Below are 57,457 nucleotides of genomic sequence, written 5' to 3'. Positions count from 1 at the left end.
CGCCAAAAGGCGACAGGATCAGCGCCAGGCCGGCGGTGGCGACAATCAGCGGCGACACGGGTACCCGATAGCCGGAAGCCTGCATCGTGGCGAAACCGGGGGCGTTTTGCGAAGCCATGGTGACCAGGAAGAACGGCACCCCGACGCTGAGGAGCAGCGAAGGGGTAAACTGCGGCGCGGTATATTCCGGGGCGACAAAAGCGAGGCTGATGTGGCTCCCGGTGACGTCGCCGGAGAACACGGCGATAACGCCGCCGACCAGCAGCGCCGCGACCACCGCAAAGCGCGGGTACAGCGCTTTACACAGCAGCCAGGCTGCCAGCATGCCGCCACACAGCAGAAGATGGTCTTCAAGGGTGGCGAAGGCCTGCAGACCGAAGCGCAGTAAAATCCCTGCCAGCATGGCGGCGGCGAGCGAGTGGGGGATAATTTTCATCAGCCGGGCAAAAAGGCCGGTCAGCCCGCATAGCACCATCAGGCCATTCGCAAAGATAAACACGCCGACCGCCTGGTTCAACGTCACCCCCTGTAATCCGCTGACCAGTAGCGCCGCGCCGGGGGTTGACCAGGCGGTGAGGATCGGCACTTTGCGCCATAGCGTGAGGGCCAGCGTACTGACCCCCATCCCGAGGCCGAGGGCCGTCATCCAGCCAGCGATCTGACTCGCGCTGGCCCCTGCGCTGGCGGCGGCCTGCCAGATAATGGCGGCCGAGCTGGCGTAGCCCACCAGGACGGCGATAAACCCGGCGAGTAGCGTCGGCAGCGGGAGTGAGAACGAGCGCATAGTGACCTCTTGTGCGTTATAACATCCGACAAAATGTAGCATTGTGCGTTATAACGCACAATGATCTTTTCCCTCTTTTCATGCCGTCGTCATCGCCGTCGCGGATGCGCCAGGCGCGTTTCCCGACGAAACTTCCTGTAGAATCATACCAATGCGCGTATAATTTCTGCTGAGCATATCAGGAGGTGGAATGAATATTGCGCAACATCTGGCGACGACCCTGAAAACGCTGCGTCAACAGCGGGGCTGGAGTCTGTCGCGACTGGCGGAAGAGACCGGGGTGTCAAAAGCGATGCTCGGGCAGGTTGAGCGAAATGAATCCAGCCCGACGGTAGCGACCTTGTGGAAAATCGCCACCGGTCTGAACGTGCCGTTCTCGGCGTTTATCGTGGCCGATGAATCGACGGCGCCGACCGCCTTTGACCCGCAGCAGCAGGCGATGGTGGTGACACCCCTTTTCCCGTGGGACCCGGAGCTGCGTTTTGACCACTTCTCGATTACGCTCGCCCCCGGGGCGCTCAGCGAATCCACGCCGCACGAGAAAGGGGTAATTGAACATGTGGTGGTGATCGGCGGCGTGCTGGATTTGTGTCTGCAGGGGGAGTGGCAGACGCTAACGAGCGGAGAAGGGCGGCGGTTTGCCGGCGATCTGGCGCATGCTTATCGTAACAGCGGCGCGCAAACGGCCCATTTTCACTCGCTGATTCATTATCCCAAAGAAAAAGCCGCGGGTATTTAACCTGCGGCCAATCAAATGATTAATGTAACCACTCACAACGTGACGAGGAAAATCCGGAATACGTGATGACTGTAACCGTAGACGTTTTGCGAAGGAAATACCTTTTCCTTCAATGCTTTGCTGGAAACTGAAAATTCACCTTTTCCGCGTGATGGAAAATGATTTCGTCTCTGCCCACTTCTGACTACAATAGCCGCCATTTCGACCCCCTATAACGGATAACGACGAGCGTATGCGCCTGCACAACCATCATCTTGAACTTCTTAGCCCCGCCCGCGATGTCGGGATCGCCCGTGAAGCGATTTTACACGGCGCAGACGCGGTTTATATCGGCGGACCGGGTTTCGGCGCACGCCACAACGCCAGCAACAGCCTCAGCGATATTGCCGGGCTGGTGCCTTTCGCCCATCGCTACGGCGCGAAAATCTTTGTGACGCTGAATACGATCCTGCACGATGATGAGCTGGAACCGGCGCAGCGACTGATTACCGACCTGTATGAAACCGGCGTTGATGCGCTGATCGTGCAGGATATGGGGGTGATGGAGCTGGATATTCCGCCTATTGAACTCCACGCCAGCACCCAGTGTGACATCCGCAGCGTCGAGAAGGCAAAATTCCTCTCCGACGTCGGTTTCAGCCAAATCGTGCTGGCGCGCGAGCTGAACCTGCAGCAGATTAAAGCGATTTACGACAACACCGACGCGACAATCGAGTTCTTTATTCACGGCGCTCTGTGCGTGGCCTATTCCGGGCAGTGCAATATCTCCCATGCCCAGACCGGGCGCAGCGCCAACCGCGGCGACTGCTCCCAGGCGTGCCGTTTACCGTATACCCTGAAAGATGATCAGGGTCGCGTGGTAGCCTATGAGAAACACCTCCTGTCGATGAAAGACAACGATCAGACCGCCAACCTGGCCCAGTTGATCGATGCCGGCGTGCGCTCCTTCAAAATTGAAGGGCGCTACAAAGATATGAGCTACGTGAAAAACATTACCGCGCACTATCGTCAGATGCTCGACGCGATTATTGAAGATCGCGGCGATCTGATGCGTTCGTCCGCCGGACGCACCGAACACTTTTTCGTTCCCTCCACCGACAAAACCTTCCATCGCGGCAGCACCGACTACTTTGTTAATGCGCGCAAAGGTGACATCGGCGCATTTGATTCGCCGAAATTTATCGGCCTGCCGGTGGGTGAAGTGCTGAAAGTGGCGAAAGACCACCTCGATGTTGAAGTGAGCGAAGCGCTGACCAACGGCGATGGCCTCAACGTGATGATTAAGCGCGAAATCGTCGGTTTCCGCGCCAACACGGTGGAAAAAACCGGCGAAAATCGCTATCGCGTCTGGCCGAACGAGATGCCGGCAGACCTGCATAAGGTCCGGCCGCGCCAGGTGCTGAACCGTAACCTCGACCATAACTGGCAGCAGGCTTTGCAAAAAACCTCCAGCGAGCGGCGAATTGCGGTGGATATCGACCTCAGCGGCTGGCAGGAGCAGCTGGTGCTGACGATGACCTGCGAAGATGGCGTCAGCGTCACCCACACCCTGGACGGCGAGTTTGCCGAAGCGACCCAGGCGGAGAAAGCGCTGGCGAACCTGCGGGACGGCGTGGCGAAGCTGGGACAGACGATCTATTTTGCCCGCGATGTGCAGATCAATCTCCCCGGCGCGCTGTTTGTGCCGAATAGCCTGCTGAACCAGCTGCGTCGGGAAACGGTAGAACGACTGGACGATGCGCGGGTGAAATCCGCGCCGCGCGGCCAGCGCAAAGCGGTTTCCGTCCCGCCGCCGGTTTACCCGGACACCCATCTGTCGTTCCTTGCCAACGTCTATAACCATAAGGCGCGTGCGTTTTACCAGCGCTATGGCGTGAAGCTGATCGATGCGGCCTATGAAGCGCATCAAGAGAAGGGCGACGTGCCGGTGATGATCACGAAACACTGTCTGCGTTTTGCCTTCAATTTATGCCCGAAGCAGGCCAAGGGATCGATTAAGAGCTGGAAAGCGACGCCAATGCAGCTCATTCACGGGGATGAAGTGCTGACGCTGAAATTCGACTGCCGTCCGTGCGAAATGCACGTTATCGGCAAAATGAAAAATCATATTTTGAAAATGCCGCTTCCGGGGAGCGTGGTTGCTTCGGTCAGCCCGGATGAGCTGTTGAAAACCCTGCCGAAGCGTAAAGGCGTCTGATCGACGGCAGACGCTACTGGCGGAAGTGCATTTTCGGTTTGCGCGCATTCTGCCAGTGGTGACGTTCGCGCAGATCGGCGGCGGCCTCGTCCCGCTGGCTGCGCAGTTCATCACTGTCGGCCTCGTGCAGCAGCTGCTGTTCGAGGCTTTGTACCGGGAAGTATTCATGTCCTTGTTTGCGGGCCAGCAGATGGCCGGAAAATAACGCACACATCAGCACGAATGCCGAAACGCATCTCCTGAGCATATCGATTTCCAGTGACAGACGAGTGGGGCTACTATGCTCTGAATTTCTTGAGCTTTATTATTGGGTTATCAAAGAAGAGCAAAGTCTGCGTCAGCCTTTCCTGACGAAAGGCGAAAAAAAGCCCGGCGCGATACACGCGTCGGGCCGAAGAGTGATTATTTTTTCGGCGGCAATGGATTGCCGTTGTGCTGGCCGTCTTTCGACGGCTGTTTGTTGCCCTGCGCGGACGACTTGCCTTTCGGCGGCTGTTTGCCGTTATGCGATGCGCCCTGTGCTGGCCGTTTACCGCTGTGCTGCTGCCGGTTCTTATCGTGGCCGTTATGCTGCTGGCCTGCGACCGCTTTCCCCGGAGGCGGCGGGGGATTATCGGCGGCAAACGCCAGGGAAGAGAGCGCAAACGACATCGCTGCGGATAACAAGACACTCTTTTTCATTACTACATCCTATATTTTTTATGTGCCTTGAGATTTCAGCAAATAAAAATGGAGAGACAATGGAGTTCTTGCTAATCAGCGTAATCCGCAGCGCCGGGGATTAAACTTTCAGCCCGGCCGCGGTCATTAAAAAACGAAAGAGCATACTGACTGCCCCCAGCGCCAGCACGCTGGTGCCCCACAGCGCGACCATCCATAATAGTTGCTTCAGTCGTGACTGATTCATCAATGATACCCCTCGCCATGTTGGACTTTGCCGCGAAACACGTAATAGCTCCAGAAGGTATAGCCGAGGATCACCGGAATAATCAGCAGGGCGCCTACCAGCATGAAACCCTGGCTCTGCGGCGGCGCGGCGGCCTGCCACAGCGTAATGCCCGGCGGGATAATATGCGGCCAGATACTGATCCCCAGACCGCTGAAGCCGAGAAACACCAGCCCCAGCGTCAGAATAAAGGGCAGCGCATGGCGATCAGGGTTGCGCAGATCCCGCCACAGCCAGGCGCCGAGCGCCACAACCAGCAGGGGAACCGGCAGCAGGAAAAAGAGGTTCGGCAGCGTGAACCAACGGGCGGCAATGGCCGGCTGCGCCAGCGGTGTCCACAGGCTAATGACGGCGATGGCGATCAGCAGCGCCAGTAGCAGCGTTCGCGAGGTATGGCGCATTTTGTCCTGCAGCGGATTTTCGCTTTTCATGACCAGCCAGGTGGCGCCCAGCAGCGCATAGGCAATGGTCAATCCCAGACCGCAGAACAGGGTGAACGGCGTCAGCCAGTCGAGCATTCCGCCGCTGAACGCGCGACCGCTTACCGAAAAGCCATTGATGACCGCCCCGACAACCACGCCCTGAGAAAAGGTGGCCAGCAGCGAGCCGCCGAGAAATGCGCGATCCCAGAACGGACGGTGTGACGGCGTTGCCTGGAAGCGAAACTCAAACGCCACGCCGCGAAAAATCAGGCCGATTAGCATTAACGTCAGCGGGATCGCCAGCGCATCGATAATCACCGCGTAGGCGAGGGGAAACGCGCCGAACAGCCCGGCGCCGCCAAGCACCAGCCAGGTTTCGTTGCCGTCCCAGACCGGCGCTACGCTGTTCACCATGACGTCGCGGTCTTCAGCATCGCGGGTGGCCGAGAACAAAATGCCGATCCCTAAATCGAAGCCATCCATCACGATGTACATCAGGGTGGCGAAGACGATAATGACGAACCAGATAACTGAGAGATCGATCCCCATTAGCGGGACTCCTTATGCTGAAAACCTTCCGTTGCCGCGGAGAGCGGGCGGGCCGGGGTACCGGAGAGCGGTGGATTGAAGGTCTGCGGGCCTTTGCGGATCAGGCGCAGCATATAGCTGTAGCCGACGCCAAATACCGAGCTATAGACGACGAAAAAGGTCAGCAGACTGAGAGTCATATGCAGGTCGCCATGGGCGGAGACGGCATCAGCAGTGCGCTGTACGCCATACACCACCCAGGGCTGACGGCCGACTTCGGTGGTGACCCAGCCTGCGAGAATGGCAATCAGCCCGGAAGGGCCCATCCACAGGGCAAAGCGCAGGAAGGGCTTCGACTGATACAGACGCTGGCGGTAGCGCAGCCACAGCGCCAGCGCCCCAAGCAGGATCATCAGCATGCCGAGTCCGGCCATCAGGCGAAATGACCAGAAGACAATGGTCGAGTTGGGGCGGTCTTGCGGCGCGAACTCTTTCAGGGCGGGCACCTGTTTGTCCAGACTATGCGTCAGGATCAGGCTACCGAGTGCCGGGATTTCAAGTCCGTAGCGGGTGCGCTCCTGCGCCATATCCGGCCAGCCGAACAGCAGCAGGGGCGTCGGTTCCCCCGGCCGGTTTTCCCAGTGTCCCTCGATGGCGGCAATTTTTGCCGGCTGATGTTTCAGGGTGTTCAGGCCGTGCATATCGCCAATCATCGCCTGGATGGGGGCAACGATAAGCGTCATCCACAGTGCCATTGAAAACATGGCGCGAATCGCCGGCGTGTTGTGACCGCGCAGCAGATGCCACGCTGCCGAGGCCCCGACGAACAGCGCGCTGCTGAGAAAAGCCGCCACCGTCATATGAAGCAGACGATACGGGAACGACGGGTTGAAGATAACCGCGAACCAGTCGACGGGAACCACCTGGCCGTTAACGATTTCGAACCCCTGCGGCGTCTGCATCCAGCTGTTGGAGGCGAGGATCCAGAAGGTCGAGATGATGGTCCCCAGCGCGACCATACAGGTGGCGAAAAAGTGCATGCCGGGACCGACGCGGTTCCAGCCAAAGAGCATGACCCCAAGGAACCCCGCCTCAAGGAAGAAGGCGGTCAGGACTTCATAAGTCAGCAGCGGGCCGGTAATACTGCCGGCAAACTCGGAAAAACCGCTCCAGTTGGTGCCGAACTGGTAGGCCATCACCAGACCGGAGACGACGCCCATGCCGAAGTTAACGGCGAAAATCTTTGACCAGAAGTGGTAAAGCGAGCGCCAGACAGGATTTTTTGTCTTCAGCCACAACCCTTCCAGTACCGCCAGATAGCTGGCCAGGCCGATGGTAATGGCAGGAAAGATAATGTGAAATGAGACGGTAAAGGCGAATTGAATTCGCGCCAGGTGGAATGCATCAAGACCGAACATGCAGAACTCCGCAAGAAAATTGATTCAGCGCAATTCTAGGCGGCGAGAGTTTCGGGTTGCAGAGGCAGAAAGGCTATTTTTTGTGATAACAGTTGCCTGACTGTTATGGCTTTTATCGCGGGAGCCAGCCTGTCGACGCGATGATGATGATCCCCGAGCGGCTTGTTGCTGCGGTCGGTCGGCCCGCAGGCAGGAGATAAAAGCGCGCCGCGTTACGCATGGGCAAATCCGCGGCGCAAAAAGCCTTAAAAGGCCTGTTGATAAAGCCGCAGCGCATCCTCCTCGTTGACCGTCACCGGGTTATTCACCAACAGCCGGGTTTGCTGCATGGCATCCCGGGCGAGCAGCGGCAGTTGAGCTTGATCTACCCCGACATCTCGCAAGCGCTGCGGTGCGCCGCTGGCAACGATAAGACGGGTCATTTCGGCGATGAATGCCGCGCTATCCCGTTGCACATCGCCGCAGGTCTGCAGCCCGATAGCCGCCGCAAGTTCTGCATACAGCGCCCCCGCCACGGGGGCATTGAAATGCAAAACGGGGATCAGCATCAGGGCGTTTGAGAGACCGTGGGGCACGTGATAGCGCCCGCCGAGTGGGTAAGCGAGCGCATGAACGGCCGCCACCGGCGCGTTGGCAAAGGCCTGACCGGCCAGCATCGCCCCGAGCAGCACTCCCTCGCGCGCCTCGCGATCTTGCCCGTGGCGACAGGCGTTGAGCAGATGACGAGTCATCAACCGCAGCGCTTCGCGGGCCAGCGCATCCGATAGCGGATTTTTTTGATGGGCGCTGGTGTAGGCTTCGATAGCATGGACCATAGCGTCAATTGCGGCAGCCGCGGTATGCACCGGAGGCAAACCGAGCGTCAGGTGGGCATCCAGCAGCACCACATCGCAATACAGCTGCGGGGCCACCACGCCCATTTTGCTGTTTTCACCGGTGGTGAGAATCGCGATGTTGGTTACTTCGGAGCCGGTTCCGGCGGTCGTCGGGATTTGCATCAGCGGCAGACGCGTCCCTTCGACCTTATCCATGCCGTACATCGCGTCGAGCGGCTGCTGCGACGGCGCGAGCACGGCGGCCATTTTCGCCACATCCAGCGAGGAGCCGCCGCCGATCCCAATGACCATATCGCAGCGTGCCTCACGGGCCTGTTCCGCCGCGCGCACGGCCAAATCGGCGGGCGGGTCGGCGACGACCCGGTCGAATCGGGTTATCGTATAGCCGCTGCGGCACAAGGCGTCTTCCACCGGTGCCAGCACGCCGGCGCTCACCAGCCCGGGATCGGTGACCAGTAAGATTCGCCGGGCCTGAAAGTAGCGCCGGACGATATCGCCCAGCCGCGCCGCGCCTTGCCATTCGACGAGTACGGTCCCGACGGTGGTGAAGGTGAAGGCCTTTCCTGATGGGGGCATACTGACTCCTTATCTGTCGTTGTCCGTCTGCGGAATTAAAAAGCTCTGCACCTCTTTTTTATCCAGCAACGGGGCAATCACTTCGAGGCCCAGGTGCTGAAAATGCGGGGTTGCCCGGTGCGCATCGAGCCCGCCTGCGTGACGATAGCGCTCGAGGATCACAAAGTGGCGACGATCTTCCAGGGACTGAAAGAAGGCATAGGAGAGATTGTCCGTCTCCTGACGGGTGGCTGCGGCGAGGGCGTGCAATGCGGTTGCCACGTTCTCAACCTCATCCGGACGCGTGTAGTAGTGGGCGATGACCTGTAGCTGCTGATTTCCCATAGAGAGCTCCGCGTTATTGCGATGAAAGGGGCAGATTCCACAGCGCACTGTCGCTGCTGGAGACTGCCGTCGCGCCGCTGGCAAGCGCCGCGCGGATTTGCGCTTCGTTACTGACAAATCCGGATGCGACAATTGGCGGCAGGCGCTGGCGATCGGCCTGCGGCAGCATGGCCAGCATCGGGGCCGGCATCAGCTGCACATAATCGGGCTCGCTCTGCTCCAGCGCATGCAGACTGCGCAGCCAGGTCGAACGGTCGGTGACAAAGATCTTTTGCATCGTCACCAGCCCGCTTTTTTTGGCCCGCTGCACGGTCTGCAGACGCGTGGAGAGCAGCCCCATGGCGCCGGTTTCGGCAATATAGTCGATCCCGCCTTTATCCTGCGACAGGCCGTTGCAGCTGTCGATATTGACGATCACATACTTGTCTGCCTTCGCCAGCAGGGTAATCACTGGCTGAAGTTTAATCAGATCGATATTGGCAATAATGCAGACCTGCGCCCGGCTGGTGAGCGCCACTTTTAACTGGTCGATGCCGTAGATCGCCATAATCATCGGGTGGCACGCCAGCTGCGTGCCGAGGTTTTTGATCATTGTTGACCTGCCGGGCGCGAAACGTATTCATCGCTCAACCCCAGTTTCCCCGGATTGAGAATACGGTGTGGATCGAGTGCGGCTTTGATCTCCGCCATCACCTTCAGGGTTTCACCTAAGGCGGCCTGCATATAAGGCGAACGTAATAAACCTACTCCATGATGATGGCTGAGAGACGCGTTGTGGCGAATCAGCACCGCGTTTGCCGCATCCCAGGCAGCGCGATACCAGGCCGCTCGCTCCTTAACGGCGACATCTCCGCGCAGCGAAAAGTAGAGACAGGCGCCATCGACGTAGGCGTGAGACTGATGGGCGGAGCCGGCGAGGGTACCCGGGACGGCGTTAATGGCGGCGACGACCTCCTCATAGATAGCGGCCAGATCGCGCCAGCGGCCAACCATCTCCAGGGTATCGGCCACCAGACCCGGGCTGCGGGCAAAGCCTTCGGCGCTCTTCCCGGTGAGATAGCGGGTATCCAGCCAACGCTCAAATATCGGATCGCTCTCCAGCGGCTGTCCCTGGCATTGCTCACAGACGCGCGCCGAGATGGCCAACACCGCGTCCACCAGCTCCTTTTCACCCTCATCGGCAATCAACAGAACGTTGGTCTCCGGTAAGGAGAACTGCACGCCGCTTTCGAGATTATCGTACAGCCGCAGGGCGGCGGGGGTTGCGCCATGCTGGAGGATCTGTCGGCAGGCTTCGAGGCCGTCGGCAAAGCTGGCGAAACCCCAGGCGATGGCGCGGCCATACTCCGGCAGGCGATGCAGTTTCAGGCGTACGCGCACAATGACGCCCAGCGTACCTTCAGAGCCGATAAACAGCTGCTGAATGTCCGGTCCGGTGGCGCTGCGCGGCGCACCGCCGACGGTAATTAAGCGCCCGTCAGCCAGCACCACATCCATGCCGTATACCATATCCTCAATTTTCCCGTAGCGGGTCGACAGTTGACCGGCGCCGCGACAGGCGACCCAGCCGCCCACCGTGCTGATGCCAAACGAAGAGGGCCAGTGGCCCATCGTCATGCCGTACTCCTGCTGAATGGTTTGCTCGAAGATATCGCCAAACATCCCGGCTTCTACCTCTACAATCTGGCTGTCCGGGTCAAAGCTCAGCAGCTGGTTGAGATCACAAACGTCGAGCACAATGCCGCCGCGTACCGGCAACGCGGCGCCGGTGACGTTGCTGCGTCCGGCGGAAACCGTTAGCGGCAGATGGTAGCGATGGGCGATGCTGACCACCTCCTGAACCTGTTCGACGCGGGAGACGCGGACGATAACCGCAATGGGGGTTGCCGGGTTGCCATCGGTCTCGGCGATCATCGAGCCGGCCCACCAGTCGCGGGTCCAGCTCACGACATCATGACGGGCGGTGAGCACCTCGTTGGCTACGCTGCGCAGCTGGTCTATCACGCTGTCACTCACAGTGACAGGGTCACGTTGCATACCGTCCCCGCAGCCCTCGGCCTGGCTTTGTGCGGCCCAACCCGGTGGCGTGTGGACGCCGACAAGATAATTACCGCGGTTATAACCACGTTTAATCGCTTCTTTACTGATCATTCTGCGCTCCCCATAAGGATGGATTTTTCATGTTTAACGGCGGCCCGGTAGGCGGCAATTTGCTGCGCAACGACTGCCGGGGCCAGGTTGAGTTCCTGCTGTAAGAGTTCGCCGACGCGGTCGGCGGCGGTCACCGAGGCATCCCGCGCCATCAGCCGGGCGCGTAAACGACGTGACAAAATGTCGTCGACGCTGCCGGCCAGCTCATGACGAATGGCGTAAATCACTTCGGCTTCGGTGTAGGGCAATCCGGCAATAATCGGCGTCTCTAACGCCGGGTTGGCGTGGATGAGGTCGCTGACAAAATGGGCTTCGGCGCCATAACGCTCGCCGAGGTGGGCGGAGAGCCCGCCGGAAGCGAGAATAGCCTGCGGATCGTAGCCGGCGGCGCCAAGTAAAAAGGCGCGTTTGGTGGAACAGGCGCGTTTGCGCCCCAGCAGTTTCGCGGCCACATCGACGGTCTGTTCCGCCATATGCCGGGATGTGGTCAGTTTGCCGCCGACAATCGTAATCAGGCCATCCGGCGCGACATCAATTTCGTGATTGCGTTTCAGCTCTACGGTTTTTCCGCCGGGGCTGCCTATCAGCGGGCGGCAGCCGGCAATACTGCCGACCACATCCTGCGCGGTGAGCTGGGTTTTGAGCGCGGAATTGGCTCCATCCAGCAGAAAATCCAGCTCTTCCCGGGTGCAGCACACATCGTCCAGATCACCGTGATAATCTTCATCGGTGGTGCCCAGATAGGAGACATTGCCCCAGCGGGTAATCGTCGCGCGGCGTTTGCGCCCGGCGACGGGGATGGTGACCGTGCAGTCATTGCGAATTTTGAGCCACGGAATCGCGACATGGACGCCTTTTGCCGGGCGGATTTGTAGCGCCGACGGGGCGCCTTTTTTCTGCCCATTCCAGTCGCGCAGCCACACGCCGGTGGCCATGATCACCACCCGGGCTTTGACCGCGATCTCGCGATCGTCGGCCCGGACCCGCGCGCCGTTCACTTTGCCATGACCATCGCGAGTCGTGTCGATCGCCTGGGCATGGTTCACCACCGCCGCCCCGTGAAATGCGGCGGTACGTACCAGGGCCAGCGTCAGCCGGGCGTCATCGACTCTGGCGTCAAAGTACATAAAGCCGCCGGAAAGCTGCTCTTCATTCAGCGTCGGACAGTGGGAGAGCACCTCCGCCGGCGTGAGTTTCTGGTGCAGAATGCCTTCTCGCCAGCCGCCGGCCAGATCGTAAGTCCACAGCAGGCTCTCAAAGGCGGAGGCCATGCGTTTGTCGAAAATGCCGTTTTTATCCAGCACCGGAAACATAAACGGCAGGCGCTGTACCAGATGGCGGGCATTGCGGCGCAGACGCTGACGCTCAAGCAGCGAGTGGCGCACCAGCCCTAAATTCCCCTGTTCGATATAGCGCAGGCCGCCGTGGACCATTTTTGATGATTTGGACGAGGTGCCGGAGGCAAAGTCGCTCTTTTCCACCAGCGCCACGCGGTAGCCGCGCAGGCTGGCGTCCAGCGCGGTGTAGGCACCGGTGACGCCGCCGCCGACAATCAAAATATCAAAGGTATCGCTGGCCAGCCGGTCCAGCTGTTCTTCGCGCTGCAGGCGCAGCGGGGCAGTGTCGAACATTTCGCTGCGCGCTTTGTTGGCTTTACGGGACGGAAAAAACTTCATCAACGCCTTTACTCCTGATTGTGGGATGAGGTGGCGGCCGTGGCCAGCTCCTGGGTGATGCGGCTCTCCCAGAGGGTTCGCTGCTGCCGACGGCATTCACTATCGATGGATGGCATAAATCGACGGGCGACCTGCACGGTCTGACAGGCCTCGTGTAATGAGTCCCACAGCAGACCGCCGGATCCGGCGAGAAACGCGGATCCTCGCAGGCTGGCGCGCGCCGTTTCGGCCATTCTGAGAACCGGAATGCCGCTCAGGTCGGCCTGGATTTGCATCAGGATGTCGCTGTTGGACATTCCGCCGCCCACCACCAGCTCACTGACGCTGAGGCCGGTGGCCTGTTCGTTGGCGCGAATGCAGGCGGCTACCGAATGGGCGATGCCTTCGAGAATCGCCCGGGCTATCTGCGCGCGGGTGGTGGAGATGGAAATCCCGTTTAGCGAGGCGCGGGCCTGCGGTTGCAGCACCGGAACCCGAAGCCCGGTTAGCGCCGGAATAAAGCTTACGCCGCCAGCGCTGGCGGTTTGCGCTGCCAGGTCGCTGATCTGCTCCGGCGTGGCGAACCAGCCCAGATTTTCACACACCCAGTTAAGGGCGGATCCGCTGGTAGGGACGAAGGTTTCGACGGAATAGTGGGCTTTACCGTGCTGGCGCCTGGCGGTCATCACCAGCGTGCTTTCACCGGCCTCGTGCAGTGTCGGGAGCCGGTCGCCAACCAGCAGATCGACAAAACTGCCGGTGCCGTGCATACACAAGGATTGACCGCGGGCGATGCAGCCCAGCCCGACGGCGCCGGCAAACTGATCGCCCATGCAGGCCAGTACCGGCACGGCGATGCCGAGCACCGATTTTCGCGAGGTGCCGAGCATCTCACCATCATCGACCAGGGTCGGTAACAGTCCGCTCGGGAAAGCCAGTTCCGCCAGCCACGGGGCGTAGTAACGGTGATCCCGCAGCTGATAGGCACCGGCCGAGGTGGCATTGGTCGGCGTGGACAGGCAGCGCCGCTCCTCGGTGAGATGCCAGAGCAGCCAGCTATCGATGGTCCCAAACATCAGGCGTCCGGCCCGGTGCGCCGCTGCGATCGCCGGGGTCTCGGCAATATGGCGGGCGGCCCACAGGTAAGGGGAGCGAATCCCCACCGGACGACCGGTGTGATTCAGCAGCGGTCGGTCCCATTCGCCGGCTTTATCCGCCAGTGTCCGGGCGTAGCGAGCATCCTGCCAGACCATCGCCGGCACCAGCGCCTGGCCGCTCTGGCGATCCCAGAGTACGGCGGTGGATCGCTGGGTGGCGATAGCCAGTGCCTGAATGTGCATGTTGCGGCTTTGCGCTTCGGCGATGGTCTTGCGACATACCGCCAGCGTCATAGTCAGAATCTCGTTGGCATCTTGTTCCACCACGCCGTGACGGGGGCTGACGACCCGAAGCGGGTGATATTCCAGACAGTGAACCTGTCCGTCCTGGCCGACGACCGCCGCGCGGGTGCCGGAGGTACCTTCATCAATGGACAGAATAACGTTTTGTGGTGAATTCATTTTGTGCCTCGGCCGGTTTCCTGCGCGACAGGCTGCAGGGGGGAACGGGAGAGTGGGGTAAATTGCGGCGCGCCAGGTTCGTTATCCGGCTGGATCGCAGTGCGCGTCGGATCCCAGGAGATAACGAAGCAGACGATGCTGGCGAAAAGCGGGACGGCCGACATGATCAAAAAGGTCGACTGTAATCCGTACATTTCACGAAAGATGGGGAAGACAAACAAACCGATGGCGGCGCCAATCGCCCCCAACGCACCGACGATGCCGTTGGCGCCGGCGCGTAATTCGCTGCGAAAGGAGAGAGAAGAGAGACTCTTACCGTTGGCGCCTGGACCGCCGGAATGAAACAGGATAAACAGAGCCGGTACCATCAGCGACGCCCACAGCGGCATGCGGTCGCTGAACAAACCGAGAGTGAGCAGCACCAGAAAAGCGATGGCGAAGCCGATAGCGGAGGAGCGGCGCAGACCGAGGCGACGACCGATCGACGGTGACAGAAAACCGCCGACAATGCCGAATATGTTAAAAAATAGTGAACCAAGCGTTGCGTAGACAAAGTTTTTACCGAACAGACTGGCGCTGATGACCGGGAGATACCAGCCCACGCCGAAATATTGAATCGACTGACAGATCTGCACTGTTGATGCCAGAATTGTCCGCGGTAAATAGACGCCGCGAAAAATAAGCACAACGTTTTTAATCCCTTTTTGCGCCTGGCCAATTATCGGTTTTTGTTCGCTGGCGGGGGCGAGAATAAAACGATCGCCATATATTTTTTGCATCGCTTTGACCGCGTCAGCCAGGCGCGATTTACGCGCTAACCACACCGGACTTTCAACCAGATAACGTATTTGCAGCAGTAAAATAATTATTCCACAGAGCGCCGTTGCGGCCACCGAATAGCGCCAGATAGTATCGCCGACCTGCCATGAATAAAATAACAACGCCAGCACCAGATTTAAGCAGACGGCGACATACCAGACCCCTTGCCAGGTGTTGAGCCGGCTTTTAAAACGCGCCGGGGTAAACTCCGCGAGCAGCGCCATCGCCACCGCAAAATCCATGCCGTAGGCGATGCCCACAAAGAATCGGCCGGTAAGTATCAAATTGAAATCAGGAGAGAAAGTGACGAGAAGGGCGCCGAGCACGGCGCATATTTTTGCCGCAATCAGCGGCGTGACCCGCCCCCAGCGGTCGGCGATCCAGCCGCCGACTGGATTAAAAATAATGGCAATCCATGAAGAAAAAGAGGTCAGCATCGCCACGTCCGTAGCGCTTAACTGTAAATCCCGGGTCATCGGATTGAGCCCGGCGCTTAATGCTGAATTAGAGAAGGCGTCTAAAAATAATCCACCGAGTGCCAGCCACCAGATAATGCCGGCTTTACCCGCAATATTCGGCTGCGCATCGATAAACTGAATAATATCATCAATGCCGCGAATATTTTTTTTGCTTGTATTTTTATGAACAGACATAGCGGTCCCCTTTGCAATACTCGAAAGAAGGCCGCTACATACAGGAAAGGCAATGAGAGACCATCTTAATGAATGACAGATAGTCTCTAATCTAAAATCTGTAGGCTGAACTCTAGAGCGCTGAACGGCGGGTGTCAAAGTGCCGGGAAAGCTTTACGCGCAATTTGTGACATGTAACTCATTTGTTAATCATTAGATCTAAAAAAATCGTCCGCGCCGATAGCGTCGGCAGCGGAAGTCGGCGCGGGCTGAGCTATAACAGTTTTTATAAACGGCTATTTTTTCATGGCTGATATACTATAGGCGCAAACCTGAACCGCGAGACTCCTCATGAAAAAGTATCAGCAGCTTGCGCAGCAGTTGACCGAACAGATTGCGCTCGGCGTCTGGCAACCCGGCGATCGGTTGCCTTCGTTACGCGAACAGGTGGTCAGCAGCGGGATGAGTTTTATGACCGTCAGCCACGCCTACCAGCTGCTGGAAAGCCAGGGCCGGATTATTGCCCGCCCGCAGTCCGGCTACTACGTGGCGCCAAAACCGGTCAGACTACGCCAGCCGCCACCGCCTGCGCAGGTGACCCGTGATGAATCGGTCGATATCAACACCTACATTTTTGAGGTGCTGCAGGCCAGCCGCCGGGCTTCGATGCTGCCCTTTGCCTCGGCATTTCCCGACCCGCGGCTGTTTCCGCTCCAGCAGCTTAATCGCTCGTTGGCGCAGGTGAGCAAAACTGCGACCGCCATGAGCGTCATTGAGAATCTGCCGCCGGGCAATGATGAGCTGCGTCACGCGATTGCCCGGCGCTACGCGCTGCAGGGGATGAACATTTCGCCGGATGAAATCGTGATTACCGCCGGTGCCCTGGAGGCGCTGAATCTCAGCCTGCAGGCGGTGACGGAGCCGGGCGACTGGGTGGTGGTGGAAAACCCCTGTTTTTACGGCGCGCTGCAGGCGCTGGAAAGGCTGCGGCTGAAAGCGCTGTCGGTGGCGACGGATGTCAAAGAGGGAATTGATTTAGCCGCGCTGGAGCAGGCGTTGCAGAGTTACCCGGTCAAGGCCTGCTGGCTGATGACCAACGGGCAAAACCCGCTCGGCTTTACCCTGAGTGCGGCGAAAAAGGCGCAGCTGGTGGATCTGCTGGCCCGCTATAACGTGGTGCTGATTGAAGACGATGTCTACAGTGAACTCTATTTTGGCCGCGAAAAACCGCTCCCCGCCAAATTCTGGGACCGGCAGGAGATGACGCTGCACTGCAGTTCGTTCTCAAAATGCCTGGTGCCCGGTTTTCGGATCGGCTGGGTGGCCGCCGGTAAACATGCCCGACGTATTCAGCAGCTGCAATTAATGAGCACGCTCTCCACCAGTTCGCCGATGCAGATGGCGCTGGTCGATTACCTCTCTACCCGGCGCTATGACGCCCATCTCCGCCGCCTGCGCCGCCAGCTTGCCGAGCGCAAACAGCAGGCCTGGCAGGCGCTGCTGCGCCATCTGCCCGCCGAGGTGAAAATCCATCACAGCGACAGCGGCTATTTTTTGTGGCTTGAACTGCCGGAAGGGGCCGATGCCGGTGAGCTGAGCGCCAGGGCATTGCGCGATAATATCAGTATTGCCCCCGGGAAAATGTTCTCTACCACCGCCAGCTGGACCTCTTTTTTCCGCTTTAATACCGCGTGGGGCTGGGGAGAAAGAGAAGAGCAAGGAGTTAAACGACTCGGCGAACTTATTCGCGAGCAGCTGAGCTAAAGAACTGATTTTTTATATACCGCTAAACAGCCGCTGCTGAAATAACTAAATATTATTATCAAACCCGGCCGGCTAATATTTTACCGGCCGTAGTCATAGGAAATACGCATAGCCGTATCCTGCCCCTAACTCCTTGTCTATAATCCATATTGTTGCCAGGTCTTCATCGATTTTTGTGGAATGCGCCCCTTGTCACAACCTGAATAAATTTCTCCAGGGGGCGTAAGTGCGCCGTCTATGGTTAAAAAGGGAGATATTTTTACGGCACGGCTGCCGCTAATTTTATTGTGACAGGAGTAACACCCGATGAGCAAAAAAATTGCCCGTGGCAGCCTCTATGCGCTGGGGATGGCGATCCTGACTGCGCAGGCCGCTGAGCCGCCCGCTTCGCTGGATAAAGGAGAAGGCCGACTCGATATTATCGCCTGGCCGGGCTATATCGAGCGTGGCCAGACGGATAAAAATTATGACTGGGTCACCCAGTTTGAAAAAGAGAGCGGATGTCAGGTGAATGTGAAAACGGCCGCCACGTCCGATGAGATGGTCAGCCTGATGGCGAAAGGAGGGTACGATCTGGTCACCGCTTCGGGTGACGCCTCTCTGCGCTTAATTATGGGCAAGCGGGTGCAGCCCATTAATACGGCCCTGATTACCAACTGGTCTAGCCTCGACCCGCGCGTTGAAAAAGGCGCCTGGTTTAACGTCGGCGGTAAAGTTTACGGCACCCCGTACCAGTGGGGGCCAAACCTGCTGATGTACAACACGAAAATATTCCCGACGCCGCCAGACAGCTGGAACGTGGTCTTTGTGGAGCAAAAACTCTCCGATGGTAAAAGTAATCAAGGGCGCGTTCAGGCCTACGACGGACCTATCTATATTGCCGATGCGGCGTTGTTCGTGAAAGCAACCCAGCCGCAGCTGGGCATTACCGATCCCTACCAGCTGACCGAAGCACAGTACCAGGCGGTGCTGAAGGTGTTGCGCGCTCAGCATGGGTTAATCCACCGCTACTGGCATGACACCACCGTTCAGATGAGCGACTTCAAAAATGAAGGCGTGGTGGCCTCGAGCGCCTGGCCATACCAGGCCAACGGCTTAAAAGCCGACGGCCAGCCGGTGGCCACCGTCTTCCCGAAAGAGGGGGTGACCGGCTGGGCGGATACCACGATGTTACATAGCGACGCCAGACACCCGGTGTGCGCCTATAAATGGATGAACTGGTCGCTGACGCCGAAGGTACAAGGCGACGTGGCGGCGTGGTTTGGCTCGTTGCCGGTGGTTCCGCAAGGCTGTAAGGCGAGTGCGCTACTGGGTGACAAAGGTTGCGAAACCAATGGCTACAACGAGTTCTCTAAAATTGCATTCTGGAAAACGCCGGTGGCCGAAGGGGGTAAATACGTGCCTTACAGCCGCTGGACGCAGGACTATATCGCGATTATGGGCGGCCGGTAATCGGCCGGAGGCGGAACATGACGTACGCGGTAGAGTTTCACAACGTCTCACGTTTCTATGGTGACGTTCGCGCGGTGGACGGCGTCAACATGGGGATCCGTGATGGCGAGTTTTTCTCCATGCTGGGGCCGTCCGGCTCCGGCAAAACCACCTGCCTGCGGCTGATCGCCGGATTTGAGCAGCTCTCCGGCGGGGCGATTTCCATTTACGGTCACAAGGCCAGTGAGCTGCCGCCGTGGCAGCGTGACGTGAATACCGTCTTTCAGGACTATGCGCTGTTTCCGCATATGTCGATCCTCGATAACGTTGCCTACGGGCTGATGGTCAAAGGTATCGGCAAAAAGGAGCGCCACTTTCGCGCGCAGGAGGCGCTGGAAAAGGTGGCCCTCGGGTTTGTGTACACGCGTAAACCGTCACAGCTCTCCGGCGGACAGCGGCAGCGGGTGGCGATTGCCCGTGCGCTGGTGAATGAACCGCGGGTGCTGCTGCTTGATGAGCCGCTCGGCGCGCTGGACTTAAAGCTGCGGGAGCAGATGCAGGTCGAACTGAAAAAACTCCAGCAGACGCTGGGGATCACCTTTATCTTCGTCACCCACGATCAGGGCGAAGCGCTGTCGATGTCCGATCGGGTGGCGGTCTTTAATAACGGGCGTATCGAGCAGGTTGATGCCCCGCACGACCTCTATCTGCGTCCTAAAACCGCGTTTGTCGCTGGTTTCGTCGGTACCGCGAACGTATTTGATAGCGATCTTGCCGCCCGCCTGTGCGGGATGCGCGGGGTCTGGTCACTGCGGCCGGAACATATTCGCCTGAACAGCGGCGGAGAAGTTCAGGTGCAGGGCGTGGTGCAGGCGGTTCAGTACCAGGGAGCGGCAACGCGTATCGAACTGAAGCTGGCGAATGGCGACAAGCTGCTGGTCAGCCTGGCGAACAGCGATGGCGGTATGGCATCCAGCGCGCCGCAGACCGGACAAACGGTGCTGGCTTCGTGGTCACGTTCGGCGATGGTGCCTTTGGAACAAGGGGGCTGAGATGACGATGGTCATTCCGCGCGCACCGTCCGGGCGTCTGTCCGCACTCTTCTGGCGCAGGCCATCGCTCGGCCTGTTCTTGCTCCTGCTGGGGCCGTTAATGTGGTTCGGCATTGTCTATCTGGGGTCGCTGCTGACTTTACTGTGGCAAAGCGTCTACACCTTTGATGATTTCACCATGTCGGTCACCACGGATCTGACGCTCGCCAACCTCAAAGCGCTGTTTAATCCGGCGAACTACGACATCATTGTCCGCACGCTGGTGATGGCGCTGTCGGTGACGATAGCCAGCGCGGTGCTGGCTTTGCCGATGTCGTGGTATATGGCTCGCTATACCCGCGGCAAAATGAAAGCATTCTTCTATATTGCCGTCATGCTGCCGATGTGGGCGAGCTATATCGTGAAGGCCTACGCCTGGACGTTACTGCTGGCGAAAGATGGCGTGGCGCAATGGTTTCTCGGGCATCTCGGGCTGGAGGGGGTGTTAAACCTGGTGCTGACGATTCCGGCGGTCGGCGGAAATACGCTGTCGACCTCAGGCCTCGGCCGTTTTCTGGTGTTTGTCTATATCTGGCTGCCGTTTATGATCCTGCCGGTACAGGCGGCGCTGGAACGCTTGCCGCCTTCGCTGCTACAGGCTTCCGCCGATCTTGGCGCCCGCCCGCGGCAGACCTTCCGCCACGTGGTGCTGCCGCTGGCGATCCCCGGCATTGCCGCCGGGTCGATTTTTACTTTCTCCCTGACGCTGGGGGACTTTATCGTTCCGCAGCTGGTGGGGCCGCCCGGCTTCTTTATTGGCAATATGGTCTATTCCCAGCAGGGGGCGATCGGCAACATGCCGATGGCGGCCGCATTTACCCTGGTACCGATTGTGCTGATTGCCCTTTATCTGGCGTTCGTGAAGCGCCTGGGAGCGTTCGATGCACTCTGAACGGGCACCGCTGTTCCTCAAAGTCGCCACCTGGGGCGGGGTGGTTTTCCTCCATTTTCCGCTGCTGATTATCGCGCTGTATGCTTTCAATACCGAAGATGCTGCCTTTAGCTTTCCGCCTCAAGGGCTGACGCTGCGCTGGTTCAGCGAGGCGGCAGGGCGCAGCGATATTATCGAGGCCGTGACGTTGTCACTTAAAATCGCCGCAATGTCGACGGCGATTGCGCTGGTACTTGGCACGTTGGCTGCAGGCGCATTATGGCGCAGTACGTTTTTTGGCAAAAACGCGGTGTCGTTACTGCTGCTGTTGCCGATCGCGCTGCCGGGGATTATCACCGGACTTGCGCTGCTGACGGCCTTTAAGGAGGTCAATCTGGAACCTGGCCTGCTCACTATCGTCGTGGGGCATGCCACGTTTTGCGTGGTGGTGGTGTTCAACAATGTCATCGCCCGTTTTCGCCGGACATCGTGGAGTCTGGTGGAGGCATCAATGGATTTAGGCGCCACGGGCTGGCAGACCTTTCGCTATGTGGTGCTGCCGAATCTGGGATCGGCGCTGCTGGCGGGGGGAATGCTGGCGTTCGCCTTATCGTTTGATGAAATTATCGTCACCACGTTTACCGCCGGGCATGAGCGTACCTTACCGCTGTGGTTGTTGAATCAGCTGGGGCGCCCGCGCGATGTACCGGTAACTAACGTGGTCGCGCTGCTGGTGATGCTGGTGACGACGATACCCATTTTGGGGGCCTGGTGGCTTACCCGTGATAGCGACATGAGTGCTGAAAACAGTAAATAATTCATTTCTACAGGATAATGCTATGCAACATAACCTTTTGATTAACGGTGAGTTAGTGGCGGGTGAAGGCGAAATGGTGCCAGTATTCAATCCTGCTAATGGTGAGGTCATTCTGGAGATTGCAGAAGCCACGGAGGCCCAGGTCAACGCGGCGGTTGAGGCAGCGGATCGGGCCTTTGTCAGCTGGAGCCAGACGACGCCGAAAACTCGCGCGGACTCTCTGTTAAAGCTGGCGGAGGCGATTACCGATCACGCGGAGGCGCTGGCGAAGCTGGAATCCTTAAACTGCGGCAAACCGCTGCACTGCGTGATGAACGACGAGCTGCCCGCCGTCGCCGATGTGTTCCGCTTCTTTGCCGGCGCGGCGCGCTGTCTGCCGGGTATGGCGGCGGGGGAATATCTGGAGGGGCATACCTCGATGATTCGCCGGGATCCGGTTGGCGTGGTGGCCTCTATCGCACCGTGGAACTATCCGTTAATGATGGCGGCGTGGAAGCTGGCGCCGGCGCTGGCAGCCGGCAACTGCGTGGTCATCAAACCGTCAGAGATTACGCCGCTGACGGCGCTGAAGCTGGCTGAGCTGGCCAGAGAGATTCTCCCTGCCGGCGTGCTGAACGTGCTGTTTGGTCGTGGTAAAACCGTGGGCGATCCGCTGACCGGCCATTCGAAGGTGCGCATGGTGTCGCTCACCGGCTCGATTGCCACCGGCGCCCATATTATCGGCCATACGGCCTCGTCGATAAAACGTACGCACATGGAACTGGGCGGCAAAGCGCCGGTGATCGTGTTTGACGATGCGGATATCGATGCCGTCGTGGAGGGGGTGAGGACCTTCGGTTTTTATAATGCTGGTCAGGATTGTACCGCAGCCTGTCGTATTTATGCCCAGCAGGGTATCTACGATCGGCTGGTGGAGAAACTGGGCGCGGCCGTGGCTACGCTGAAAATTGGCCAGCCGGACGACCCTGCTACTGAACTGGGGCCGCTGAGCTCGCAGGCGCATCTGGAGCGGGTCAGCGCAGCCGTTGAAGCTGCCCGCGCATTACCGCATATCCAGGTGGTGACCGGAGGAAACCCGGCGACTGGCAAGGGATATTTCTATCAACCGACGCTGCTGGCGGGCGCCAGGCAAGATGATGATATTGTTCAACGTGAGGTGTTTGGTCCGGTGGTCAGCGTGACCTCGTTCAGCGATGAAGATCAGGTGCTGGCATGGGCCAATGATTCCCAATACGGCCTGGCTTCGTCGGTATGGACCCGCGATGTGGGCAGGGCTCATCGTCTGAGCGCGCGTCTGCAGTACGGCTGTACCTGGGTTAATACCCACTTTATGCTGGTCAGCGAGATGCCGCACGGCGGACAGAAACTCTCCGGCTATGGGAAGGATATGTCGATGTATGGTCTGGAAGACTACACCGTCGTGCGTCATGTGATGATAAAACACTAAGTGCCGACAGAAGCCGGGTGCCTGTTGCCGGCATAGAGATAAAAAGCCGCCTGCGGGCGGTTTTTTTACTGCCGCCGCGCGATAGGGAGATAAAACGCTGAACCGTGAACTGCGAAGGTGCCATTCGGAGATTGTCGTCGCGCTATGGCTAACTGAACTGTCTATGGAGCGCAGCAAGAGAAGAGATTAATGATCACATCTGGCTTTAACATCGCCGATAAAAGATGCGACGGCATCCTGTAAGACGTTATTTTTGTTGGTTCTGTTAAGCGTCATTAGCGCTTTTGTCTCATCGGTGGAAATTTGCCATGTCTGGATAGTCAGCCCCAGATCCGTGGCATAGGTTCCCGTCATGGCCGTTGGACTTACCACGGTGTAATTCATGATGCTGTCGGTGACGGAAGGGGATTTTTTATCAATGTTCACCACAAACACTTTTCCCGCGAAACCATCGTTTTTAATGGCATATTGATCGTTCTCATGGGCGCCAGAACCCCGCAAGTTTTCAATAACCCAGCATCCCGCATCGGCGGATGAAGCGGCCAGAAGCAGGAGGCAACCGAGAAAATAGGTCCGCGCCATTATTCATTGTTCCTTGTCGTGACAATCTGAAGGGGGCCGATGAAATACTGGCCGCCAATCTAATGCTAAATATTGCCTGTTTTCACATGCAAATACATTAGCAAAGCCGGGAAATGGCTATCAGTTTCCCTGTTTATCGCAAAACATTGTCGTTCTGTAGGGCGCTGGCAGAGTGTAATAGCATCCGAATGGTTATTTATTCTGTTTTTGTGCTATATTTTCAGTTTATAATTTAATTTATACAGATTATGTCAGACAAATATATTGCGTACCGCATTTTACTCGCGACCATAGTGATGGCTATGCCAATCCTTTCATCAGGCGCAGGCGCGGACAATGCTGAATACACGGAAAAAAGGCGACTCAACTGCATGTTGGTGGATCAAAACATCATCCTGGCTGATAGTCCTGCCATCGGCAGCTTTTCAGCGGGGTGGCTGCGGCGAATTGACACGACATGGCAGCAATTTGCATCGATCGAGATAGATGGCTGGTATGTAAGAGCTTATGGCGCCGACAATTTTAGCGATGCGGAAGGAACCATCTATGCCAAAGACCTGGACCAATCCGAAGTTCTCTTCAACCGCAAAAATGGCGTCGCCACCATCTCCTTTCCTCTACAGGATGGGCGTACTATGCTTAAAAAATGGCGTTGTGATACAGGACCTGATATCACTAAATAACCGATAGCAAAAAACAGCTTCAAGGAAGATAACCTATTGTTTATAATGGATTAGGGTTGGCTTTCGGCTAACGCGGGACAACCCTTACGCTATACGACATCGTGAAATTCAAGGAGAGTTGACCAATGAAAAGCGAAGAGCTGACTCGTAAAGCTGAAGAAGAGATCTCGGCGCTGATTAGCAAAAAGATTGCAGAACTGCGCAAGAAAACGGGGCAAGAAGTCTCTGAAATTGAGTTTGTTGCTCATGAAACCATGTCGGGTCTTGACGGATACGACGTCAGAATCAAGCTGATGTGAAAGATAAAGGTCGCCGGGGCGGCCTTTTTTATGCCCGCTGCTGCGGATGGCACAACCTTCAGAGGCCGGCCGTGAGTATGAGGCGGTGGCCGGGTGACGCTGATGGCGCGATCGCGAGCTTGTAACGGACGGGATAGTCACTCATCGAGTGCATTAGCTTGCTAATAGTCACAATGGCAGTAATTGCTAAAACAGAGACAGCGAAATATGAGAATATTCTCATGCCCCTTCAAGAGCTAAGCCAATGAGTGCCGGAGATAAGCGCCGGGTGGGGCGCGTAACCTCCTGTCAGCGTGGAGAGACAGAGAGCGAATCCAGATGATATATCCGCTGCTGCGGCAATCCACAATAAAACCCCTGTACTGAATACAGGGGTTTTTTGTTGCTGTGTACAACGTCGGCACAATAGGTGAGAGAAGGGCGCAGAGAGGGCGGAACGATCTATTTCCCGCATAAACTATAGTGTTATTTATCGCGCATGAAGTTGCAGTGAGCAAAACGTTTGTGGCCTATTCGCACGATGTTGTCACGCGCGCGTCGTGCTATCGCTTTGATTTTTTGGTCGGTAAACCAGACTGACGACGGTCGCGAATGTAAGAGACCAGATTATACGCTGCAATTACCAGCAATAGCAGTGCCACAATAAGCACAATAATTCCAGACATGTACCACCCCAAAATAAATGAGTAAAAACAAAAAAGGTCAAAATATGCAGTTAAAATGTAATTTCTAAAGGGTGATAACGCAAATGATATTTACTGATAAGTGCATTGTCAGTCACTGTTGAAAAGACAGGGTTGATTTAATTATTTGTTATTAATCAATGTATTGGTGTGTTTTTTCTTGCTGGTTTTTTGGGCTGGCGTTTAAGTTGTTCCGCATTTTTAGTCAACTTCCTATAGGTTTTTTTATTATCCATCATTAATTTACCGTATAATTTATGATGTTTTTTAGGTTTGTTCTTATACACTATTTTTATTATTCATCGAACTCTTCGGAACCTCATGTAAGGTATCAGACAGTTATTTTCTTTTTAATTTCACCTGACCAGATTGTTTTCATAGAGGAAATGACGACAAATTGTTCATATTGTCCAGTAACCTGCAGAGATGAAAGGGGGAGAATGAAGGGATATCCGCGGAGGCATCTTTTTGTTCCGCGACATTTTGTTCCACTACATGGTGTAGAAAAATGCTAAGAAACGCTGTCTGGCCGCGGCGGCCTGGGGGTAAAAGGATGCTTGAGGTTTGACTTTACAGGCTGGCTCATGCGAACATTTGTCATAATTTGTTACTTCGACGTTGATCTTGTTTTGAAAAAAATAGCTTTTTTTCTGTCAGTGGCCTGCGCCACGGCAATTCTGTATGGCAATTTACCTGCCCGGCGTATTAGCCTGTGTGAACAGCAGGGGGTCAGCGAATCCGTCTGTACGGCGGCTGAGTGGGATAATGAAAAAGTTAATCTGCTGCCTGGCTATGACCCTGAATATATGAAGGCTAATGCCGAGCTTCAGGCTCAGACCCGCGCGGATAAAACCGTCGCGATTAAAGCGTAAAAAAGCAGCCCGCAGAGGCTGCTTTTTTAGGTTTCTTTGCTGAATAAAATCACTAAAACCAACCAAAACGAACAGATAACAGGCTGATAAGCGCGAAAGCTACGCCGACATTAATCAGAATTACGGTTTTGCTGGAAACATCCATAACGCCACCTTTATGAGTAAGCCTCTACAGGTATAGTACGAGGCGAAAGGAAGTGCTATCAGACAAGGATGAATTGGTTGTTTTCCGCTGATTAAGCGTGCGATTCATTGTGTGATTTTGCGGACTGTGTCGCACTTCTGCTGCCACGCATCTCCGTATCATAATGGGGCTTATCAGGGAAGGAAGAAGAATGACCTTATACCAGAAAATGCTGGTTTTTTATGCAGTTATGGGATGTATTTGTGCAATCATTAGCTGGTTTCTGACAAAAGAGAGCCGTTTGATTCGCCTGCTGGCCGCTCTGTTGATCGGCGCCACCTGGCCGTTTAGCTTTCCGATGGCGCTGCTGGTCTCTTTATTCTGACAGCATAAAGCGATGGCAACCGCCACAATATTGCTGTATAAAAACACAGTAACTGTTGGCGGGGCAACCTTATGAAGCGCTATTTTTCCTCATTCGCGGGCGCGAACGTGCGCTGGTTTGATTTCCCAGGGCACGGCGACCCGGTGGTCTTTATTCACGGGCTGGGTTGTGCATCCTCTTATGATTATCCCGGCGTAGCGACCGATCCGGCTTTTTCCGGCCGGCGGGCTCTGCTGATCGATCTGCCGGGCTTTGGCTATAGCGACAGGCCCGGCTCTTTTAGTTACGGTATCGCTGAACAGGCGCGGGTTGTTGTGGAGTGGCTTGACAGTCTGCAGCTGACCCGCTGCTCACTGTTCGGGCATAGCATGGGCGGCAGTATTGCCATTGAAGCGGCGGAGCTTCTGGGCCGTCGCGTCCAGGCTCTGCTGGTCTCCGAACCTAATCTTTATGCCGGCGGCGGCATGTACAGTCGGGCTATCGTCGCCCAGCCGGAAGCCGAGTTTGTCGCCCGCGGCTTTGCCGATCTGCTGGCAGCGGAAACGTCTCCCTGGAGCGGGTGTCTGCAAAACAGCGCCCCCTGGGCAGTATGGCGAGGAGCCAGCAGCCTGGTCGACGGGGCGTCGCCGTCCTGGTTCGCCCGCTTTCAGCAATTATCCTGCCGCAAGGCGCTGATTTACGGTGAGCTGTCGCTCCCGGCTCAGGAAGCTGACGACGTTGTCGCCGTCGGTATTCCGCTGCTGGTGGTGCCGGATGCGGGCCACTCTATGGCCTGGGAGAATCCCGTTGCCCTGGCCGATTGCATGGCGCAATTCTTCGGGGGTACGCAGGCGGACGGCTAAATATCGCCGTGATCACTTGTTTGCCCGACCGCGCGGAGGACGGAACCGCCAGCCGTGGCTTGCGAAGACGCTGGCGTGTAGCGGGACTAACTTTCTCGGCCCGGTTGGCAGGAGATGCGCTGGTTAAAGATCAGCATCTTTCGTTGTGGCGCGCTGTCGTCACGGCGTTGCGACCGTTCCGCGGTTAGCCTTCCCCGGAACGGCAGCGCAATGGGGCTGTTTTAAACTGGTGATGAGAATCGGCAACCGGCAGATCCGCTGATTAAAACGGCAGTTCGCGCGGGCTGGTCTGCAGCGTTATCCAGCGCAGTTCGGTAAATTCAGCAACACCTGCGCGGCCACCAAAGCGTCCGTAGCCGGAAGCTTTGCAGCCGCCAAACGGCATCTGCGCTTCATCGTGCACGGTGGGGCCATTAATGTGGCAAATGCCGGTTTGCAATCTCTGGGCAACATTCCACGCCCGGGCGGTGTCGCGACTGTATACCGCCGAGGAGAGTCCGTATTCACTTTCGTTGGCTACCGTCAGCGCCTCCTGCTCATCCTGCACCCGGATAATGGCTTTTACCGGGCCAAAGGACTCCTCCTGCCATATCCGCATGCTGCGGGTCACCCCATCAAGCAACGTGGCGCGCATCTGGGTTGTGTCGGCTTTACCACCGGTTAAAAGCCGGGCCCCTTTTGCCAGCGCGTCGTCAATCAGCGCATTGCAGCGTGTAACGGTCTTCATATCGACAACCGGCCCCATCAGCCCTGCGGGCAACGTTGCCGCGCGGCGGCTGAGCAGGGCGATAAAGGCATCGGCTATCGATTCGTCGACGATAATGCGCTCGGTCGACATACAGATCTGCCCGGCGTTAGCGAATGAGCCAAAGAGGGCTCCGGCCGCCGCTTGTTCGAGATCGGCATCATCGAGGACCAGCAGCGGCGCTTTGCCGCCCAGTTCAAGCACTGCCGGTTTCAGGTACTGTCCGCAGGTGCGGGCGATAATGCGTCCGACCGGCGTAGAGCCGGTAAAGTTAACGCGGCGTACTGCCGGATGGGCGATAAGCGACTCCACCAGCGCGGGCGCATCTTCCGGCGCGCAGGTGAGATAGTTCACGACACCGTCCGGTAATCCCGCCGCAGCCAGGGCATCAATAATCAACGCCTGACTGGCGGGCGACATCTCGGCTCCTTTGAGGATCACCGTATTCCCGCAGGCTAACGGAGTTGCAATCGCGCGCGTGGCGAGGATCAGCGGCGCATTCCACGGCGCCATCCCCAGTACCACTCCAGCACCCTGACGGACGGCCATAGCCAGATTGCCCGGTACATTCGACGGAATAATCTGCCCTTCAATCTGGGTGGTGAGGGCGGCGGCTTCCCGCAAAATGTCGGCGGCGAGATGAACGTTAAAACCCGCCCAGTGCGCCGTCGCGCCCGTCTCAGCCGACATTGCGGCGATGAATTTTGCCTCACGTTGCTGCATTTGCTCCGCCGCCTCCAGCAGCAGGCGGCGACGTTCGGCGGGGGCCGTGTCACGCCATTGCGGGAAGGCGGCAGCGGCGGCCTCGACGCAGCGCCGGGCGTCGGCCAGGCTCGCAGCCGATGCGGTGGAAGCCGGCTGTTCGCTGAGCGGATTGGTGCGGGTAAAAGTGGCCTGGCCTTCAGCATCATGCCACTGGCCATCGGTATATAAGTTGCAGGTAATTGTCATGGGAAAACCTCGTTGGGTTGTGTTCTGCGGTTTTCCGAGTGTATCGGGCGACGGGAGCGCATGGGACAGGCAGGGCGGTTATCGCACGTTTTTTTTCTGGTTTTATAGGCAGTTCACAACTTCAGCAGGTTGGCCCGGACTGGAGAATAAATCGGCGAAAACAGCGCTTTCAGCATAACCTGATACCGATTGATTATTTGCCGGTTGCATGCCGCTGTGCTGTTATTAGAGCACTTATAACAAATTGATAAGGTTTATAACCATGTCTACAGGGAAAACGTTAATTGCGCTGGCGTTAAGCGCCTGGTTGCCGGCTGGCGCCGCGTGGGCGGCCGGTAACGATACGCTGATCTATTGCTCCGAAGCATCGCCGGAATCATTTAACCCGCAGATTGCCAGCTCCGGCCCCTCGTTTGTGGCCAGCTCGCAGGTGCTGTATAACCGCCTGATCACCTTTGATCCGCTTAAAAACACACCGATCCCTTCATTGGCCACCGCGTGGACGGTATCGCCAGATGGCAAGACCTGGACCTTTACCCTGCGTAAAGGAGTGAAGTTCAACAGCAATAAGTACTTTACCCCGAGCCGCGATTTTAACGCCGATGACGTTCTGTTCTCCGTCCTGCGTCAACAGGATGCGAAACATCCGTACCATAACGTTTCGCAGGGCAACTATGAATATTTTCATGATGTCGGGCTGGATAAGCTGATTAAAGAGGTGAAAAAGGTCGATGATTATCATGTCCAGTTCGTACTGAGCGAGCCGAATGCTGCCTTCCTTGCCGACTGGGGAATGGATTTTGCCTCAATACTCTCCGCGGAATACGCCGATGCCATGATGAAGAAAGGCACGCCGGAGTATGTTGATACCTGGCCTGTCGGGACCGGCCCGTATGCGCTTCAGCAGTATAAAGTCGATTCGCTTATCCGCTACATTGCTAACCCGCATTATTGGGAAGGCGAGGTGCCGACAAAACATCTGATCTTCTCCATCACCCCGAATGTCGAGACTCGCCTGGCGAAGCTGCAAACCAACGAATGTCAGATTATCCCGGCGCCGTCGCCGGTGCAGTTCGCCGCGATCAAGGGCAATAAAGATCTGGCGCTGCAGGCTGTTGAAGCGTTGAACGTCGGCTATCTGGCGTTTAATACCGAGAAAAAACCGTTTGATAACGTGCTGGTACGTCAGGCGCTGAACTACGCCACCGACAAACAGGCAATCGTCAAAGCGGTATTTATGGATTCGGGCGCGGTAGCCAAATCTCCGCTGCCGGCGAATATGCTCGGTTATAAGAAAGATCTGCCGGATTACGACTACGATCCGCAAAAGGCGAAAGCGCTGCTGAAGCAGGCCGGGCTGGAAAAAGGGGCGGAGGTGACCTTGTGGTCGATGCCGGTACAGCGCCCCTACAACCCCAATTCGCGCCGCATTGCCGAAATGATTCAGAACGACTGGAGCAAAGTGGGCATCAAAGCCAAAATCGTCACGTATGAGTGGGGGGAATATCTCTCCGGCATGCGCAAAGGCGAACACGACAGCGCCCTGTTTGGCTGGATGTCGGACAATGGCGACCCGGACAACTTTGCCGGGACATTGCTGAGCTGTGATAATATCAAGACCGGTTCCAACGTTGCCCGCTGGTGCGATAAGTCGTATGACGCGCTGGTCAAAAAAGCGATCCTGGTCAGCGATCCGCAGCAACGCGCCGCGCTGTATGGTCAGGCGCAAGAGATCTTTTATCAGCAGGCGCCATGGATCACCCTGGCGACCGGGAAAACCTACTACGCCACGCGCAGCAACGTTAGCGGGTATAGCGTGAGCCTGATGGGGAGCGATTTTTCGAAGGTCAAATTGAACTAAGCCGAAAGGAGCACATATGGCACATCTGGATGACGTTATCGCCCGCGTCGATGCGGCGATCGCCGAAGGGGTGATTACTCACATGAATGAACTGCTGGTGGCGCTGAGCGATGATGCTGAGCTGAGCCGCGACGAACGCTATACCCAGCAGCAGCGTTTACGCACCACGATTGCCCACCACGGCCGTCAGCAGCATGAAGAGCAGGAAACGCGCCGCGAGCAGTTGAATAAAGGCGGCGCCATTCTCTGATATTGCGCGCTAAAACTGGCGTCTGGCTACCAGCCAGGCGCCTGCCACCAGCATAACCGCGCCGCACAGCGGCCCCAGCAACGCCCGCCACGGCACGCCGTGCGCGCGAATGATATCCAACACGAGTCCCCCCACCAGCTGGCTGGCAATCAGCACCGCAATCGTCGTGGCGGCACCAACGTTCTGATAGCCACTGATGCTGGCGAAGACAAAAAACGATCCCAGCAATCCTGGAATGAGCGTCCACCATTTTATGCTGAGCGCCAGCTCCTGAAAGCCCGCAGCACCGTGGCGCAGGAGCAGGATGGTAACGAAAATCACAATCCCCACCAGCGAGTTCAGCAGCATCGCAATGAGTATTGTGGAGGCGGACTGCGTAATACGCACCATCAGCGTATTTTGCACGACCAGTCCGACGCCGGCGGCAATCAGACAGGCGAGGGTCAGCGAAGCGTTCATGCGCTGGCGTCCGGATCGCGACGATCGTCGAGCTGGAGCTGCATAAAGGTCAGATCCAGCCAGCGGCCAAATTTTGTGCCGACCTGCGGCATCTGTCCGGTGGTCACAAACCCGAGCGTTTCGTGCAGATGCAAAGAGGCCTGGTTTTGCGCTTCGATACCGGCCACCATGACATGTTTGTTCAGGCGACGGGCCTCCTTAATCAGCGCCACCAGCAGGCTGCGGCCTAATCCTTTACCCTGATGATCGGGGTGGACGTAGACCGAATGTTCGACGGTATGGCGAAAGCCGTCAAATGCGCGCCAGTCGCCAAACGAAGAATAGCCGCTCACGACGCCGTTTTCTTCGCTCACCAGGACCGGATAGCCTGCCAGCTGACGCGCTTCAAACCAGGCGATGCGATTATCGGTATCGACGGTTTTGTCATTCCAGATGGCGGCAGTGTGCAGCACCGCGTGGTTGTAAATTTCGGCAATCGCCGCGCAATCTTCTTTGCAGGCATAACGAATGGTCATAGCAAACCTCAACTCAATATCCGTACACTATAGTAGTACGGTATTATTACAATAATGTACGCGACGCTGTCATCTGTTTTAGCAAGAAATTTATCATGGCCTGTCGTCTGCGTGCAGGTATATCGGGGGTGAGGTGGCCAGACGAGACGACGCGGGTTTTGCCTGAGGTCGCCTTGTTTGAGATTAATTCATACACTATAGTACTACGCTATGAATACTATTGAAGACAATATGAATCAGCGCATTAGCGCACGTATCCGCATCGAGCGCGAATCTCGCGGCTGGTCGCTCAGCGAACTGGCCGAGCGCGCCGGCGCCTCACGCGCCATGATCCACAAGATCGAACGCGGCGAGAGTAGTCCGACGGCATCGATGCTGGGGCGGCTGTCCGGCGCTTTTGGCATTAGTATGTCGACGCTGATTGCCCGAGCGGAGATGCAGGAAGGTAAACTGCTGCGCTTTGCCCAGCAGCCGGTATGGCGCGATCCGCAAAGCCACTATTTACGGCGTCACGTTTCGCCGCGCAGCGATCTGCCTATCGATCTGGTGCAGGTGGAGCTGCCGGCGGGTAGCGATGTACCGATGCCCGCAGCCTCCTACGCGCTGGCGCGTCAGCTGATCTGGTTGCAACAGGGGGAGCTGGTTTTTGTCGAGGGCGCGACCCGGCATGAGATGCGAGCCGGCGATTGTCTCGAACTGGGGCCGCCTAACGACTGCCGTTTTATCAATGAATCCAGCACATCCTGCACCTATCTGGTCGTGCGATTAAATCAATCTGCCTCATAATGCCAATGTGCGCGGCGGCAATTGCGACTAGCCTCAGTACAGGTCCTAAACAAGAGGAGTTTGCTATGGCTTTTCATCCGCAACGTCACCGCCGCTGGGTGCTGGCTTCTCGCCCGCACGGCGAGCCGACAGGGGATAATTTCCGTCTGGAAGAGAGCGAGGCCCCGACGCCGGGTCCCGGGCAGGTGCTTCTGCGCACGGTTTATCTCTCGTTAGATCCCTACATGCGCGGGCGCATGAGCGATGCGCCGTCCTACTCGCCGCCGGTTGCCATCGGCGCCGTGATGGTCGGTGGAACGGTGAGTCGCGTTGAAGCGTCTGACCACGCTGACTTTACACCGGGAGAGTGGGTGCTGAGCTCCGGCGGCTGGCAGGATTTTGAACTCTCCGATGGCAACGGGCTGGTGAAGCTGGGTGAACATCCGCAACACCCCTCGTGGGCGCTCGGCATCCTTGGGATGCCTGGTTTTACGGCCTATATGGGGCTGCTGGATATCGGTCAGCCGAAGGCGGGAGAAACGCTGGTGGTGGCCGCGGCCACCGGGCCGGTTGGCGGTACGGTCGGCCAGATCGCGAAGCTAAAAGGCTGCCGTACGGTAGGGATTGCCGGGGGCAGTGAGAAATGCCGCTACGCGGTCGAGACGCTGGGCTTTGACGTCTGCCTCGATCATCGCGCGCCGGATTTTGCCGAACAGCTGGCGCAGGCCTGCCCGCAGGGCATTGACGTTTACTATGAAAACGTCGGCGGCAAGGTGTTTGATGCCGTGCTGCCGCTACTCAATACCTCGGCGCGGGTACCGGTGTGCGGCCTGGTCAGCGGGTATAATGCGACCGGACTGCCGGAGGGGCCGGATCGTCTGCCGCTATTGATGGCGACGCTGCTGAAAAAACGGATCCGGATGCAGGGCTTTATTATCGGTCAGGACTACGGGCATCGTATTGCCGAGTTCCAGGAGGAGATGGGGCGCTGGGTACGGGAAGGCAAAATCAAGTACCGCGAGCAGCTTGTTGATGGCCTGGAGCGTGCGCCCAATGCGCTGATTGGTCTGCTGAAGGGCGAAAACTTCGGCAAAGTCGTGGTCCGGGTTTCACCCGACGAATAGGTCTTATGCCCCGGCGGCAGAGCGCCGGGGCGAGGATCGGCCAGGCACCAGAAATGGCGCGCCCCATCCGGGTTTTTCCTTAACTCACCTCTTTGTTAAATATCCTGCCTTACCTTTCTTCCGCGACCGTGAATACGTTACTTCAGTGGCTAACCGTAACGCGCCATGCCTGTTTTTTCAGATGAGTACGGATGCACAATATTGAATTTTTAATGGACATTTAATTACAAAATATTACATTTAATGTCGCAACATTTCAAAAAATGGAGTTTTTGATGCTGACATTATTGCCTGCCGCTCGCCGTCTTTGGTTTTTTGTTGCACCGTTACTCATGCCTTTTACTCTGTTTGCGGCCCCTTTGAGTCCGGCCGACCAGAGCGCTATTGAGCAACAGCAGAAGGCTCTGCTGGACCATACTCAGCAGCAGCGAGAGGCGCTCCGAAACAGCACGTCCATACAGCTTTCCCCGGATAAGAGTTTGTCGGTTGAAAAAGGTCCATGTTTTGCTATTAAGCAAATCCGCCTGCTGGGCAGCACGGCTCTACCTCGCGATGCGCAGAAGACGCTGACATCAGCGCCGGCAAAAGGATGTTTGTCCCTGCAGGAAATTCAGCTGCGCGTCCGCGATATCACTCAGGCCTATCTCTCCCGCGGTTTCATTACCTCCCACGCCTGGCTGCCGGAACAGGATATTTCTGGTGGGCTTCTACTGATTGAAGTTACTGAAGGAAAAGTGGAAAGCATCACTCTTGCCGGCAGCCAGGATAATGCCCTCAGAATGGCGTTCCCGCAGGCCGAAGGTCGGATTCTGAATCTGCGGGACCTTGAGCAGGGACTTGACCAGCTTAATCGCCTGCGTTCCAGGACCCTGACCATAGATATTCTTCCCGGGAGTAGAGAGGGGTTTTCCCGGGTAGAGCTGATCGCAACTGACTATCATTTGCCGGTGAGCCTGAGCTTAGGGGCTGATAATAGCGGGCAAAAAAGCACCGGCAGCAGACAGATGAATGCGCAGCTGACCGTAGATAATCCGCTCAGCCTGGCGGATCAATGGATGCTATCCGCAGGCAGGGACAGCGAGTTTCACCACGACCGCCGCAGCCGTAACCTTCAGGCCGGAGTCTCAGTACCTTACGGATACTGGTTGTTCAGCGCGCAATACGGCTGGTCCGATTTTTATCAAACGTTATCCGTTGGCGATTCTAGCTCTCGCTGGCGGTACGACGGGAACGTCCAGACCCAGCGTCTGGCGGTTAGCCGAACGCTTTGGCGTGACGGGAAACAGCGGATGGCGCTGGATATGGCCTTTTCTCGCCGGGAAACTGAGAATCGCCTGGGAGACGTACGTCTCGGCGTCAGCAGTCCAACGCTGACCAGCGTAATAGCCGGGCTCAGCTACAGTCGTACTCTCGGTAATGGCTACCTGACGGTCGGCCCGTCGCTTTCACATGGCCTGAGCCTCGCCGGAGCTACCCGCGACGACCCCGCTCATCCTGAGCTACCGCGCAGTGAATTCCGCCGTTTTAGCCTGAGCGCCAGCTGGTTTTATCCCCTCACGCCCTCTTTGTACTGGCTGACGTCCGCATACGGACAAACCACGCCCGATCGCCTTTACGCCAGCGAGCAGCTGTCCGTTGGCGGGCAGTACTCGGTCAGAGGATTTAAAGAACAGTATCTCAGCGGCAACCGCGGCGGCTACTGGCGCAATGAACTGACATGGCAATGGATGACCATTCCTGGCGTCGGCACGTTGTCAGCCACGGGGGCGCTGGATACCGGGCATGTGGTGAGCCAGAAAGGGATAACCGATGGCGGCACGCTGACGGGGACCTCCCTCGGACTGGAGCTGGCAGGCCGCTGGCTCAGCCAGTCTTTGACCTTTGCCATGCCGCTATCGTATCCCGACCGACTTAACCCCGATAAACAGGTGGTTTACTGGCAGGCCACCGTTTCACTTTAACTGCCGGCACACAGCAGGGGCCCTTTGGCTCCACAATAAAAGGATGTTCAGATATGGATAAGCTTGCCCATCCGCTGGCCAGGGGCGCCAGCTGGCTGTTGATCTACCTTACCGCCGTTCAGCCTTTACATCCCGCAATTGCCGCCGGCATCGTTGCAGCTAACGGGAATACTCAGGTTGTCATCAAGCCCGGTAACGTTCCGGTGGTGAATATCGCCACGCCAAACGGTGCCGGCATTTCACACAACACCTATCAGGATTTCAACGTGGGGGCCCCCGGTGCCGTGTTAAATAACGCGACGCAGGGCGGAAAAACCCAGCTGGGCGTCACCATTGACAACGGTAACAGCAGATTAAAAGGCAAACCGGCTGAACTCATTATCAACGAGGTGACCAGCGGCAACCGCTCAGAGTTAAAAGGCAAGCTGGAAGTTTTTGGTAATAAAGCTGGCGTAATGATAGCCAACCCGAACGGTATTACCTGCGATGGTTGCGGATTTATTAACGCGCCTTCGGTTACCCTGAGCACCGGCAAACCGCAGTTCGATAAACAAGGGGCGCTGGATGCATTAGCCGTTAAGAAAGGCTCAGTGATTATCGGTAGCAAGGGCCTCGACGGAAATAGCGCGGAGTATGTTGATATTATCAGCCGGGCAACTGAGCTGAATGGAAAAATTAACGCGAAAACCCTCACCATGACCCTGGGGGCGAACCAGGTCAGTTTTAAAGATGGCACGGTAAAACCTGTTGCCGGGGAGGGGGCGAAACCTCAGCTGGCGGTTGATACGAAGGCGCTGGGCGGTATGTACGCCGGGAAAATTCGTCTTGTCGCCACCGAAGACGGGGTGGGGGTTAATCTGAACAGCGTTACCTCAACCCAGCGGGATATATCCCTGACGGCGGCCGGAAAAATCACCCTCAGCAACGTCAAATCGCAGACAGACCTGAACGTCAGCGGCCGGGAGATCGTCACACCAGCCGGAAGCAGCGTACGGGCAGAGCGCGATATGACGCTGGCGGCCACAACAGTGGATAACCGCAGCAGTACCACGGCTCACGGGGATATGCGGGTGTTTGCCTCCACGGTGCGTAACACCGGCGAGGGGGCGGCCCTGCACAGCAACAACAATCTGTGGATACAGAAGGATGCGCAGGGTAATAAAGCGACTCTGGTGGAGAACCGTTCAGCCAGAATCCAGACGAATAGCGGCGATCTAGTTATACGAACCAATGAACTCAGCAATGTGCGCGATGTTTTGACCATAGTGTCACAGTCTGAAGCAGTAGACAGTGAAGGCATGAGAATTTATGGTGTACTTTTCAATGCGCATAAAAACGGTGATATAAAAAATCGACAAGATCTTTATCAGGAGGATTATGCGAAGCGGGAAAAATGGATGTTACCCTGCAATTCGGTTGAGGAATGCACATACGTCACTCGCAATATCGACAGATGGATACCTGATGAACGTACTCGCACTTTAGTTAAAATGAGTACGCCTGAGGCAGTTATTGACTCAGGTAAAAATAGCTTCATCAATGCTGATTCATTACGGAACAATGCCAGTATCCTTAAAGCTAAGGGTGACATGATCCTGACAGGGAAAACATTTGTTTCCACGAGTCATTCTGTAGGGATCAAAGAACGATTCAATAAATTCATTCCGGATACTGAAGCCTATAAGCAATATGATAAGTTGGGTTGGCCTTATCCTCCGATGAGTTATCTTGATACCGGTGAAAAAGGATATAGCTGGAGCCCACAAAGTTATTTAGCCAGTAAAGTTGTTACTGGCGGAAATTTTGTGGCCGACTTTTCCGATCGCATTGAGAGTAATGAACCTTATAACACCAGTGTGCAGTATTCCGGTGTGATGTCGCGCCCGGATACCATTACGGCGAAAAATATTTTCCTGCATGCAGGGCAAATTATCACCACCGATGTGATGAAAGCCGCCGGAGACATCACCCTTCAGTCAGAAAAAGGTATCAAAGTCGCACTGGCACTATTGACGGCCGGGAAGGATCTTTCCGTCGTGACGGGCGGAACTGTGGAGGCCTGGCAAAGTGAACTCAAGGGACAGAATATTACTCTCGTCAGCCGTACTGGCGACGTGAACTCCCATACCAGTGAACAGCCGAATTATTTCCATGCCGATGGCGTCCGTTGGCTAGGGAGTATTGAAGCCAGTAAGGATCTGTCAATTTCTGCTGGTGGCAATATTCTGCTGAGGAATACGCGTCTTCCGGTTCAGAGTCAGAACATTTCTCTGGTTGCCGGCGGATATGTCACGCTGGATAAAAATGAAGCGATGCTGGACCATATGCGCCCGGGCTATAACCTGACCCGGGAACGCAAACAGGAGCTGTTTAACCTAATGTTACCCGCGGATTCATTGCGCGCCTCGGGTGATATTACGCTTAGCGGAAAACATCTGTATCTCAATGGCGCCAGTCTTGACGCCGGGGGCAATATTAGTCTCACGTCAGGCGCAAATACTGACCTGAATATGCGGATCCTCAGCGACCGTTACAGCGATTTATTCCCGGACAACCGTATACCCGAGTTACGCAGCCGCCTGAAAGCCGGGGGTAACCTGCTCATTAGCTCAGCGGCAGATATCGGCCTGCAGGGGGCAGATATTTCGGCCGGGAAAGCGGCAACCTTACAGGCGGGGAGGCTTATCTGGCTGGGAGCATACGGCTATGGCGTGACGGACAGCGGCAATGACAATAACCGGGATGAGCTTAATGTATTGACCCGTCTGCACGGCGCGAAGGGTGTCACTCTGGCGGCAAACGGTGGTATTCAGGCTAACGGCAGCACCCTGACATCGAACGGTAATATCACGCTGACCTCCGGCGGGAATATGCAATTTCAGTCCGCGCGGGGGACCGTTTATCGGGAGTCCGGGAACACCTGGACGGAGACCGTCAGCCAGACCGGTGTGACACTTAATGCGGGTGGCGCCCTGACGGTGATTTCGGGCGGCAGTATTCTGTTCCAGGCATCTCGCCTGCTGGCGAAAGGCGCGATGGACGTGGCAGCGAAAGGCGGCTGGCTATATGCCCAGGCGATGGAAGAGTCCAGTCATTATGAGAAGCAAACCACCAAACGGAAATGGTGGGGACAGAAAACGACGGTTAAGCAGACAAAGCATACGACCACCAATCGGGTGACTGAGTTTACCGCCGGAGGCAATCTTAACCTGCTGAGTCGCGATGACAGTACCTATGAAGCCAGTAAAATCGAGGCGGGGAAAAATGCGACGCTGACCAGTACCAACGGAAAAGTCAACTTCCTGGCGGTGAAGAATACGACCTTCGAGCAGACCGTCAGCACCTCGAAAGGCTTTTATATTAAACAGGCAAATAAGGGTTATAGCGAAGGTAAATGGGTCCTGCCTTCCGTTTACGCCGGCGGTAAGCTGACGGTGGATGCGGCAAGCGGCATCAGTGCTGATGTTAAAACCAAAAATGGTCAGGCGCTGCAGGGAGCCATTACCGCCCTCGGCGTTCAGCCGGGCACCGAATGGCTAAAAGGGTTGAACACCCGTAATGACGTACAGTGGAATGTGGTCAAGGATGCCTACGACAGCTGGAACTATAAAAGCCAGAGTCTGAATCCGGCCGTTGCCGCGGTGATTGCGATAGCCGCGGCCGCGGTCACTGCAGGCACCAGTCTTGCGACGATAGCAGGCACCACTGCTGTTTCGGCAACCGGCGTTACGGGCGCAACGGCTTCCGCGGCAGTGTATGGTTCAGCCTATGCGGGTATGACATCCCTGGTTTCTCAGGCTGCCGTCGCGCTGGTTGAAAATCAGGGAAATCTGTCAAAAACTCTTAAAAGCCTTGGAAGCAGCAGCTCCGTTAAATCTCTGGCAACGTCTATGGCTATCGGCGGGGCGCTGGCTGGGTTTGATGAGGTGATGAACGTCAGCGTGGCGCCGGAAAAGGCACGGCTGCCGGCGCTGGTCAAAGATGAAGGGTGGAGCAAGATTACCCAGCGCGTTGCTGGACAATCGGTGATCAGCTCCAGCCTGAACACCGGCATCAATGGCGGCAGCTTTAAGGACAATCTGGTCAATGCTCTGCTATCGAATGTTGGTAATCAGGTTCAGGCCGAAGGCGCAGGGCTGATTGGGGATAATGGTGAAGTGTTAGGCGTGGCCGGGAAATCGGTCAGCCACGCGGTTCTGGCTGGCATCAGCGCGGAAATCGGGCGGGGTGACGGTAAAGGCGCGGCCGCTGGCGCCCTGGCAGCGGAGATGGCCGGCGTCATCATGCAAAGCTCGTTGTTCGAACCCGCTAATTTGAATGAGCAAGAGCGCCAGTTGCGGCGTCTGCAGGAAGCGCTAAACGGTAATGAGGCAAAAGAGCAAACGGCCCGCGTGATTGGCGCGTTGACCGGTGCGCTGACCACGCATACGCCCGAAGGCGCATATAGCGGTGCGGACAGCGCGCAAAATGTTTACCGCTACAATATGACGGAGCATATGTTGCAACAGTATGCCCTGGATAATCAGCGGGATATTCTGGCGGCAGATAAAGGGGATAAGGAGGCAGCTAAACGCGTCCAGGCCCGGCGGGAAGCAGCGATTATCGTGGCAGCTGCCAGCGGTGGAGGTATGGCACTGACCGCAGGTGGCATGACTCTGATTGGTGCTGCACCAGAGTTGGTTCTGGCGGCAAGGCTGGTCATCGCCGGTTGCAAAACCAACCCCGCGCTTTGCCTGAATCAGGCTGGTATTTATGCGGCAGATATTGTGGCACCAGAAGCGCTTATCGGTACCGGGGCCATTACCACTGCCAGTACGCTGATTATCGGGAAAACCGAAGACAGCTTGAAGAAGCTTTCGCGGCAGTTGGTGAAGGTCTATGATGAACTGAATATAACAAAAACATTAAATATTCAGCCTGTTGCCGGTTTCATTAAAGGCGAAACGGCTGCTGGTGCGAGTTTGTCAACGAAAACAGCAGATTATGTCCGCAATATCCAGAAAACCAATACTGACCAGTTAGTTAAAGTGTTTGATCCAAAACAGAGTAGCGATAAGCTCAATGTATTCGGGAAGGAGTTTGCGCAGGTGTTGGGTGATGGGGGAAGTAATAAGTACGGAACGACCAAGGTCTTTGCGACGGAAAAACTGTCTGAGCGGGATATCCTTAACTATGCACAATCACTAGCTGGAACAGTACCGCTACAAGAGCAGAAAACCCCATTAGGAATAGTTTATTATGCGAAGAAAGATGGAATGACTATCAATCTTAGGGATTTTTCCAGGAGCAAGGATGATACAAAAGCACGGTGGACCGTTGAAATTATAAAAAATGAACAACTCAATAATCTGCAGGGAAAAGTTAAAAAGCCGATTGAAATTAAATTTAGGTAAATCATATGAAAATTACAAATGAGGAGTATCTCGAATATAAAAATGCCTTAGAAGGGCATTCAATGAATGCTATATGGCATGTGACACCTCCAGAATGTTATGGAGTTGAACTTAATTTTAATCAACGAAAGACATTCTTCTTTCAATTATTGCAGATGCTTCTTGATGATGGAAAAATTAAGTTGGCATCACATGGGAGGTATTTGCAAGGCAGTTCTACTGAGCAAATATCGTTCTTTAAAAAGAGATTCCCCAAAAAACAGGAGGAAATGGAAGAGGATGCTTTTGATGGCTTCTGGTTTCTGACTGAAAAATGCCCAGCTGGCATTGTCTGGATCCACGAGAACGGCTATGAAGACTGGACCTGATACACCGCTAGTCATAACGGCTCTTCGGAGCCGTTATCCTTGAATACCTTTCCAGGGTAAACGCTGTTTGTCGGTCACGATACTGGAATTAACGAAGCTGCCTGCCTCTGATAGATCCAACCCGGACAGACCAAAGGCAGGTTTATTGACGAACGAGCGGACAGGCTCTGCGTCTGACAAACTCATCGCCTGATACTCTGCAAACTGCCGACGCTCGTCTTTATCCAGAAGGCAGTATCGCAGCCTTTAACGTCTCTCAGAATCCTTATTTAGCCATAAAACGCCAGCCGCTCGACTAACAGGTCCACAAACCGCTCCCGGTCGATATCCAGCAACACCGTGGTATTTGGCTGCTTGCCGGTGAGAAAGTAATAATCAACCACCGTCATCCCCTGGGTGTATTTCCCCTGAGTTTCCACGCCCACCCAGCGCTCAACGCTGGTAAACAACTCCGGCTTCAGCAGCCAGGCGATGGTGCAGGGATCGTGCAGCGGAGCACCGGTGAAACCCCATTTGGCATCCTTGTGATACTCCATAAAGAAGTCGAGCAGCTCGGCAACAATGGTCGCCACCGGGTTGCCCACCTGGCGGAAACGTTCGATATCCAGGCCATGAATCTGCGCCCGATGCGTGACGTCCAGCCCGGCCATCACCACCGGAATACCCGACTGGAAGACGATCTCCGCCGCTTCCGGGTCGACGTAGATATTAAACTCGGCGGCGGGCTGCCAGTTGCCCAACACCATCGCGCCGCCCATCAGGACAATGCGGGCGATCTTGTCATGCAGTTCCGGGTGGCTGTTGAGCAGCAGGGCGACGTTGGTTTGCGGGCCGGTGGCGACAATCGTCACCGGTTGCGGGCTTTCGCGTAGCGTTTTGGCCATCAGCTCGACGGCGGTGCAGGCCTGCGGCGTAAAATCTGGTTCCGGCAGCGCCGGGCCATCAAGCCCGCTTTCGCCGTGAACGTTTTCGGCGATGATCAGCTCCCGCATCAGCGGCTTACGCGCGCCGCCGGCGACAGGAATGTCCTGCCTTCCCAGCAGCGTCAGCATGCGCAGCACGTTGCGCAGGGTTTTGTCCGGCGTCTGGTTGCCAGCGGAGGCAGTGATCGCCTTGACGTCAAGTTCGGGTGAGGCGAGGGCGAGAACCATCGCGATGGCGTCATCATGACCGGGGTCGCAATCGAGAATGATCGGCAGTGCCATAGCAGCTCCTTGTTGGGCGTTATTTGTGACAAGGGTAACGCTCGAGGGCACAACAGACGAGAAAGGATAAAACAAAGCGTGATGTAAGCCGCAATAAGACGCGCGTGGGGACGATCCGCCGGTGGCGCCATGCTTTCCGGGGCTAAGGGTTTGTGCGGTCTGCTTCCCCGGTGGCGCTATGCTTGCCGGGGCTACGGGTTTGTGCGGTCTGTTTCCCCGGTGGCGCTGTGCTTCCCGGGGCTACGGGTTTGTGCGGTCTGCTTCCCCGGTGGCGCTGTGCTTCCCGGGGAGTCAGGTTTGTACGATCTAAGGCTGGGATTACTCAAAACGCCAGGCGAGATTCAGGCCGACGCCATAGTTACGTCCCGGCGCGGGTTCGTAGTAACGACCGTTGGACTCGTTGACAATCACCGAGCCGACGTAGCTGCGATCGAAGAGGTTATCGACGCGGCCAAACAGATCCATGTCCATCTTGCCATAGCTCCACTTATAACCGGTGGTGAGACCGACCACCGTCCAGGACGGGGCTTTGGCGGTGTTCTCGTCGTTAGCCATGATATCGCTCATATAGCGAATATCGCTGCCGGCGTACCAGCCGCGATCCGGCTGATAGCCGAACGAGGCGTAGCCCATATTGCGCGCGATGCCCGGAATACGGTTGCCGTTGCAGCTGGCGTCATCGCAGACATTGGTCCGGTAGGTCGCATCCAGCCAGGTCCATGCGGCTTTCAGACGCCAGCTTTCGCCAAACTGCTGATCCAGCCCCAGCTCCATCCCCTGACGACGGGTTTTGCCGGCGTTTTTGTAGCTGGTACGGCCGCCGCTGCTGGCATCCACCACGATCTCGTTATCGGTGTTGGTCTGGAACAACGCGGCGGTAAACAGGCCATTGCCGATCCGCGTCTTACTGCCGATCTCGACCGTGTCGTTAGTCGCAGGCTGCAGGCCGAAGTTCAGACCGCTCTGGTTATCGGAACGGTAGGAGAGTTCGTTAATGGTGGGGGTCTCAAAGCCGCGCCCGGCGGAGAGATAGACGTTCCACGCCTCGGTGACCGCATACTTTAACGAGCCGGCCGGCAGCCATTTATGGTAGCTGGCGTCGCCGCTGTCATCGCCGTTACCCGGGGTAACGTAATAATCGTTGGAGTCAAACCATACCGAACTGTAGCGCACGCCGGCATCGAGGGAGAGTTTGTCCGTCAGCTGCCACTGGGTCTGCAGATACGGGTCGATGTTCCACATCAGATTACGTTCATTACGGCGCAGGTTCCCCTCTTCGCCGTACTGCGGCGCGCCGTTGACCATCACGAAGTTTTCAAACCCTTTGCGCCGCTCGCTCATGTTTTCATAGTCGAGACCGGTGGTGAAGGTGACCGGCACCAGCAGCTCGCCGCGGTGAGTCCAGCGGGTATCGATCCCCTGATAGTGGCGCGTCAGGTCGATAACGCCGCCCGCGTGAGAGGGGTTGAGCTGAGGCGCGCGTGGGATTGACTGATATTGCGTGGTTTCACGTTCACCGGCGTACATCATCACGCTCAGGTCATCCTGCTCGCTGAGCTGACGCTCGTAGCGCAATCCTGCCTGGGTCTGCTTCGTCGACTTACGGGTATTGTACTGATCGCCGCGTGGCGACTGACGCGGGTTATTCCGCCATTCATCGTAGGTCAGGCCGCCGGCGTCATTGGCTTTGATATCCACGCTGTTAAACAGCAGGGTCAGCTTACTGACGTCATTGATGCGCACGCCCAGTTTGGCGTTCGCCAGGTTTTTGCGGGCGCCGCTGTGATCGCGGTAGCCGTGAGTGGTAAAGCGGTTGGTCGATACGGTGTAATCGACGTCCCCGGCATGCGTTCCGTCGCCGACGGCGCCGGTCGCCTTCAGGCCATAGTGCCAGGTGCCGAAGCTGCCGTAATAGCTGCTGGCTTCGATGGTTGGCGGCTGGCTGCCGGTTTGGGTCGTCACATTGATCACCCCGCCGGAGGAGTTGCCGTACAGCGCAGAGAACGGACCGCGCAGGACATCGAGGCTATCGACGCTGCCGATATCAATATTCGAGGTTTGGCCCTGGCCATCGGGCATGGTGGCCGGAATACCGTCGACGTAAATGCGCAGCCCGCGCACGCCGTAGGTGGAACGGGAACCAAAACCGCGAATTGATAGCTGCAGATCCTGAGCATAGTTCTGTCGGTTCTGAACCTGCAGTCCCGGTACGGCGCCCAGCGATTCAGAGAGATTGACTCGCGGCGCCGCCTGACGCATCTCATCGCCGTTAACGACGCTGACCGCGGCGGGGGTATCGAGCTCGGAGACCGCGGTCGGCGCGGCGGTCACAACCATAGTTTGTTCATCGCTGGTGCCGGGCTGGGCCACAGCGATCAGCGGAAAGAGGAGGGCAGGTAGCGCAGCCGTGCGCACGGAAAGGATTTTCATAGAGCTACTCGTGAAACGAACCAAACGGAACATATGTCCACATGTTAACCCTTTTGTAATTTTTTGAAAATTATTAACGTTATTTTCGTTAAATAATGGCACCGAATGGTTATTTTCGCCGTCAGTTTTCATAAATAACGCTCCACTTCATGTCAAATAATGATTACTATTCGCATTTGAAAATGAACGCAAAGCCAGGACTTTGTGTCAGGGAAGCAATGTCGAGCAGGCACATAGGTGTTTTATTCAAGGGAGTCGTCATGTCATTACGTCATCTGTCCGCGCCGCGTCTGCGTCGTTCACTGTTATTAACCTCTTTACTGCTGGCGGGGAGCTTCAGCGCTCATGCGGCAGAAGAAATGTTGCGCAAGGCGGTCGGTAAGGGCGCATACGAAATGGCTTACAGCCAGCAGGAAAATGCGCTGTGGGTCGCAACTTCTCAAAGCCGTTCACTGGATAAAGGCGGGATTGTTTATCGTCTCGACCCGACCACGCTGGAAGTGACGCAGGTTATTCATAACGATCTGAAACCGTTCGGCGCGACGATCAACAATGCTACGCAAACGCTGTGGTTTGGTAACACCACTGACAGCACCGTTACCGCCATTGACGCGAAAACCGGCGCGGTGAAAGGCCGTCTGGTGCTCGACAATCGTCAACGCAGTGAAACCGTGCGTCCGCTGGCGCCGCGTGAGCTGGCGGTCAATGAAAAAACCAACACGGTCTATATCACCGGGTTGGGTAAAGAGAGTGTGATCTGGGTTGTGGATGGTGAAAAGCTGACGCTGAAAGACACTATCACCAATACTGGCGCCATGGCGACCGGGCTGGCGGTGGATGCTGATGCGAAGCGTATTTACACCACCAATGCCGATGGCGAGCTGCTGACCATCGACAGCGAGAGCAACAAAATTCTCAGCCGCAAGAAGCTGCAGGATGACGGTAAAGAACACTTCTATCTGAACCTGAGCCTGGATACCGCCGGCCACCGCGCCTTCATCACCGACAGTAAACAGCCGGAAGTGCTGGTTGTTGATCTGCGCGACGGCAAAGTGCTGCAGAAAATCGCTGCGCCGGAATCCCTGGCGGTGCTGTTCAACCCGACGCGCAATGAAGCCTACGTGACCCATCGCAAAGCCGGCGAAGTCAGCGTAATTGATGCTAAAACCTATAAAGTGGTCAAAACCTTCAAAACGCCGACCTACCCGAACAGCCTGACGCTCTCCGCCGACGGTAAAACGCTGTATGTCAGCGTGAAGCAGGAGTCGACCCGTCAGAAAGAAGCGACCCAGCCGGATGACGTTATCCGTATCGCGCTGTAAGTCGTGATTGAGGAGGGGGAAACCCCTCCCGCCCGCCAGAATCACCCTCTGTTACAAACACTTATTGGCCCGATTGCGGTTATGGTTTTACAATCATCGTTTTGCCGCCTGCTGCCTGGCGGAATTAATCATTCTGGAGGATGTATGAATAAGCCATTTATGGTTCTGTGCGCTGGCGCGATGCTGGCACTGCTTGCGGGCTGTACTTCAAACTATGTAATGACGACGAAAAGCGGGCAGACCATTGTGACTCAGGGTAAGCCGCGTCTGGATAAAGACACCGGTATGACCAGCTATGTGGATGAATCCGGCAATCACCGCCAGATTAACAGCAGCGATGTGTCGCAGCTGGTGGAAGATAACTAAGCAGGAAGCGGCGGTTTGCCCGGTGACGGACAAACCGCGATAGGGTTATTTTTGCGCTGACTGTACGCCCGGCGCCGTACTATGAATAGCATGAACGCGCTTACGCACGCCGAACCAACCGGCCACCAGCAGTACTGCAATCAGTGGAATGGAACCGATGGTATAGGTACCGTTCGGGTAATCGAAGGCCATCAGCACCAGCACGCTGAGCAGGAACAACAGGGTCAGCCAGGAGGTGAACGGCGCACCCGGCATCTTGAAGCTGACATCCGCCGCTTTCCCTTCCTTGATAGCTTTACGCAGGCGCATCTGGCACACCACGATAAAGCCCCACGACGCGATAATCCCCAACGAAGCCACGTTTAAGACGATTTCGAAGACCTGCGACGGCACCAGATAGTTCAGGAACACCCCGACGACATACACCGCCAGCGTGGCCAGAATCCCGGCATACGGCACCTGATGACGGCTCATCTTCGACATAAACTTCGGCGCGGAACCGCCCATCGACATCGAACGCAGAATACGCCCGGTGCAGTACAGGCCAGAGTTGAGGCTGGAGAGCGCGGCGGTGAGCACCACGATATTCATTACGCTACCGATGTACGGTACGCCCAGCTTCGAGAAGAAGGTCACAAACGGACTTTGCCCGGCCTGATAGGCATTCCACGGCAGAAGCAGCACCAGCAGCAGCACCGAGCCGACGTAGAACAGGCCGATACGCCAGATCACGCTGTTAATGGCGCGCGGCACCATCGTCTGCGGCTCTTTACACTCGCCGGCGGCGGTCCCGACCAGTTCGATGGAGGCAAAGGCAAACACCACCCCCTGAACCAGTACCAGCGCAGGCATCAGCCCGTGCGGGAACAGACCGCCGTTATCGGTAATCAGGTGGAAGCCGGTGGCATTCCCGTCCAGCGGTTTGCCGCTGCCGAGGAAAATGGTCCCGACCACCAGGAAGGCGACAATCGCCAGCACTTTGATCAGGGCGAACCAGAACTCCATTTCGGCGAACCACTTCACGCCGATCATGTTCATGGTACCGACGATCGCCAGCGCCCCGAGCGCGAAGACCCACTGCGGGACATCGCCGAAGGCGCCCCAGTAGTGCATATACAGCGCCACGGCGGTGATATCGACAATCCCGGTCATCGCCCAGTTAACGAAGTACATCCAGCCGGCGACGTAGGCCGCTTTTTCACCCAAAAACTCGCGGGCGTAGGAGACGAAACTGCCGCTGGAAGGACGATGCAGCACCAGTTCGCCGAGGGCGCGTAAGATAAAGAATGAGAACAGGCCGCAGACCAGATAAACCAGCGCCAGCGCGGGGCCAGCCATCTGTAAACGCGCGCCTGCGCCGAGGAACAGGCCGGTACCGATGGCGCCGCCGATGGCAATCATCTGTACCTGACGGTTGCCCATCGCTTTGTGATAGCCCGATTCCTGGGAGTTGAGCCAGTGACGTCTGGCGGCATGGTGTTCCGCCGTCGAGTGTTGCTTTGTATTCATTGATGTACCCATTTTCCTGTCAATGTCCATGAGTGGTTCATCGCACCGCTGAGTAGCAGTACGTTATGCTGGCTTTCCCATCATTCTGACGTAGGAGATAAGCAGAGCATGGCGCAGCATCCTACACGTATCGAGATAGTCACGCACGTAAAACATTTCTCGACCGCACTTGCTTAAATATCAATGAGTTCAAAGACGGAGGGCGTCCACCAGCAGGCTGAAGGCCGTCGTATGCTGGCGGCGGCTGGGGTAGTAGAGGTGATAGCCGGGGAAGGCGGGAGTCCAGGCCTCGAGGACCCGGATGAGTCGTCCTTCCGCCAGCGCCTGTTGCACGCTATCTTCCGGGACATAGGCCAGACCCAGCCCCGATTCCGCGGCATCAATTCGCTGCGGCAGGCTGTTTAAGGTAATTTGTCCTTCAACCCGCACGCGGACTTCGTGATCGTCCTGCGCAAACTCCCAGGTATAGATACCGCCGAGGGTCGGCAGGCGCAGATTAATACAGCGATGTTGTGCGAGATCGTAGGGCGTTTGCGGGATACCGTAGCGCTGAAAATAGGCCGCTGAACCGATTACCGCCATGCGCATATCGGGCCCGATGCGCACGGCAATCATATCTCTGGCAACCTGTTCACCCAGACGAACGCCGGCGTCATAGCGGCCGTCGACAATATCGGTCAGGCCGTTGTCCACGGTGATTTCGATATTGATCTCCGGGTATTGCAACATGAAGTTTTTCAGCGCCGGCCAGAGCACGGCGCTGGTGGCATGCTCGCTGGCGGTCAGGCGGAGGTTACCCGCCGGACGGTCGCGGGTATCGCGCAGAGCGTGAAGCTCCTGTTCTATCTCTTGCAGGTGCGGACTCAGGCGCTGGAACAACTTTTCGCCCGCTTCGGTAGGCGCCACGCTGCGGGTGGTGCGGGTCAGCAGCCGCACGTCGAGCCGGGCCTCGAGGTTGCGCATCGCGTGGCTGAGGGCGGACTGGGAGACGCCAAGCTGAGCGGCCGCACGGGTGAAGCTACGCTCGCGGGCGACCACCATAAACGACAGCAGGTCGTTAACGTTATCTTTTAACATCACTTTTCCGGATTAATGAATTTCGTTCATGGTTCCTTTCTGATTTTGCAGTCTAATCCTCGTTGCCAGATTGCGCTACTTTGAACAGACACGTCATGTTGAGAGGAACAGAAATGAACATTATTCGTAGCGGCTCACAGCCTTCGAGAAAGGGGCCGGATAGCTGGTTTACCGGCGATGTTCGTATTGATGCGCCGTTCCAGGCCAGCGAGCCGGCAAAAGTGGGCGGTGCGACGGTCACTTTTGAACCCGGCGCGCGTACCGCCTGGCACACCCATCCGCTTGGTCAGACGCTGATCGTCACCCAGGGGCGCGGCTGGCTGCAGGAGTGGGGCAAAGAGCCGCAGGCGCTGAATCAGGGCGATATTGCCTGGATTCCTCCGGGCGTAAAACACTGGCACGGCGCCAGCAGCGAGACCGCCCTGGTGCATATTGCGATTGCCGAAGCCGAAAACGGCAGCCCGGTAAGCTGGCTGGAAAAAGTGACCGACGACCAGTATCCGGCAGGCTAATCCCGTTGGCCCCGCGTCCGGCCCGAGCTACCGGCCGTGTTCCGTGGGGCAGCCGGTAGCGCCGTTGGGCTTTTTCGGGCTATGATTCTCAGCGGCGCAACGGCTGGGAGACAGCGATGAATATCAACGTAGTGGGGACCAGTGGCGTCGGCAAATCGACGCTGGCGCGAAGGCTCGCGCAGATCTTGTCCGTTCCCTACATTGAGATGGACAGGCTTTACTGGCGCGCGGAGTGGCAGGGCGTGCCGGATGAGGTGTTCTTCGCCAGGGTGGTTGCAGCCACCGAGACTCCCGGCTGGGTGCTGGACGGCAACTACAACCGCAGCCGCCCGGTTAAGTGGCGCAATGTCGATCTGGTGGTGTGGGTGGATTATGGTTTCGCCCGAACTCTGCGCCAGGCCATCTGTCGGGCCATCTCCCGGGCAAGCAGCGGTCAGGAGCTGTGGCCGGGAACCGGCAACCGTGAAAGCTTCCGTCGCGCCTTCCTCAGCCGCGACTCGATTATCTGGTGGACCCTTAAAACCTGGAAGAACAATCGCCAGCGTTATCAGTCTGATATGACCGACCCGGCGTATCGGCACATCCGCTTTGTACGCCTGCGTCACCCGCGGCAGACCGAGGATTTCATCCGTCAGCTGCAGCGGCAGGTGGCGCCGCGTTAAGTGCGTATATCTATTTTCCGGCAGAGTACATGTAAATAAATTGTTTCTCAGTGGCCGCGGCAGATTCTAATAATGCAGGCATGTTAATTAATACGAGCCTGCGAAATGTCTTATCGAATCAGTATCCTGGATAAAAGTCCGCTGGCGGCGGGAGAAACGGCCGCTCAGGCGCTGACGCGTACATTAACGTTGGCGCAACAGGCGGAAGCCTGGGGCTATCACCGCTTCTGGATTGCCGAGCACCACAACACCGATCAATTAGCCAGCCCGTCGCCGGAAGTGGTGATTGCCTGGATCCTTGGCCAGACCCGGCAGATTCGCGTCGGATCCGGCGGCGTCATGCTGCAACACTACAGCCCGTACAAAGTGGCGGAAAACTTCAACCTGTTGGCCTCGATAGCGCCTGGCCGCGTCGATCTTGGCGTCGGAAAAGCGCCGGGCGGCCTGCCGCTGGCAACGCGGGCGCTGCAGCAGGGGATTGATCCGGCGCAGAAGGGGACTTTTGCCGATAGCCTCGCCCAGCTGGATAACTGGCTGTCGCTCACCGATGCCGCAGGGGAAGAGAACCTGCGCGCCACGCCAATCCCGCCGCGTCGCGCCGACGGCTTCCTGCTCGGCGCCAGCCTGGAGAGCGTTCAGCTCGCCGCCCGGCTGGACTGGAATTTCGTTTTCGCCGCCCACCTTAACGGCGACAAAACGCTGCTGCGCGAGGTGTTAACCCGCTGGCGGGCGCTGAGTCGCCGCGACGCCATCATCGCTATCCAGGTCATTGTCGCTGAAGAGAGCGCCACGGCGATTGAACTGGCGAAGCAGATTGAAATCTGGGGCGTCGAACTGGAAAACGGCCAGCGGGTGACGGTAGGTAGCGAAGCGCAGGCGGCCGCCTTTGCCCGTCAGGCCGGAAGTCCGCCGGTGCGCATCGCCCGCCGCGAGGCCTCGCTGCTGGCGGGAACCGCAGACGAAGTAAAAGCGCAGCTCGACGCCCTGCATGCCGCCTGGCATATTGACGAATTTATCATCGACACGCCGATCGCCGAGGGGCAGGCGCGCCTCGACTCACTCCGCCTGCTGGCTCAGGCCCATCTTGGCGCGGAGGTGTTGCCATGAGTTTTGAACAACAGCTGATTAGCTGGCGGCGCGAGCTGCATCAGTATCCGGAACTTTCGTTGCAGGAGGTGGCGACGACGGCGCGCATCCGCGACTGGCTTGAGAGCGGCGGCCTGCGGGTGCTGCCCTACGCGCTGAAAACCGGCCTGGTCGTCGAAGTGGGCCGCGGCGAGAAGATTATCGCCCTGCGTGCAGATATCGATGCGCTGCCGATCGCTGAGACCACCGGCCTGCCGTATCGCTCGCAAAACGAGGGGGTGATGCACGCCTGCGGCCATGATATTCACACCAGCGTGATGCTGGGGGCGGCGCTGCTGCTGAAAGAACGCGAAGCGACGCTCCCGGGACGAGTACGGATTCTGTTCCAGCCGGCGGAAGAGAATTTTGGCGGGGCGAAAACCCTGATTCGCGCCGGGGCGCTGGAGGGCGTCTCGGCGATCTTCGGTATGCATAATGAACCCGGCCTGCCGCTGGGCGAGTTCGCCACCCGCGGCGGGGCGTTCTACGCCAACGTCGATCGTTTCGTCTTTAAGGTCACCGGCAAAGGGGCGCATGCCGCCCGACCGCACGAAGGCAAAGATGCGATTTTGCTGGCCAGCCAGCTGGTCACCGTCCTGCAGAGCGTGGCCAGCCGCGAGGTGAACACCCTCGATTCGGTGGTCCTGAGCGTAACGCGGATCCAGGGGGGCAATACCTGGAACGTGCTGCCGGAAAGCGTGGAGCTGGAAGGTACCCTGCGTACCCACAGCAGCGAGGTGCAGCAGCGGGTCAAGGCGCGGGTCAGCGATATTGCCGCCGGTTTCGCCAGTGCTTTTGGCGCCCAGATAGATGTGTTCTGGTACGCCGGTCCCACGGCGTTGGTCAATGACCCGAGCTGGGCGGAATTTGCCAGCGACGTTGCCGCTCGCTCCGGCTACCGCACCCGCCATGCGGATCTGCATATGGGCGGCGAGGATTTCGCCGTCTATCTACAGCATATTCCCGGCGCGTTTGTCAGTATCGGCAGCGCCAGCGAATTTGGTCTTCACCACCCGGCCTACAATCCGGATGACAACTTAATTGCCCCGGCGGCCCGCTATTTTGCGGCGCTGGCGGAGCAGGCTTTAGGCCAGATCTGACGCCTGAGCGTTCGGGCTTCTGTTTTTATTTTCGGCAAGGAAAGGGGTTGCTATGTCTGAAAAACGACAATTGCGTCTGGGCACAATATTACACGGCGCATCGGGAAATATGTCCGCCTGGCGTCATCCGGCCGCGCAGGCGGATGCCAGTATTAATTTTGAGTTCGTTAAGCAGACGGCCTTAAAAGCCGAAGAGGGCAAGCTGGACTTTTTATTTGTTGCCGATGGTTTATATATTAATGAGAAATCTATCCCGCATTTTTTAAACCGTTTTGAACCGCTGACCGTGCTCTCGACGCTGGCGGCGGTCACCCGCAATCTCGGGCTGGTGGGCACCTTATCGACCTCCTACAGCGAGCCTTTTACCACCGCGAGGCAGTTTGCCAGCCTTGACCATCTGAGCCAGGGACGCGCGGGCTGGAACGTGGTGACCTCGCCGCTGGAAGGATCGGCAAAAAACTTTTCGCGCGCGCAGCATCCTGACCACGCGCTGCGCTACCGTATTGCCGATGAATATTTGCGGGTGGTGAAAGGATTATGGGATTCCTGGGAACAAGATGCCTTCGTCCGTAATAAAGCTACCGGACAGTTCTTCGATAAAAATAAGCTGCATACCCTCGACCATCGCGGTGATTTTTTCCAGGTTGCCGGCCCGCTCAATATTTCCCGTACGCCGCAGGGGCGACCGATTATTTTTCAGGCCGGGGCCTCCGATGACGGTAAAAAGCTGGCGGCCCGCCATGCCGATGCCATTTTTACCCATCAGGCGTCACTGGCGGAAGCGCAGGCATTTTATCGAGATGTGAAGCATCAGCTGGCGGCCTGCGGTCGTCAGGATAACCAACTACATATCTTCCAGGGCGTCAGCGTGATTGTTGGTGACGATGCCGACGACGTCGAACAGCAATACCAGACGACCGCCGCGCTGGTATCGATTGAGGATGCCCTCAACTACCTCGGACGCTATTTCGAACATCATGACTTTGCGCAGTATCCGCTGGATGAACCGTTCCCCGATATTGGCGACCTCGGGAAAAACAGCTTCCGCAGCACCACCGATGAAATTAAGCGCAATGCGCGCGAACGTGGACTGACCCTGCGCCAGGTCGCGCTGGAAGCCGCCAGCCCGCGCCCGCTTTTCGCCGGTACGCCGCAGGAGGTCGCCGACGGTTTGCAGCTCTGGTTTGAACAGCGAGGGGCCGACGGTTTTATCATTCAGGGCGGCACGCCGGATACCTTCCCGCGCTTTGTCGATCGGGTGGTGCCGATTTTGCAAGCGCGCGGGCTGTTCCGTCGGGAGTATCCGGGAACGACGTTGCGCGAAAGCCTGGGGCTGACGCAGCCGATTAATCAATTCCAACAACAATAACAACAGAGAACGCTCGCTATGCAGAAAAAGTCACTTTTACTGGCCCTTGCGCTGGGTTTCAGCGCGCCATTATGGGCGCAGGACGTCAATATCAACGGTACCGGCGTAAGCGTGGAGGCCAATAAAGCGCCGGTGCACACGGCCAAAAATCCGCAGGCGATCGCCCGGCTGCCGGCGAATTATCACCTTGCGGTGCCGGGTAAATTTACCGTGGCGGTCGCGGCGCTGAACTCGCCGCCACTGACCGTCTTCTCGGACGACAACAAGACCCTGCTCGGCAGCGAAGTCGATATCGCCCGCCTGGTCGCCGACAGCCTGGGGCTGGAGCTGAACGTCGTGCCGACCTCCTGGGAGGACTGGCCGCTGGGCGTCTCCTCCGGCAAATATGATGCCGCGATCAGCAATATTACCGTCACCAAAGAGCGCAAAGAGAAGTTCGACTTTGCCACCTATCGTAAGGACTCGCTGGGTTTCTACGTCAAGAGTACCAGCCCGCTGAGTAAAATTGACCAGGCGGAAGACATTGCCGGGCTGCGGATTATCGTCGGCTCCGGCACTAACCAGGAAGCCATTCTGCTGGCGTGGAATGCGGAAAACCTGAAAAAGGGGCTGAAGCCCTTTACGCCGGTCTACACCAAGGATGATGCCGCCCAGACGCTGGCCATTCAGTCCGGTCGCGCCGACGCCTTTTTTGGCCCGAACGTGATCGGCGCCTGGAAGGCCGCGCTGACCGGGAAGACCAAACTGGTGGGCAGCGTGGACGGCGGTTGGCCGAAAGCGGCGCACATTGCAGTTACGCTGAAAAAAGGCAGCGGGTTGGTTGAGGCCGTGCAGACGGCGTTAAACGGCGCCATTCAGAACGGTGACTATGGCAAAGTGCTTACCCGCTGGGGGGAAAGCGTGGAGAGCATCCCGCAATCCGAAATTAACCCGGCCGGGCTGGGCGATTAACAGGAGGCAATATGAGTGCAGCATTTCGCGATATCTCACCTGAAGCGCCGGAACTCCAGCCGATTATTCACGGCCTGTTCGCCGAATACGCGTCGCGCTATGGCGACTATTTTTCTCGCGATGCGGAGGTTGAGCTGACCGAGTGGTATCTGCCGCCGCAGGGGCTGTTTATCGTCCTTGAACGTGAAGGCGAAATTATCGCCACCGGCGCCTATAAGCCGAAGGACAGTCATACGGCGGAAATCAAACGCATCTGGACCCATTCGGCCCTGCGCCAGCAGGGGCTGGCGGCGAAAGTGGTACAGGAGCTGGAGCGGCGGGCGGTTTTGGCAGGTTACAGCCATATCTACCTGACGACCGGCTTTCGCCAGCCGGAAGCGGTCAGGCTCTATCTGAGTCAGGGGTACGACGCGCAGTTTGACCTGGCACGCAACCCGGAAGAGTACAGCCAGCCGCCATTTGACGGACGGTTACGGTTCACCAAAGCGCTGGCAGTAAGCGTTTTAAGCCGCAGCGCCTGAGGAGAGAACATGAACAGATCGGAAACGATTAAAGTGATCCCGGCGCGCTATCCGCTGCGCGCCGTTGGCGCGGTGGTGGCGCTGCTGGTGCTGGCGGTCGTCGTGCAGTCGGTAGCCTTTAACCCGCGCTGGGAGTGGGCGGTTTTCGCCCGCTGGTTCTTTGACCCGGTCATTCTTGAAGGGCTGGGACAAACGCTGCTGCTGACGCTGCTGGGTACCGTCCTGAGCGTGATTTTTGGCGGACTGCTGGCGCTGGCCAGGCTCTCTTCCTCGTGGCTGCTGAGCAGCCTGGCCTGGGGCTATATCTGGCTGTTTCGATCGCTGCCGCTGATTGTGGTGCTGATCATCCTCTACAACTTCTCTTATCTGTATGACACGCTATCGCTCGGTATTCCGTTTACCGGGATCAGCTGGGGGAGTTATCAGACCATCAATGTGCTGGGGCAGTTCTCCACCGCGGTCGTGGGGCTGACGCTGGTGCAGAGCGCCTATACCGCGGAGATCATTCGCGGCGGTTTCCTCGGCGTTGACCACGGTCAGTATGAGGCGGCTGCGGCACTGGGGCTGCCGGCGTGGCGGCGTACGCTGCGTATTATTCTGCCTCAGGCGCTGCGCACGATTTTACCCTCTGGTTTCAATGAGATTATCAGCCTCGCCAAAGGGACCGCGATGGTTTATGTGCTGGCGATGCCCGAGCTGTTTTACACCATCCAGATGATTTACAACCGAACCCAGGAGGTGATCCCGCTGTTGATGGTGGGGGCCGTCTGGTATCTGGCTATCACCAGCGTCCTGTCGCTGATTCAATATCTGGTGGAACGCGCCCTGGCGCGCAGCGAACGCCGTTCGGCGGTCAACTCGCCGCGCCGGGCGCGCGCCGATGAATCCTCTCGCCAGCCGCAGAAACCGCAGGAGGCCATTCATGCCCAACTCTCATAACGGCCATATCTCGATTACCGGCGTCAGTAAGTATTTTGGCCGCCATAAAGCGCTGGATGATGTCTCGCTGGAAATTGCGCCCGGCACGGTGACGGTGATCCTCGGGCCATCCGGTTCGGGGAAATCAACCCTGCTGCGTGCCATAAACCATCTTGAGCGAGTGGATGAAGGGTTTATTCAGATTGATGGCGACTACATTGGCTATCGGCGCCATGGCGATAAGCTCTATGAGCTGAAGGAGAGAGAGATTCTGCGCCAGCGCGTTAACGTCGGCTACGTCTTTCAGAACTTCAACCTGTTCCCGCATCTGACGGTGCTGGAAAACCTGATTGAAGCGCCGATTGCCCACCGGCAGGCGAGCCGCAAAGAGGCCATCGCGCGCGCTTATGAGCTGCTGGACGTGGTGGGGCTGCGCCACAAGGCCGAGGCCTGGTCGCGCCATCTCTCCGGCGGCCAGCAGCAGCGTATTGCCATCGCCAGGGCGCTGGCCCTCAAGCCGC

At 57.1% G+C, this 57,457-nt stretch carries 52 protein-coding genes and 1 pseudogene (2 of these 53 cut by a window edge); 30 read left to right on the top strand and 23 right to left on the bottom strand.

Annotated features, from left to right (window positions below; genetic code table 11):
- Window positions 1-826, bottom strand: the 5' portion of a protein-coding gene (locus tag AC236I_RS13415) for a benzoate/H(+) symporter BenE family transporter (protein WP_264644888.1). Its footprint begins 383 nt before the window's first position; 826 of the gene's 1,209 nt are visible here — the first part of the coding sequence; it begins with the start codon at window positions 824-826; its stop codon lies off the left edge, out of view.
- Window positions 827-974: 148 nt separating this feature from the next.
- On the opposite strand from AC236I_RS13415, the gene AC236I_RS13410 reads away from it, so the two are divergent.
- Window positions 975-1,523, top strand: a complete 549-nt coding sequence (locus AC236I_RS13410; RefSeq protein WP_004861492.1) for a helix-turn-helix domain-containing protein — start codon at window positions 975-977, stop codon at window positions 1,521-1,523.
- 232 nt (window positions 1,524-1,755) lie between these two features.
- Window positions 1,756-3,720, top strand: coding sequence for a peptidase U32 family protein (locus AC236I_RS13405; RefSeq protein WP_004861495.1), 1,965 nt, complete (start codon window positions 1,756-1,758; stop codon window positions 3,718-3,720).
- Between the two features lie 13 nt (window positions 3,721-3,733).
- Here AC236I_RS13405 and AC236I_RS13400 read toward each other — a convergent pair whose 3' ends face one another.
- The 12 genes from AC236I_RS13400 to AC236I_RS13345 form a co-directional block, all read right to left on the bottom strand.
- Complete coding sequence (locus tag AC236I_RS13400; protein ID WP_004861498.1) at window positions 3,734-3,967, bottom strand: DUF2554 family protein; 234 nt, start codon at window positions 3,965-3,967, stop codon at window positions 3,734-3,736.
- Between the two features lie 155 nt (window positions 3,968-4,122).
- Window positions 4,123-4,401 carry a hypothetical protein gene (locus AC236I_RS13395; protein WP_064357100.1) on the bottom strand — a complete coding sequence of 93 codons (279 nt, stop codon included), beginning with the start codon at window positions 4,399-4,401 and terminating at the stop codon, window positions 4,123-4,125.
- Between the two features lie 100 nt (window positions 4,402-4,501).
- Window positions 4,502-4,627, bottom strand: a complete 126-nt coding sequence (locus AC236I_RS13390; RefSeq protein WP_004861503.1) for a DUF2474 domain-containing protein — start codon at window positions 4,625-4,627, stop codon at window positions 4,502-4,504.
- Window positions 4,627-5,637, bottom strand: a complete 1,011-nt coding sequence (gene cydB, locus AC236I_RS13385; RefSeq protein WP_015584426.1) for a cytochrome d ubiquinol oxidase subunit II — start codon at window positions 5,635-5,637, stop codon at window positions 4,627-4,629. Before cydB ends, AC236I_RS13390 begins: the two co-directional genes overlap by 1 nt.
- Complete coding sequence (locus AC236I_RS13380) at window positions 5,637-7,034, bottom strand: cytochrome ubiquinol oxidase subunit I (protein WP_015584425.1); 1,398 nt, start codon at window positions 7,032-7,034, stop codon at window positions 5,637-5,639. The genes cydB and AC236I_RS13380 overlap by 1 nt, the downstream gene beginning before the upstream one ends.
- Before the next feature lie 245 nt (window positions 7,035-7,279).
- On the bottom strand, window positions 7,280-8,446 hold the full coding sequence (locus AC236I_RS13375; RefSeq protein WP_032717383.1) for an iron-containing alcohol dehydrogenase: 1,167 nt from the start codon (window positions 8,444-8,446) through the stop codon (window positions 7,280-7,282).
- 9 nt (window positions 8,447-8,455) lie between these two features.
- Window positions 8,456-8,770: a putative quinol monooxygenase gene (locus tag AC236I_RS13370; RefSeq protein ID WP_004861516.1), complete on the bottom strand. Its 315-nt coding sequence runs from the start codon at window positions 8,768-8,770 to the stop codon at window positions 8,456-8,458.
- A gap of 13 nt (window positions 8,771-8,783) precedes the next feature.
- Window positions 8,784-9,362: a glycerol-3-phosphate responsive antiterminator gene (locus AC236I_RS13365; RefSeq protein ID WP_004861517.1), complete on the bottom strand. Its 579-nt coding sequence runs from the start codon at window positions 9,360-9,362 to the stop codon at window positions 8,784-8,786.
- Window positions 9,359-10,921 carry an FAD-binding oxidoreductase gene (locus tag AC236I_RS13360; RefSeq protein WP_128320784.1) on the bottom strand — a complete coding sequence of 521 codons (1,563 nt, stop codon included), beginning with the start codon at window positions 10,919-10,921 and terminating at the stop codon, window positions 9,359-9,361. Before AC236I_RS13360 ends, AC236I_RS13365 begins: the two co-directional genes overlap by 4 nt.
- A complete protein-coding gene (locus AC236I_RS13355; RefSeq protein ID WP_305840649.1) occupies window positions 10,918-12,597 on the bottom strand; it encodes a glycerol-3-phosphate dehydrogenase/oxidase in 1,680 nt (559 codons plus the stop codon). Before AC236I_RS13355 ends, AC236I_RS13360 begins: the two co-directional genes overlap by 4 nt.
- 8 nt (window positions 12,598-12,605) lie before the next feature.
- Window positions 12,606-14,135 (bottom strand): FGGY family carbohydrate kinase, encoded by a 1,530-nt coding sequence (locus tag AC236I_RS13350; RefSeq protein ID WP_487608517.1) that lies wholly within the window; start codon window positions 14,133-14,135, stop codon window positions 12,606-12,608.
- Window positions 14,132-15,607, bottom strand: a complete 1,476-nt coding sequence (locus AC236I_RS13345) for an MFS transporter (protein ID WP_004861530.1) — start codon at window positions 15,605-15,607, stop codon at window positions 14,132-14,134. The genes AC236I_RS13350 and AC236I_RS13345 overlap by 4 nt, the downstream gene beginning before the upstream one ends.
- A 330-nt stretch (window positions 15,608-15,937) precedes the next feature.
- Here AC236I_RS13345 and AC236I_RS13340 point away from each other — a divergent pair, with 330 nt between their 5' ends.
- From AC236I_RS13340 to patD, 6 genes are all read left to right on the top strand, one after another.
- The gene (locus tag AC236I_RS13340) at window positions 15,938-17,350 is read left to right on the top strand and encodes an aminotransferase-like domain-containing protein (protein ID WP_004861535.1); all 1,413 of its coding nucleotides are present in this window, start codon (window positions 15,938-15,940) and stop codon (window positions 17,348-17,350) included.
- A gap of 306 nt (window positions 17,351-17,656) precedes the next feature.
- The gene (ydcS, locus tag AC236I_RS13335; protein ID WP_004861538.1) at window positions 17,657-18,802 is read left to right on the top strand and encodes a putative ABC transporter substrate-binding protein YdcS; all 1,146 of its coding nucleotides are present in this window, start codon (window positions 17,657-17,659) and stop codon (window positions 18,800-18,802) included.
- Window positions 18,803-18,819: 17 nt separating this feature from the next.
- A complete protein-coding gene (locus tag AC236I_RS13330) occupies window positions 18,820-19,833 on the top strand; it encodes an ABC transporter ATP-binding protein (RefSeq protein ID WP_004861541.1) in 1,014 nt (337 codons plus the stop codon).
- A 1-nt stretch (window position 19,834) separates the two neighbouring features.
- Complete coding sequence (locus AC236I_RS13325) at window positions 19,835-20,764, top strand: ABC transporter permease (protein WP_004861543.1); 930 nt, start codon at window positions 19,835-19,837, stop codon at window positions 20,762-20,764.
- On the top strand, window positions 20,754-21,560 hold the full coding sequence (locus tag AC236I_RS13320) for an ABC transporter permease (protein WP_004861545.1): 807 nt from the start codon (window positions 20,754-20,756) through the stop codon (window positions 21,558-21,560). Before AC236I_RS13325 ends, AC236I_RS13320 begins: the two co-directional genes overlap by 11 nt.
- A 22-nt stretch (window positions 21,561-21,582) precedes the next feature.
- Window positions 21,583-23,007, top strand: coding sequence for an aminobutyraldehyde dehydrogenase (gene patD / locus AC236I_RS13315; protein ID WP_064367539.1), 1,425 nt, complete (start codon window positions 21,583-21,585; stop codon window positions 23,005-23,007).
- A gap of 186 nt (window positions 23,008-23,193) precedes the next feature.
- On the opposite strand, the gene AC236I_RS13310 is transcribed toward patD, so the two are convergent.
- Window positions 23,194-23,589, bottom strand: coding sequence for a hypothetical protein (locus AC236I_RS13310; RefSeq protein WP_064367540.1), 396 nt, complete (start codon window positions 23,587-23,589; stop codon window positions 23,194-23,196).
- A 296-nt stretch (window positions 23,590-23,885) separates the two neighbouring features.
- On the opposite strand from AC236I_RS13310, the gene AC236I_RS13305 reads away from it, so the two are divergent.
- Window positions 23,886-24,272 (top strand): hypothetical protein, encoded by a 387-nt coding sequence (locus AC236I_RS13305; protein ID WP_214240855.1) that lies wholly within the window; start codon window positions 23,886-23,888, stop codon window positions 24,270-24,272.
- 125 nt (window positions 24,273-24,397) lie between these two features.
- Window positions 24,398-24,571 carry a GnsA/GnsB family addiction module toxin gene (locus AC236I_RS13300; protein WP_004861555.1) on the top strand — a complete coding sequence of 58 codons (174 nt, stop codon included), beginning with the start codon at window positions 24,398-24,400 and terminating at the stop codon, window positions 24,569-24,571.
- Window positions 24,572-25,113: 542 nt separating this feature from the next.
- On the opposite strand, the gene AC236I_RS13295 is transcribed toward AC236I_RS13300, so the two are convergent.
- Window positions 25,114-25,236 carry a small membrane protein gene (locus tag AC236I_RS13295; protein WP_086816685.1) on the bottom strand — a complete coding sequence of 41 codons (123 nt, stop codon included), beginning with the start codon at window positions 25,234-25,236 and terminating at the stop codon, window positions 25,114-25,116.
- A gap of 647 nt (window positions 25,237-25,883) precedes the next feature.
- Between AC236I_RS13295 and AC236I_RS13290 the strand changes: the two genes are divergently transcribed.
- Window positions 25,884-26,126, top strand: a complete 243-nt coding sequence (locus AC236I_RS13290) for a hypothetical protein (protein WP_032717568.1) — start codon at window positions 25,884-25,886, stop codon at window positions 26,124-26,126.
- Window positions 26,127-26,178: 52 nt separating this feature from the next.
- Here the strand turns inward: AC236I_RS13290 and yncL are convergent, their stop codons facing one another.
- Window positions 26,179-26,271, bottom strand: a complete 93-nt coding sequence (gene yncL / locus AC236I_RS13285; protein ID WP_004861562.1) for a stress response membrane protein YncL — start codon at window positions 26,269-26,271, stop codon at window positions 26,179-26,181.
- 190 nt (window positions 26,272-26,461) lie between these two features.
- On the opposite strand from yncL, the gene AC236I_RS13280 reads away from it, so the two are divergent.
- Together AC236I_RS13280 and AC236I_RS13275 are read left to right on the top strand one after the other, a co-directional pair.
- Window positions 26,462-26,635 carry a GhoT/OrtT family toxin gene (locus AC236I_RS13280; RefSeq protein WP_004861568.1) on the top strand — a complete coding sequence of 58 codons (174 nt, stop codon included), beginning with the start codon at window positions 26,462-26,464 and terminating at the stop codon, window positions 26,633-26,635.
- A 71-nt stretch (window positions 26,636-26,706) separates the two neighbouring features.
- Window positions 26,707-27,477, top strand: a complete 771-nt coding sequence (locus tag AC236I_RS13275) for an alpha/beta fold hydrolase (protein ID WP_487608516.1) — start codon at window positions 26,707-26,709, stop codon at window positions 27,475-27,477.
- Between the two features lie 262 nt (window positions 27,478-27,739).
- Here the strand turns inward: AC236I_RS13275 and AC236I_RS13270 are convergent, their stop codons facing one another.
- Window positions 27,740-29,173 (bottom strand): aldehyde dehydrogenase, encoded by a 1,434-nt coding sequence (locus AC236I_RS13270; protein ID WP_104896210.1) that lies wholly within the window; start codon window positions 29,171-29,173, stop codon window positions 27,740-27,742.
- Between the two features lie 262 nt (window positions 29,174-29,435).
- Here AC236I_RS13270 and AC236I_RS13265 point away from each other — a divergent pair, with 262 nt between their 5' ends.
- On the top strand, window positions 29,436-31,034 hold the full coding sequence (locus tag AC236I_RS13265; protein WP_134936607.1) for an ABC transporter substrate-binding protein: 1,599 nt from the start codon (window positions 29,436-29,438) through the stop codon (window positions 31,032-31,034).
- A gap of 16 nt (window positions 31,035-31,050) precedes the next feature.
- Window positions 31,051-31,284: a YdcY family protein gene (locus AC236I_RS13260; RefSeq protein WP_004861582.1), complete on the top strand. Its 234-nt coding sequence runs from the start codon at window positions 31,051-31,053 to the stop codon at window positions 31,282-31,284.
- 9 nt (window positions 31,285-31,293) lie between these two features.
- On the opposite strand, the gene AC236I_RS13255 is transcribed toward AC236I_RS13260, so the two are convergent.
- Window positions 31,294-31,743, bottom strand: coding sequence for a DMT family transporter (locus AC236I_RS13255; RefSeq protein WP_044351008.1), 450 nt, complete (start codon window positions 31,741-31,743; stop codon window positions 31,294-31,296).
- Entirely contained in the window at window positions 31,740-32,258 is a 519-nt protein-coding gene (locus AC236I_RS13250) for a GNAT family N-acetyltransferase (protein ID WP_048024282.1), read from the bottom strand. Before AC236I_RS13250 ends, AC236I_RS13255 begins: the two co-directional genes overlap by 4 nt.
- Before the next feature lie 210 nt (window positions 32,259-32,468).
- Between AC236I_RS13250 and AC236I_RS13245 the strand changes: the two genes are divergently transcribed.
- From AC236I_RS13245 to AC236I_RS13225, 5 genes are all read left to right on the top strand, one after another.
- Complete coding sequence (locus AC236I_RS13245) at window positions 32,469-33,044, top strand: helix-turn-helix domain-containing protein (protein ID WP_015584412.1); 576 nt, start codon at window positions 32,469-32,471, stop codon at window positions 33,042-33,044.
- Between the two features lie 65 nt (window positions 33,045-33,109).
- Window positions 33,110-34,147 carry an NADP-dependent oxidoreductase gene (locus AC236I_RS13240; protein WP_004861590.1) on the top strand — a complete coding sequence of 346 codons (1,038 nt, stop codon included), beginning with the start codon at window positions 33,110-33,112 and terminating at the stop codon, window positions 34,145-34,147.
- A gap of 275 nt (window positions 34,148-34,422) precedes the next feature.
- Window positions 34,423-36,108, top strand: coding sequence for a ShlB/FhaC/HecB family hemolysin secretion/activation protein (locus AC236I_RS13235; protein ID WP_080965658.1), 1,686 nt, complete (start codon window positions 34,423-34,425; stop codon window positions 36,106-36,108).
- A 53-nt stretch (window positions 36,109-36,161) separates the two neighbouring features.
- The gene (locus AC236I_RS13230; protein WP_487608515.1) at window positions 36,162-41,501 is read left to right on the top strand and encodes a DUF637 domain-containing protein; all 5,340 of its coding nucleotides are present in this window, start codon (window positions 36,162-36,164) and stop codon (window positions 41,499-41,501) included.
- A gap of 5 nt (window positions 41,502-41,506) precedes the next feature.
- On the top strand, window positions 41,507-41,869 hold the full coding sequence (locus AC236I_RS13225; RefSeq protein WP_004861599.1) for a DUF596 domain-containing protein: 363 nt from the start codon (window positions 41,507-41,509) through the stop codon (window positions 41,867-41,869).
- 269 nt (window positions 41,870-42,138) lie between these two features.
- On the opposite strand, the gene rihA is transcribed toward AC236I_RS13225, so the two are convergent.
- Both rihA and pqqU read right to left on the bottom strand, forming a co-directional pair.
- Window positions 42,139-43,074, bottom strand: coding sequence for a pyrimidine-specific ribonucleoside hydrolase RihA (rihA, locus tag AC236I_RS13220; protein ID WP_004861601.1), 936 nt, complete (start codon window positions 43,072-43,074; stop codon window positions 42,139-42,141).
- 318 nt (window positions 43,075-43,392) lie between these two features.
- The gene (gene pqqU, locus AC236I_RS13215; protein ID WP_015584407.1) at window positions 43,393-45,504 is read right to left on the bottom strand and encodes a TonB-dependent receptor PqqU; all 2,112 of its coding nucleotides are present in this window, start codon (window positions 45,502-45,504) and stop codon (window positions 43,393-43,395) included.
- 260 nt (window positions 45,505-45,764) lie between these two features.
- On the opposite strand from pqqU, the gene yncE reads away from it, so the two are divergent.
- Together yncE and AC236I_RS13205 are read left to right on the top strand one after the other, a co-directional pair.
- Entirely contained in the window at window positions 45,765-46,826 is a 1,062-nt protein-coding gene (gene yncE / locus AC236I_RS13210; RefSeq protein WP_015584406.1) for a 7-bladed beta-propeller protein YncE, read from the top strand.
- A 144-nt stretch (window positions 46,827-46,970) separates the two neighbouring features.
- On the top strand, window positions 46,971-47,192 hold the full coding sequence (locus AC236I_RS13205; protein ID WP_004861607.1) for a YgdI/YgdR family lipoprotein: 222 nt from the start codon (window positions 46,971-46,973) through the stop codon (window positions 47,190-47,192).
- Between the two features lie 45 nt (window positions 47,193-47,237).
- Here AC236I_RS13205 and ansP read toward each other — a convergent pair whose 3' ends face one another.
- On the bottom strand, window positions 47,238-48,701 hold the full coding sequence (ansP, locus tag AC236I_RS13200; protein WP_004861610.1) for an L-asparagine permease: 1,464 nt from the start codon (window positions 48,699-48,701) through the stop codon (window positions 47,238-47,240).
- A gap of 189 nt (window positions 48,702-48,890) precedes the next feature.
- Window positions 48,891-49,778 (bottom strand): LysR family transcriptional regulator, encoded by an 888-nt coding sequence (locus AC236I_RS13195; protein WP_126509727.1) that lies wholly within the window; start codon window positions 49,776-49,778, stop codon window positions 48,891-48,893.
- Between the two features lie 113 nt (window positions 49,779-49,891).
- On the opposite strand from AC236I_RS13195, the gene AC236I_RS13190 reads away from it, so the two are divergent.
- The 8 genes and pseudogenes from AC236I_RS13190 to AC236I_RS13155 all read left to right on the top strand — a co-directional run.
- Entirely contained in the window at window positions 49,892-50,290 is a 399-nt protein-coding gene (locus tag AC236I_RS13190; protein ID WP_004861615.1) for a (R)-mandelonitrile lyase, read from the top strand.
- A gap of 116 nt (window positions 50,291-50,406) precedes the next feature.
- Window positions 50,407-50,952: a P-loop NTPase family protein gene (locus AC236I_RS13185; RefSeq protein WP_004861618.1), complete on the top strand. Its 546-nt coding sequence runs from the start codon at window positions 50,407-50,409 to the stop codon at window positions 50,950-50,952.
- Between the two features lie 105 nt (window positions 50,953-51,057).
- Window positions 51,058-52,059 (top strand): MsnO8 family LLM class oxidoreductase, encoded by a 1,002-nt coding sequence (locus AC236I_RS13180; RefSeq protein WP_004861621.1) that lies wholly within the window; start codon window positions 51,058-51,060, stop codon window positions 52,057-52,059.
- Complete coding sequence (locus AC236I_RS13175; RefSeq protein WP_064367547.1) at window positions 52,056-53,177, top strand: M20 peptidase aminoacylase family protein; 1,122 nt, start codon at window positions 52,056-52,058, stop codon at window positions 53,175-53,177. Before AC236I_RS13180 ends, AC236I_RS13175 begins: the two co-directional genes overlap by 4 nt.
- 52 nt (window positions 53,178-53,229) lie before the next feature.
- Window positions 53,230-55,497 (top strand): annotated as a pseudogene (locus AC236I_RS13170) (NtaA/DmoA family FMN-dependent monooxygenase).
- 11 nt (window positions 55,498-55,508) lie between these two features.
- Window positions 55,509-56,018, top strand: coding sequence for a GNAT family N-acetyltransferase (locus AC236I_RS13165; protein WP_004861630.1), 510 nt, complete (start codon window positions 55,509-55,511; stop codon window positions 56,016-56,018).
- A 9-nt stretch (window positions 56,019-56,027) separates the two neighbouring features.
- Entirely contained in the window at window positions 56,028-56,957 is a 930-nt protein-coding gene (locus AC236I_RS13160) for an amino acid ABC transporter permease (protein ID WP_004861632.1), read from the top strand.
- On the top strand, window positions 56,941-57,457 hold the 5' portion of the coding sequence (locus AC236I_RS13155; RefSeq protein WP_487608514.1) for an amino acid ABC transporter ATP-binding protein. Its footprint extends 260 nt past the window's final position; 517 of the gene's 777 nt are visible here — the first part of the coding sequence; it begins with the start codon at window positions 56,941-56,943; the stop codon falls past the right edge of the window. Before AC236I_RS13160 ends, AC236I_RS13155 begins: the two co-directional genes overlap by 17 nt.

It is taken from the genome of Klebsiella sp. Sb-30, from assembly GCF_057652795.1.
The sequence above is the reverse complement of the archived record's forward strand: the minus strand, read 5'-3'. Positions and strand labels throughout refer to the sequence as shown.

Excerpts from the sequence above, each read along its gene's own strand:
- AC236I_RS13260 (WP_004861582.1), top strand. The coding sequence starts at position 31,051 with ATGGCACATCTGGATGACGTTATCGCCCGCGTCGATGCGGCGATCGCC.
- AC236I_RS13235 (WP_080965658.1), top strand. The coding sequence starts at position 34,423 with ATGCTGACATTATTGCCTGCCGCTCGCCGTCTTTGGTTTTTTGTTGCA.
- AC236I_RS13330 (WP_004861541.1), top strand. The coding sequence starts at position 18,820 with ATGACGTACGCGGTAGAGTTTCACAACGTCTCACGTTTCTATGGTGAC.
- patD (WP_064367539.1), top strand. The coding sequence starts at position 21,583 with ATGCAACATAACCTTTTGATTAACGGTGAGTTAGTGGCGGGTGAAGGC.
- AC236I_RS13195 (WP_126509727.1), bottom strand. The coding sequence starts at position 49,778 with ATGTTAAAAGATAACGTTAACGACCTGCTGTCGTTTATGGTGGTCGCC.
- AC236I_RS13340 (WP_004861535.1), top strand. The coding sequence starts at position 15,938 with ATGAAAAAGTATCAGCAGCTTGCGCAGCAGTTGACCGAACAGATTGCG.
- AC236I_RS13255 (WP_044351008.1), bottom strand. The coding sequence starts at position 31,743 with ATGAACGCTTCGCTGACCCTCGCCTGTCTGATTGCCGCCGGCGTCGGA.
- AC236I_RS13275 (WP_487608516.1), top strand. The coding sequence starts at position 26,707 with ATGAAGCGCTATTTTTCCTCATTCGCGGGCGCGAACGTGCGCTGGTTT.
- AC236I_RS13320 (WP_004861545.1), top strand. The coding sequence starts at position 20,754 with ATGCACTCTGAACGGGCACCGCTGTTCCTCAAAGTCGCCACCTGGGGC.
- AC236I_RS13160 (WP_004861632.1), top strand. The coding sequence starts at position 56,028 with ATGAACAGATCGGAAACGATTAAAGTGATCCCGGCGCGCTATCCGCTG.
- AC236I_RS13205 (WP_004861607.1), top strand. The coding sequence starts at position 46,971 with ATGAATAAGCCATTTATGGTTCTGTGCGCTGGCGCGATGCTGGCACTG.
- AC236I_RS13280 (WP_004861568.1), top strand. The coding sequence starts at position 26,462 with ATGACCTTATACCAGAAAATGCTGGTTTTTTATGCAGTTATGGGATGT.
- AC236I_RS13355 (WP_305840649.1), bottom strand. The coding sequence starts at position 12,597 with ATGAAGTTTTTTCCGTCCCGTAAAGCCAACAAAGCGCGCAGCGAAATG.
- AC236I_RS13185 (WP_004861618.1), top strand. The coding sequence starts at position 50,407 with ATGAATATCAACGTAGTGGGGACCAGTGGCGTCGGCAAATCGACGCTG.
- AC236I_RS13375 (WP_032717383.1), bottom strand. The coding sequence starts at position 8,446 with ATGCCCCCATCAGGAAAGGCCTTCACCTTCACCACCGTCGGGACCGTA.
- AC236I_RS13345 (WP_004861530.1), bottom strand. The coding sequence starts at position 15,607 with ATGTCTGTTCATAAAAATACAAGCAAAAAAAATATTCGCGGCATTGAT.
- AC236I_RS13395 (WP_064357100.1), bottom strand. The coding sequence starts at position 4,401 with ATGAAAAAGAGTGTCTTGTTATCCGCAGCGATGTCGTTTGCGCTCTCT.
- AC236I_RS13380 (WP_015584425.1), bottom strand. The coding sequence starts at position 7,034 with ATGTTCGGTCTTGATGCATTCCACCTGGCGCGAATTCAATTCGCCTTT.
- AC236I_RS13245 (WP_015584412.1), top strand. The coding sequence starts at position 32,469 with ATGAATACTATTGAAGACAATATGAATCAGCGCATTAGCGCACGTATC.
- AC236I_RS13265 (WP_134936607.1), top strand. The coding sequence starts at position 29,436 with ATGTCTACAGGGAAAACGTTAATTGCGCTGGCGTTAAGCGCCTGGTTG.
- AC236I_RS13400 (WP_004861498.1), bottom strand. The coding sequence starts at position 3,967 with ATGCTCAGGAGATGCGTTTCGGCATTCGTGCTGATGTGTGCGTTATTT.
- AC236I_RS13300 (WP_004861555.1), top strand. The coding sequence starts at position 24,398 with ATGAAAAGCGAAGAGCTGACTCGTAAAGCTGAAGAAGAGATCTCGGCG.
- AC236I_RS13390 (WP_004861503.1), bottom strand. The coding sequence starts at position 4,627 with ATGAATCAGTCACGACTGAAGCAACTATTATGGATGGTCGCGCTGTGG.
- AC236I_RS13295 (WP_086816685.1), bottom strand. The coding sequence starts at position 25,236 with ATGTCTGGAATTATTGTGCTTATTGTGGCACTGCTATTGCTGGTAATT.
- AC236I_RS13310 (WP_064367540.1), bottom strand. The coding sequence starts at position 23,589 with ATGGCGCGGACCTATTTTCTCGGTTGCCTCCTGCTTCTGGCCGCTTCA.
- AC236I_RS13250 (WP_048024282.1), bottom strand. The coding sequence starts at position 32,258 with ATGACCATTCGTTATGCCTGCAAAGAAGATTGCGCGGCGATTGCCGAA.
- rihA (WP_004861601.1), bottom strand. The coding sequence starts at position 43,074 with ATGGCACTGCCGATCATTCTCGATTGCGACCCCGGTCATGATGACGCC.
- AC236I_RS13325 (WP_004861543.1), top strand. The coding sequence starts at position 19,835 with ATGACGATGGTCATTCCGCGCGCACCGTCCGGGCGTCTGTCCGCACTC.
- AC236I_RS13175 (WP_064367547.1), top strand. The coding sequence starts at position 52,056 with ATGAGTTTTGAACAACAGCTGATTAGCTGGCGGCGCGAGCTGCATCAG.
- AC236I_RS13180 (WP_004861621.1), top strand. The coding sequence starts at position 51,058 with ATGTCTTATCGAATCAGTATCCTGGATAAAAGTCCGCTGGCGGCGGGA.
- AC236I_RS13370 (WP_004861516.1), bottom strand. The coding sequence starts at position 8,770 with ATGGGAAATCAGCAGCTACAGGTCATCGCCCACTACTACACGCGTCCG.
- AC236I_RS13190 (WP_004861615.1), top strand. The coding sequence starts at position 49,892 with ATGAACATTATTCGTAGCGGCTCACAGCCTTCGAGAAAGGGGCCGGAT.
- ydcS (WP_004861538.1), top strand. The coding sequence starts at position 17,657 with ATGAGCAAAAAAATTGCCCGTGGCAGCCTCTATGCGCTGGGGATGGCG.
- AC236I_RS13365 (WP_004861517.1), bottom strand. The coding sequence starts at position 9,362 with ATGATCAAAAACCTCGGCACGCAGCTGGCGTGCCACCCGATGATTATG.
- AC236I_RS13165 (WP_004861630.1), top strand. The coding sequence starts at position 55,509 with ATGAGTGCAGCATTTCGCGATATCTCACCTGAAGCGCCGGAACTCCAG.
- AC236I_RS13230 (WP_487608515.1), top strand. The coding sequence starts at position 36,162 with ATGGATAAGCTTGCCCATCCGCTGGCCAGGGGCGCCAGCTGGCTGTTG.
- AC236I_RS13270 (WP_104896210.1), bottom strand. The coding sequence starts at position 29,173 with ATGACAATTACCTGCAACTTATATACCGATGGCCAGTGGCATGATGCT.
- ansP (WP_004861610.1), bottom strand. The coding sequence starts at position 48,701 with ATGAATACAAAGCAACACTCGACGGCGGAACACCATGCCGCCAGACGT.
- AC236I_RS13405 (WP_004861495.1), top strand. The coding sequence starts at position 1,756 with ATGCGCCTGCACAACCATCATCTTGAACTTCTTAGCCCCGCCCGCGAT.
- AC236I_RS13240 (WP_004861590.1), top strand. The coding sequence starts at position 33,110 with ATGGCTTTTCATCCGCAACGTCACCGCCGCTGGGTGCTGGCTTCTCGC.
- AC236I_RS13225 (WP_004861599.1), top strand. The coding sequence starts at position 41,507 with ATGAAAATTACAAATGAGGAGTATCTCGAATATAAAAATGCCTTAGAA.
- pqqU (WP_015584407.1), bottom strand. The coding sequence starts at position 45,504 with ATGAAAATCCTTTCCGTGCGCACGGCTGCGCTACCTGCCCTCCTCTTT.
- yncE (WP_015584406.1), top strand. The coding sequence starts at position 45,765 with ATGTCATTACGTCATCTGTCCGCGCCGCGTCTGCGTCGTTCACTGTTA.
- AC236I_RS13305 (WP_214240855.1), top strand. The coding sequence starts at position 23,886 with ATGGCTATGCCAATCCTTTCATCAGGCGCAGGCGCGGACAATGCTGAA.
- AC236I_RS13410 (WP_004861492.1), top strand. The coding sequence starts at position 975 with ATGAATATTGCGCAACATCTGGCGACGACCCTGAAAACGCTGCGTCAA.
- yncL (WP_004861562.1), bottom strand. The coding sequence starts at position 26,271 with ATGGATGTTTCCAGCAAAACCGTAATTCTGATTAATGTCGGCGTAGCT.
- cydB (WP_015584426.1), bottom strand. The coding sequence starts at position 5,637 with ATGGGGATCGATCTCTCAGTTATCTGGTTCGTCATTATCGTCTTCGCC.
- AC236I_RS13360 (WP_128320784.1), bottom strand. The coding sequence starts at position 10,921 with ATGATCAGTAAAGAAGCGATTAAACGTGGTTATAACCGCGGTAATTAT.
- AC236I_RS13350 (WP_487608517.1), bottom strand. The coding sequence starts at position 14,135 with ATGAATTCACCACAAAACGTTATTCTGTCCATTGATGAAGGTACCTCC.